This window comes from Sphingobacterium pedocola (assembly GCF_015209965.1).
Taxonomy (GTDB): Bacteria; Bacteroidota; Bacteroidia; order Sphingobacteriales; family Sphingobacteriaceae; genus Sphingobacterium; species Sphingobacterium pedocola.
Map to the genome: position 1 here is coordinate 1,228,678 of NZ_MU158689.1, position 57,671 is coordinate 1,286,348.

At 40.4% G+C, this 57,671-nt stretch carries 50 protein-coding genes and 1 other RNA gene (1 of these 51 running past the window's edge); 9 read left to right on the plus strand and 42 right to left on the minus strand.

Annotated elements, in window-relative coordinates:
* The coding region (locus C4F40_RS05190) for a hypothetical protein (protein WP_196938293.1) at positions 1–1,440 on the minus strand (1,440 nt) is incomplete at its 3' end.
* A gap of 12 nt (positions 1,441–1,452) precedes the next feature.
* Positions 1,453–1,869 carry a hypothetical protein gene (locus tag C4F40_RS05195; protein ID WP_196938294.1) on the minus strand — a complete coding sequence of 139 codons (417 nt, stop codon included), beginning with the start codon at positions 1,867–1,869 and terminating at the stop codon, positions 1,453–1,455.
* Between the two features lie 586 nt (positions 1,870–2,455).
* On the opposite strand from C4F40_RS05195, the gene C4F40_RS05200 reads away from it, so the two are divergent.
* Complete coding sequence (locus tag C4F40_RS05200; protein ID WP_196938295.1) at positions 2,456–3,226, plus strand: helix-turn-helix transcriptional regulator; 771 nt, start codon at positions 2,456–2,458, stop codon at positions 3,224–3,226.
* On the opposite strand, the gene C4F40_RS05205 is transcribed toward C4F40_RS05200, so the two are convergent.
* Positions 3,195–4,004 (minus strand): S1/P1 nuclease, encoded by an 810-nt coding sequence (locus C4F40_RS05205; RefSeq protein ID WP_196938296.1) that lies wholly within the window; start codon positions 4,002–4,004, stop codon positions 3,195–3,197. The two genes, C4F40_RS05200 and C4F40_RS05205, sit on opposite strands and share 32 nt — an antisense overlap.
* A gap of 7 nt (positions 4,005–4,011) precedes the next feature.
* Entirely contained in the window at positions 4,012–4,473 is a 462-nt protein-coding gene (locus tag C4F40_RS05210; protein ID WP_196938297.1) for a DUF4268 domain-containing protein, read from the minus strand.
* 118 nt (positions 4,474–4,591) lie between these two features.
* Here C4F40_RS05210 and C4F40_RS05215 point away from each other — a divergent pair, with 118 nt between their 5' ends.
* A complete protein-coding gene (locus tag C4F40_RS05215; protein ID WP_196938298.1) occupies positions 4,592–5,125 on the plus strand; it encodes a lipocalin family protein in 534 nt (177 codons plus the stop codon).
* 178 nt (positions 5,126–5,303) lie between these two features.
* Here the strand turns inward: C4F40_RS05215 and C4F40_RS05220 are convergent, their stop codons facing one another.
* Positions 5,304–6,176, minus strand: coding sequence for a DUF937 domain-containing protein (locus C4F40_RS05220; RefSeq protein ID WP_196938299.1), 873 nt, complete (start codon positions 6,174–6,176; stop codon positions 5,304–5,306).
* A gap of 252 nt (positions 6,177–6,428) precedes the next feature.
* Here C4F40_RS05220 and C4F40_RS05225 point away from each other — a divergent pair, with 252 nt between their 5' ends.
* Complete coding sequence (locus tag C4F40_RS05225) at positions 6,429–7,841, plus strand: alkaline phosphatase (protein WP_196938300.1); 1,413 nt, start codon at positions 6,429–6,431, stop codon at positions 7,839–7,841.
* Between the two features lie 58 nt (positions 7,842–7,899).
* Here C4F40_RS05225 and C4F40_RS05230 read toward each other — a convergent pair whose 3' ends face one another.
* The gene (locus tag C4F40_RS05230; RefSeq protein WP_196938301.1) at positions 7,900–8,289 is read right to left on the minus strand and encodes a single-stranded DNA-binding protein; all 390 of its coding nucleotides are present in this window, start codon (positions 8,287–8,289) and stop codon (positions 7,900–7,902) included.
* Positions 8,290–8,466: 177 nt separating this feature from the next.
* Here C4F40_RS05230 and C4F40_RS05235 point away from each other — a divergent pair, with 177 nt between their 5' ends.
* Complete coding sequence (locus C4F40_RS05235) at positions 8,467–8,820, plus strand: hypothetical protein (protein ID WP_196938302.1); 354 nt, start codon at positions 8,467–8,469, stop codon at positions 8,818–8,820.
* Positions 8,821–8,853: 33 nt separating this feature from the next.
* Here C4F40_RS05235 and C4F40_RS05240 read toward each other — a convergent pair whose 3' ends face one another.
* Together C4F40_RS05240 and C4F40_RS05245 are read right to left on the minus strand one after the other, a co-directional pair.
* Positions 8,854–9,708: an aminotransferase class IV gene (locus tag C4F40_RS05240; RefSeq protein ID WP_196938303.1), complete on the minus strand. Its 855-nt coding sequence runs from the start codon at positions 9,706–9,708 to the stop codon at positions 8,854–8,856.
* Between the two features lie 11 nt (positions 9,709–9,719).
* A complete protein-coding gene (locus C4F40_RS05245) occupies positions 9,720–10,757 on the minus strand; it encodes an RluA family pseudouridine synthase (RefSeq protein ID WP_196938304.1) in 1,038 nt (345 codons plus the stop codon).
* Positions 10,758–10,833: 76 nt separating this feature from the next.
* Here C4F40_RS05245 and C4F40_RS05250 point away from each other — a divergent pair, with 76 nt between their 5' ends.
* Positions 10,834–11,721: a 1-aminocyclopropane-1-carboxylate deaminase/D-cysteine desulfhydrase gene (locus C4F40_RS05250; RefSeq protein ID WP_196938305.1), complete on the plus strand. Its 888-nt coding sequence runs from the start codon at positions 10,834–10,836 to the stop codon at positions 11,719–11,721.
* 7 nt (positions 11,722–11,728) lie between these two features.
* Here the strand turns inward: C4F40_RS05250 and C4F40_RS05255 are convergent, their stop codons facing one another.
* On the minus strand, positions 11,729–12,067 hold the full coding sequence (locus C4F40_RS05255; RefSeq protein ID WP_196938306.1) for a cupin domain-containing protein: 339 nt from the start codon (positions 12,065–12,067) through the stop codon (positions 11,729–11,731).
* Positions 12,068–12,425: 358 nt separating this feature from the next.
* On the opposite strand from C4F40_RS05255, the gene C4F40_RS05260 reads away from it, so the two are divergent.
* Positions 12,426–14,978 (plus strand): DUF5686 and carboxypeptidase-like regulatory domain-containing protein, encoded by a 2,553-nt coding sequence (locus C4F40_RS05260; RefSeq protein WP_313785040.1) that lies wholly within the window; start codon positions 12,426–12,428, stop codon positions 14,976–14,978.
* An 89-nt stretch (positions 14,979–15,067) separates the two neighbouring features.
* Here the strand turns inward: C4F40_RS05260 and C4F40_RS05265 are convergent, their stop codons facing one another.
* Together C4F40_RS05265 and C4F40_RS05270 are read right to left on the minus strand one after the other, a co-directional pair.
* Positions 15,068–16,669, minus strand: coding sequence for a M60 family metallopeptidase (locus tag C4F40_RS05265; RefSeq protein ID WP_196938307.1), 1,602 nt, complete (start codon positions 16,667–16,669; stop codon positions 15,068–15,070).
* Positions 16,670–16,872: 203 nt separating this feature from the next.
* The gene (locus C4F40_RS05270) at positions 16,873–17,727 is read right to left on the minus strand and encodes a collagen-like domain-containing protein (RefSeq protein WP_196938308.1); all 855 of its coding nucleotides are present in this window, start codon (positions 17,725–17,727) and stop codon (positions 16,873–16,875) included.
* A 317-nt stretch (positions 17,728–18,044) separates the two neighbouring features.
* Here C4F40_RS05270 and C4F40_RS05275 point away from each other — a divergent pair, with 317 nt between their 5' ends.
* Positions 18,045–18,725 carry a hypothetical protein gene (locus C4F40_RS05275; protein ID WP_196938309.1) on the plus strand — a complete coding sequence of 227 codons (681 nt, stop codon included), beginning with the start codon at positions 18,045–18,047 and terminating at the stop codon, positions 18,723–18,725.
* Between the two features lie 417 nt (positions 18,726–19,142).
* A complete protein-coding gene (locus C4F40_RS05280) occupies positions 19,143–19,778 on the plus strand; it encodes a metallophosphatase domain-containing protein (RefSeq protein ID WP_196938310.1) in 636 nt (211 codons plus the stop codon).
* 213 nt (positions 19,779–19,991) lie between these two features.
* Here the strand turns inward: C4F40_RS05280 and ssrA are convergent.
* Both ssrA and C4F40_RS05290 read right to left on the minus strand, forming a co-directional pair.
* Positions 19,992–20,359: a transfer-messenger RNA gene (ssrA, locus tag C4F40_RS05285) on the minus strand.
* A gap of 131 nt (positions 20,360–20,490) precedes the next feature.
* Positions 20,491–21,345, minus strand: coding sequence for a hypothetical protein (locus C4F40_RS05290; protein WP_196938311.1), 855 nt, complete (start codon positions 21,343–21,345; stop codon positions 20,491–20,493).
* Between the two features lie 184 nt (positions 21,346–21,529).
* Here C4F40_RS05290 and C4F40_RS05295 point away from each other — a divergent pair, with 184 nt between their 5' ends.
* Entirely contained in the window at positions 21,530–21,679 is a 150-nt protein-coding gene (locus C4F40_RS05295) for a hypothetical protein (protein ID WP_196938312.1), read from the plus strand.
* A gap of 77 nt (positions 21,680–21,756) precedes the next feature.
* Here the strand turns inward: C4F40_RS05295 and C4F40_RS05300 are convergent, their stop codons facing one another.
* The 29 genes from C4F40_RS05300 to C4F40_RS05440 form a co-directional block, all read right to left on the minus strand.
* Positions 21,757–23,028, minus strand: a complete 1,272-nt coding sequence (locus C4F40_RS05300; RefSeq protein ID WP_196938313.1) for an NAD(P)/FAD-dependent oxidoreductase — start codon at positions 23,026–23,028, stop codon at positions 21,757–21,759.
* 144 nt (positions 23,029–23,172) lie between these two features.
* Entirely contained in the window at positions 23,173–24,459 is a 1,287-nt protein-coding gene (gene hisD / locus C4F40_RS05305; RefSeq protein WP_196938314.1) for a histidinol dehydrogenase, read from the minus strand.
* The gene (gene hisG, locus C4F40_RS05310) at positions 24,459–25,310 is read right to left on the minus strand and encodes an ATP phosphoribosyltransferase (RefSeq protein ID WP_196938315.1); all 852 of its coding nucleotides are present in this window, start codon (positions 25,308–25,310) and stop codon (positions 24,459–24,461) included. Before hisG ends, hisD begins: the two co-directional genes overlap by 1 nt.
* Before the next feature lie 237 nt (positions 25,311–25,547).
* A complete protein-coding gene (locus C4F40_RS05315) occupies positions 25,548–26,663 on the minus strand; it encodes a lipase family protein (protein WP_196938316.1) in 1,116 nt (371 codons plus the stop codon).
* 402 nt (positions 26,664–27,065) lie between these two features.
* Positions 27,066–27,830 (minus strand): YoaK family protein, encoded by a 765-nt coding sequence (locus C4F40_RS05320; RefSeq protein WP_196938317.1) that lies wholly within the window; start codon positions 27,828–27,830, stop codon positions 27,066–27,068.
* Positions 27,814–28,314: a hypothetical protein gene (locus C4F40_RS05325; RefSeq protein ID WP_196938318.1), complete on the minus strand. Its 501-nt coding sequence runs from the start codon at positions 28,312–28,314 to the stop codon at positions 27,814–27,816. The genes C4F40_RS05320 and C4F40_RS05325 overlap by 17 nt, the downstream gene beginning before the upstream one ends.
* Positions 28,301–28,816 (minus strand): hypothetical protein, encoded by a 516-nt coding sequence (locus C4F40_RS05330; protein WP_196938319.1) that lies wholly within the window; start codon positions 28,814–28,816, stop codon positions 28,301–28,303. Before C4F40_RS05330 ends, C4F40_RS05325 begins: the two co-directional genes overlap by 14 nt.
* A gap of 128 nt (positions 28,817–28,944) precedes the next feature.
* On the minus strand, positions 28,945–30,237 hold the full coding sequence (locus tag C4F40_RS05335; protein WP_231389925.1) for a sensor histidine kinase: 1,293 nt from the start codon (positions 30,235–30,237) through the stop codon (positions 28,945–28,947).
* A 68-nt stretch (positions 30,238–30,305) separates the two neighbouring features.
* Complete coding sequence (locus C4F40_RS05340) at positions 30,306–31,016, minus strand: response regulator transcription factor (RefSeq protein WP_196938321.1); 711 nt, start codon at positions 31,014–31,016, stop codon at positions 30,306–30,308.
* A gap of 148 nt (positions 31,017–31,164) precedes the next feature.
* Positions 31,165–31,605 carry a carboxymuconolactone decarboxylase family protein gene (locus C4F40_RS05345; RefSeq protein ID WP_196938322.1) on the minus strand — a complete coding sequence of 147 codons (441 nt, stop codon included), beginning with the start codon at positions 31,603–31,605 and terminating at the stop codon, positions 31,165–31,167.
* A gap of 106 nt (positions 31,606–31,711) precedes the next feature.
* Positions 31,712–32,278 carry a Crp/Fnr family transcriptional regulator gene (locus C4F40_RS05350; RefSeq protein WP_196938323.1) on the minus strand — a complete coding sequence of 189 codons (567 nt, stop codon included), beginning with the start codon at positions 32,276–32,278 and terminating at the stop codon, positions 31,712–31,714.
* An 81-nt stretch (positions 32,279–32,359) separates the two neighbouring features.
* Positions 32,360–33,217, minus strand: coding sequence for a hypothetical protein (locus tag C4F40_RS05355; RefSeq protein ID WP_196938324.1), 858 nt, complete (start codon positions 33,215–33,217; stop codon positions 32,360–32,362).
* A gap of 76 nt (positions 33,218–33,293) precedes the next feature.
* Positions 33,294–33,671: a GntR family transcriptional regulator gene (locus tag C4F40_RS05360; protein WP_196938325.1), complete on the minus strand. Its 378-nt coding sequence runs from the start codon at positions 33,669–33,671 to the stop codon at positions 33,294–33,296.
* A 1-nt stretch (position 33,672) separates the two neighbouring features.
* Positions 33,673–34,476 carry a hypothetical protein gene (locus C4F40_RS05365; protein ID WP_196938326.1) on the minus strand — a complete coding sequence of 268 codons (804 nt, stop codon included), beginning with the start codon at positions 34,474–34,476 and terminating at the stop codon, positions 33,673–33,675.
* Positions 34,469–35,311 carry an ABC transporter ATP-binding protein gene (locus tag C4F40_RS05370; protein ID WP_196938327.1) on the minus strand — a complete coding sequence of 281 codons (843 nt, stop codon included), beginning with the start codon at positions 35,309–35,311 and terminating at the stop codon, positions 34,469–34,471. The genes C4F40_RS05365 and C4F40_RS05370 overlap by 8 nt, the downstream gene beginning before the upstream one ends.
* A 497-nt stretch (positions 35,312–35,808) precedes the next feature.
* Positions 35,809–37,215 (minus strand): sialate O-acetylesterase, encoded by a 1,407-nt coding sequence (locus C4F40_RS05375; RefSeq protein WP_231389926.1) that lies wholly within the window; start codon positions 37,213–37,215, stop codon positions 35,809–35,811.
* Positions 37,216–37,227: 12 nt separating this feature from the next.
* Complete coding sequence (locus C4F40_RS05380) at positions 37,228–38,466, minus strand: MFS transporter (RefSeq protein ID WP_196938328.1); 1,239 nt, start codon at positions 38,464–38,466, stop codon at positions 37,228–37,230.
* Between the two features lie 5 nt (positions 38,467–38,471).
* Positions 38,472–39,554, minus strand: coding sequence for a galactose oxidase (locus C4F40_RS05385; RefSeq protein ID WP_196938329.1), 1,083 nt, complete (start codon positions 39,552–39,554; stop codon positions 38,472–38,474).
* 10 nt (positions 39,555–39,564) lie between these two features.
* Positions 39,565–40,476, minus strand: a complete 912-nt coding sequence (locus C4F40_RS05390; RefSeq protein ID WP_196938330.1) for a dihydrodipicolinate synthase family protein — start codon at positions 40,474–40,476, stop codon at positions 39,565–39,567.
* 18 nt (positions 40,477–40,494) lie between these two features.
* The gene (locus C4F40_RS05395) at positions 40,495–42,132 is read right to left on the minus strand and encodes a sialidase family protein (protein ID WP_196938331.1); all 1,638 of its coding nucleotides are present in this window, start codon (positions 42,130–42,132) and stop codon (positions 40,495–40,497) included.
* Between the two features lie 140 nt (positions 42,133–42,272).
* Positions 42,273–42,971, minus strand: a complete 699-nt coding sequence (locus tag C4F40_RS05400; RefSeq protein ID WP_196938332.1) for a FadR/GntR family transcriptional regulator — start codon at positions 42,969–42,971, stop codon at positions 42,273–42,275.
* Between the two features lie 84 nt (positions 42,972–43,055).
* Positions 43,056–43,943 (minus strand): ROK family protein, encoded by an 888-nt coding sequence (locus tag C4F40_RS05405; protein WP_196938333.1) that lies wholly within the window; start codon positions 43,941–43,943, stop codon positions 43,056–43,058.
* A complete protein-coding gene (locus C4F40_RS05410; protein WP_196938334.1) occupies positions 43,940–45,211 on the minus strand; it encodes a sialidase family protein in 1,272 nt (423 codons plus the stop codon). Before C4F40_RS05410 ends, C4F40_RS05405 begins: the two co-directional genes overlap by 4 nt.
* An 11-nt stretch (positions 45,212–45,222) precedes the next feature.
* Positions 45,223–47,124: a sialidase family protein gene (locus C4F40_RS05415; RefSeq protein ID WP_196938335.1), complete on the minus strand. Its 1,902-nt coding sequence runs from the start codon at positions 47,122–47,124 to the stop codon at positions 45,223–45,225.
* Between the two features lie 38 nt (positions 47,125–47,162).
* Positions 47,163–48,680, minus strand: a complete 1,518-nt coding sequence (locus C4F40_RS05420; RefSeq protein WP_196938336.1) for a RagB/SusD family nutrient uptake outer membrane protein — start codon at positions 48,678–48,680, stop codon at positions 47,163–47,165.
* 25 nt (positions 48,681–48,705) lie between these two features.
* On the minus strand, positions 48,706–51,468 hold the full coding sequence (locus tag C4F40_RS05425; RefSeq protein WP_196938337.1) for a SusC/RagA family TonB-linked outer membrane protein: 2,763 nt from the start codon (positions 51,466–51,468) through the stop codon (positions 48,706–48,708).
* Between the two features lie 18 nt (positions 51,469–51,486).
* Entirely contained in the window at positions 51,487–52,899 is a 1,413-nt protein-coding gene (locus C4F40_RS05430) for a fasciclin domain-containing protein (protein WP_231389927.1), read from the minus strand.
* Between the two features lie 65 nt (positions 52,900–52,964).
* On the minus strand, positions 52,965–54,491 hold the full coding sequence (locus tag C4F40_RS05435; protein WP_196938339.1) for a RagB/SusD family nutrient uptake outer membrane protein: 1,527 nt from the start codon (positions 54,489–54,491) through the stop codon (positions 52,965–52,967).
* Positions 54,492–54,510: 19 nt separating this feature from the next.
* A protein-coding gene (locus C4F40_RS05440; protein ID WP_231389928.1) for a SusC/RagA family TonB-linked outer membrane protein crosses the window boundary here: on the minus strand, positions 54,511–57,671 show its 3' portion. The gene runs 43 nt beyond the window's last position; only the last 3,161 of its 3,204 coding nucleotides appear in the window; its start codon lies off the right edge, out of view; the stop codon is at positions 54,511–54,513.

Below are 57,671 nucleotides of genomic sequence, written 5' to 3' on the forward strand. Positions count from 1 at the left end.
CAATGGAGAAGGGATAACGATCAAGCATATGGTTGTTTCGTAAGAGGAGTGAGATTGTTTAAAGTGACAGTCTTTTACCAGAGTGGTAACGGTCTCGTTGTCTTTTACGATAGACTCGATGGTCGCCCATTCCAACTGTCCGGCCGCATTGGTGACCAGCATGGAGTTGGCAGCGCCTTCCTTGATGCTGACCTTGTACGGATCTGCCGCGGTACCCGTACCCGTAACGGTGATGAAATCACTGCCCGAGATATTGGATACATTGTTCGCAAGATGCGTGATATAATCCTCGATGGTATTGAACGTATCGCCGTTGATGGTAACCGGACCCTCGTTCACGATGGTCTCGAAGTTCTCCACGACTGAGGCAGGGATATCGATCAACGTCTTGGTGCCATTCTCGGAAGTATACTCGTATTTACCTCCGCCAAGGGCTACCAATGTGGTAACGGTCTCGTTGGCCTGAACGATTTCCTTGATCGTAATCTCTTTCGTCTCACCAGTCTCGGTTACATAGGTAAATTTATCACCGTCGTAATATACGTTACCACCCGCATTCTTGATCAGGTTGATGATTTCGTTCTTAACGTTCTCTTCCTTGACAATGGTCTCGAAGTTTTGGATAACATCAGCGGGCACATTGATGACCGTCTTTGTTCCATTTTCAGAAGTATATTCATATTTACCTTCTCCAAGAGAAACCAGAGTAGTAATTGTCTCATTCGCCTGAACGATTTCTTTGATCGTGATTTCTTTGGTTTCGCCAGTCTCGGTTACATAGGTGAATTTATCACCGTCATAGTATACGTTACCCCCCACTTTGGTGTTGATTAAGTTCTTAATCAGCTGGTTTAATACTTCGGTATTGGTAACGATTTCCTCGAAGTTATTGACAACATCGGCCGGAACATCGATCGTGACACCTCGGTTTACAATCGGATTACCTTCGGCGTCAATTGCTTCTTCGTTATAATACGAATATTTTCCTCCTCCATTATTGATTAGTAAAGTTTTAGTTTCATTGTCCTTAATCGCCTGCACAAGATTGATCGTTTGCGAATCACCTTGGGCATCAATATAACTGATCAGGTAAGTTGTCGGATCATAAGATATATTTGAAGCTGCCCCAGAGGATACCAAGACCCATTTTGTGCCATCGTTATAATAAATACCTGGAACGACGTCATTAGTTGCGCTCGTGTTATAAACCATCATACCGGCGACATGCGCACCCAATGGACTGGAATTTGTAATTCGATCGAGTTCAACACGTACGTGCAGTAGTCCTTTATTTGTACTACTCAATTCCAGAATTGCATTTTTACTAGGAACAACAGCCCCCCCATTTGCAGTGCCATCCGAAATCTTCGACTGTGCATTGACCACTCCTATACAACTCAAAAATAGAGCATATAGTAATAATTTTTTACGTAAATTCATTAGATTAATTCCTTATATTGATTTATACTTTAAATTGACATTCAAAAGCTTGCATATAGAAGCTTCTGAATTTTCTTTTAGTTGACTGCGTTCTACAAAGTCATGAATGCCGATCGCGTTATAAAATGGCATGAAAGACAATTCCCATTCATCGATGATTAAAACCATTTTTGCCTTAAAGCCCATTTTTAATATGCTCTCAACGTGCTCTATATTCTCCTTAATTCGCATATTAACTGATAACATAACCATGCAATGATGTAATGCATCTCCCGCATCCGCATATGTTTCCAGTTCAATGATCTTCCCTAGACTTTTTGTCGGAAATTCGGGCGAAAACACGGTGTTTAACGAGTATCTTATACGTGCAGATACTCGCTGAGATACCCCCACTAGTACGATCCGATTAATTTTATTAGCAGATTCCATATTCAGATTATTTGCGTTCTAGGCACAAAGAAAATCAGAAGAGATGGGAGTTTGGAATTATTGAACACGCACTTCTACGCACATTTTACGTTAAAAGATACTTGTTTAAAAACCAGCACGTTAGGTTAAATAATTGTAAACGTAAAACTACAAGTTCTTGATATTTGGTTTTTTACTAAAAGTAGACAGAGAGCTTATAAAAGCCACTACTCACTTCCACGCATACTCAGCAAATGAGCTCCTCTCCACCATTTATTAGGTACAAATACCTCGAAAATGAAGCACAAACACAAAAAATTCCAGAAAAGTCACTATAAAACATCAAGTATTTGATAATCAATATCTTAATATCATAAAATGTAGTGGTTCTACTACAGAACTAGTATAATCTATTTGTTCTATAAAAGCGACATAACAAAAAAGCCGCTTAATGACATCATTAAGCGGCTTTTTTAAAATAACACTATTATCAAAATAGTTGTCGAAAACTTGAATTATCTATTTTTTTGATAATTTTGAATGGTATCAAAAGGCATTTTAGTCAAACTAGAAAAATTAAGAAATCGTAAATCAAAAGATATAATACATGATAACCCGTTATTTGATATTCATTATATTCTTTGTTGCATATTCCATCGCAGAAAGCGCGAATGCACAGCCGATATTCGATGTATCGAAAAGCCAGTCGTTGTATGCTGTCAATTTACAAACAGAGAATGCTGGGGTTAATGGTAATATTATTATCGAAACTCGAGATAAGGACGTGCTTGAAGATATTCCTATATCGAGCGAGATAACAACGCGCCTCAAATACCGAAGCCACATACTTATATTGGGTAGTTTTATCCTTCTTATTTCAATACTATTATTTGTTGCATTCAGATACTACCAAAATACGCAGTCGGAACAACGACAGGCGGTCAACCAGCTTATGCATAAGCTTCAAGAGCTCAGTCAACAGCAATCTTCCCAGAAGGAAGAGCACAAAGACAAAAATATTCAGGAATTAATGGAATTTGCCAGGAACGGAAATTCTATCTTTTTTACTAAATTTAATCAATATTTTCCTGAATTTTCAACCCAACTGATGACGGTCAGCTCGCCCAAACTCGTTGCTAAAGAAATCGAAATCTGTGCGATGCTGGTGCTTAATTTCGAAACAAAAGAAATTGCACGCTTCACTAACAGCACCACCCGTTCTGTAGAAAGCCGGAAATATCGAATCCGCAAGAAACTTCAGTTGTCTTCTTCAGAAGACTTGACATTGTGGATGCAATTGAATTTACCTGAACAATTTGACAAATTAAGAAGCCAATCTGTTTCTTTTATCTACCGTAAATCTCATTCAACTGCGTAGCTAGGCGGATACCCGCTTTAAGTAAACATTCCTCCATGATGTACTTATAATCGTAGACATAGTTGTAATTCAAATTAGCGTTGTTTTCTGCATCTTTATAGACCTTATTCGCTAATTCGTGGGATTGGAATAGCATTTCTTCAAATGTACAGTCCCGGTATTTTTTATAAAAATTTATATCATGAATATCCAGTACTTGTGCATACTCCGTAAAACTGTATTTCTCATTATCGACTAGATCTGAATCCCACACCCGGTGAATATTGGTCTTCCGTCCAAAGAACATCACCTCCACTTTATTCCCTCCTAGATCTGCTTCCCGACTCACGTGCATGGGCTGGTGGGCATCTGCAAAAAGATGAATAATAAAGTACAAATCATATTGATTTTCTAGCAGACTGCGATCGGCACCATTTTTTGCTTGATCCTTAATCCGTAAATAGGCTTTGTATAAATTATTTTCAGAAGACTGTAGCAGTTCATACGAAAATTGCTGAAATGTTAGATTGGCATTCGTATTTACAAAATGCCAAGATCCGGTTTGATTCAGTTTAGCATCTGGATCTGATTTAATAAAATCTGCCCAATTTGACCAATAAGCTAGTTTTTGATTGCCAATTATATGTTGAATGTTCTTCTTTGCTCTCTTCGTTAGATGTCGTTCGGCAATTTCCGCAATCACGCGGTGTCCTGTGATCCCCCATGCTTGTGCCGCCCGAATGGAGAATATAGAAATAAAAACGACAAGCGCTAATAACATTGAAAATTTATGCTTCATGTAAAGATTATCTAAAGATGTCAAATGAATACTTTGCGGTAGACCAAAAATCGTCCAAAGCGATGATACGCGGTTTGAAAAATGAGATCAAAACAGGCCAGTCTTCCCTTTTTAAGATGCTGACGTTTTCCAAAGAAGTGGAAACACGACTTACTTCTTTCCCATATTCATCAAAACACACATTACTCCAATCCCATTCTTCTTGCAACGCGGCCCGAAAAACAGGTTTAAGTTCCAACAACTGTTCGAACACCAGATGTCTTATCCCTTCATCAGGTTGTGACATTTCGATCATTAAAGTCGCATTTTTATTAGTAACGTTCATACGAAAGAAAATGTTTTTAATACCGGTTTTATAATTCACCCAGTTAATTTTTTCCATGTCTGAAGAAGGAACAGCAGCCATATATTGGCCAAATGTTGTCCAAAAATGCTCTTTCAGTTTTTTTGTTTCTTCCCTTGAGTACAATCTGTTTTTTTACAAAACTAACGATTTACCTAAACATTTATGTGTTCTAAATGTTTTAACTGAATAACCCAGCTTGCCTACCTCACGGAGGAAAGGCAAACTCACGAAGGAATTAAATATGAATAAGAAGAAATCACTATTAGTCTTGACGGCCGTAGCAGCCGGCTCAGTCATCTACAATATCTGGAAACCGATAAAATCAGACCTTCCTGTTATGCAAAATCTAGATATTAATAAGTATCTCGGGAAGTGGTATGAAATCGCACGATTGGATTTCTATTGGGAAAAGAATCTCAAAAACGTGACAGCAGAGTATAACCTCAACGAGGATGGTTCTATCCGCGTAAACAACCAAGGGCATGACTTCACTAAAAATAAACACAAACAAAGTATTGGTAAGGCAAAATTTATAAGGACAGCCAGTGAAGGTGCACTTAAAGTTTCTTTTTTTGGTCCATTTTATTCGGGGTATAACATTATGCATGTAGATGAAGACTATCGGTATGCATTGGTTTTTGGAGAAAATTTAGATTATATCTGGATATTATCAAGGGAAAAAACCATACCAGATGAAATACGTGACATGTATTTAGCATACGCGGAGCAGGCTGGATATGACGTAAAAAAATTGGTCTGGACATTTCATGATTAATCTGTGAACTTGATGATATGATTTGCGTTGTTTCTTAATACCATATATAAAGAAACCGTTCTTAATGTAGAGCGGTTTCTTTTATAATGACAATAGACGGATTCAGTTTATTATCTAGTTTCATTCGTACTCCTCAATATTTTCTTCATGTTGAAGATACTGTATATAATGACCTGGATTAGTTGGGACTGTTCAAAACCGTATCGGTTAAATTTATTGATGTATCGGTAACCGAATCTGCGGCAGTCGTATTATTGGTACCGCTTCCTCCTCTGCCAAAAAGAAACCAAAGCAAAATCAGAATGACGGGAATCAATATCCACCATAGGCCTGCGCCTCTAGTGCGTTTAGCCACAGCCTCAGGAGTATGAGTATGCACAACCGGTTCAGCCAAAGGAGTTACTGGAGGAATCTCCTCTTCGATAATAGGGGCTACATACGTATCCGACGGATTCTGCTCCTCTAAGGTAGCTTCGTCATTAGTCGGAATACTCGGTGTGGTATTAGCTTCCGCAAATGCAGATCCAAAAGTACTTAATCCTAATCCAGCAGGAAGAACCGAAGCAAATGATGATTTGCCTGTTTCCAATATTTCGGTAATCGAACCGATGTTCCAATTACTGCCATTCTTGGTTAAACTAGCGAATACCGCCGGAAGAACAGCTTCTAACACGTGTCTGATCGTACCAGAAGTAGTACCCGAAAACGTACTTAGTGAAGTGAGGATAGTATCAAGTTTATTGCCAAAGATAGCATGTAGGAGATTACTGTTGGAAACCTGAGGTGCCGCATGCGCATCATCGGGCTCTTGAGCAGATAAACTTCCTGTTACATTCCCAAGATCAGCATCTGAAAAATGTTGTTTTGCCTGTTCCAATATACCAGCCAAACCTTCCGACGACTGACTTTGAAGGCCTAAAAATACGGAAGGAATTGAAATATCTAAGCCCTTTTCGATCGTCTCATTATCTTCTCCAGTGATTGCTCTCAATGTAGAGCTAATCTCATCATTGAAGTACGATTTTGCTAAATTTAATAAATTATTTTCCATAGCATTAAAATGATTAATTACAGTACTACAACACCGTTGTGTAAATTTTGTTTCATTTACTTAGTCTGTTCTTATCTTGTATATCTAGTTGTTAAGCAATTATAACCGCTATTGAAAGTAAATATAGACTTGAGATTTATTTAATTTGCCGTGCAGTTCATAGCCGTTCAAGTGTTGTTCATATGGTATTTTTGAATTAACATTAATTTAATCTGAATAGCTTATATTTGATTTTTCAATGTAAAAATAGTTATGAACAAAAAAATTACAACGTTACTTTTTCTTTCTTTTCTTTTCGTTCTTCCCTTATTTGGTCAAAAAGCCAAATATATATTTTTTATGATCGGTGATGGTATGGGGCTCAATCAGGTTAACCTCGCTGAAATATATTCAGCAGAGTTAGCCGGGAGAAACGGTGTCTTCCCATTGGTATTTACGCAATTTCCATACGCGACATTCGGCACCTCATATTCCCTTTCCCATGGAGTTACCGATTCAGCGGCCGGAGGCACCGCACTCGCTGTAGGAAAAAAAACAAAGAATGGTGTGATAGGAATGGATAGTGCGGCTACTGTACCCTATAAGAGTATTGCATATGCTGCTAAAGCTAAAGGTATGAAAGTGGGTATTGCGACCAGTGTGAGTATAGATCATGCTACTCCTGCATCATTTTATGCCAACCGCCCTGATCGCAACATGTACTACGAAATTGGCCTTGATCTGATTAAATCCAATTTTGACTTCTTCGCGGGTGCCGGTTTTTTAAAACCGAATAAGACTTTTGATAATAAAGAAGCACCTTCCTTATTCCCTCAATTTGAAAAGGCAGGCTACCGTATTGTGAAAGGCTATAACGCATTTCAACAGGTAAAGCAGAGCCAAGATAAAATTATCCTTACCAACGTAGATGGCGCAGACCCATCGGCGTTGAAATATGCAATTGACCAAAAAACAGAAGACCTTAAGTTAGCTGACATAACAGCTGCTGCAATTGAAGCGTTGAGCACAACCAATAAAGGAGAAGGTTTTTTCTTGATGGTGGAAGGCGGAAAAATAGATTGGGCTTGCCACGCAAATGATGGTAGCACCACAATTCACGAAGTACTTGATTTTAATGAATCTGTTCAATTAGCTTTTGAATTTTATAAAAAACATCCAGAAGAAACGCTGATTATAGTCACGGCGGATCACGAAACCGGAGGACTGGGAATCGGTAGCGGTAGTAGTCGATTAAACACGAAAGCATTAGAGGGACAGAAAATTTCTCAAGGAGAACTTTCTACACGTATCCGAGAGCTACGTAAAAATAATCCCGATGCCAGTTGGGAAGAGGTGAAAAACGTATTGCAACAGAATTTAGGACTTTGGGCTACAGCGAAAGTAACTGAAAGAGATGAAAAAGAACTATTTGCGGCATACGAACGGAGTTTCGTTAAACATGAAAATGAGACTGAAAAAAGCCTTTATGCCAATGATGACAAATTAGCATCGCTAAGTATATCTGTATTGAATAACATTTCCTCTCTTAAATGGGCATCCGGAGGGCATTCCGCTGCATATATTCCCATTTATGCTATTGGCGCAGGTGCTGATTTGTTTGGTCATAAAATGGACAATGTTGACATCCCTAAAAAAGTAGCTGAGGCAGCTGGATTGGAACTGTAGAAATCCAAATCGATCAAAAAAGTGGGATGCTCAATGAGCATCCCACTTTTTTGATCTTCTAAAATGGTAAATCCGTGTCACTCCCCTCTTCTGTTCGGCTATCGACCTCTCTGGATGAATAATCCAGTGCCATGAAATGATTCACCTTGATCTCCGCTATCGAGCGTTTTATACCTTGACTATCTATATATTCACGGTACTGTAATGGTCCTGACACTAGAATTTGTGCACCTTTTCTACCGTACTTCTCTACAGCCTTATTCAACTCACCCCATACCACACAGGTATGCCATTGCGTAGTCTCTTTCCATTCTCCACTCCGTAATTTTATACGTTCATTAGTTGCCAAGCGCAAGGTGCATACTTTCGTGTCTTGACTTGTTGTTTTGATTTCCGCATCGGCACCTAAGCGTCCAATTAACTGAACTTGATTCATTAAAGCATTCATGATCTTAAAATTTAAATTGTAAAAAATATTAATTAATTTAACCTAAACAACGAATAGCCTAAAAGCTACTTGCTGACACAAAGATCGGCGAGCTAAAAAAAATTATTCGTATATTAAACGTTTATTACCGACTATAACCGTTTGTAAACGTTTACAATTAGATACTAAAGATTGAATATGAGTGAAAAATTATGCTTAGAGTGTCTCAAACCCGTAAAAGGGCGTGCGGATAAGCGTTTTTGTGATGACGCTTGCAGAAATGTATATAACAACCGACTAAATAGCGATCAAAATAATACCGTTCGTAATATCAATTACATACTTCGCAAAAACAGAAGGATACTACAGGCTTTCTTAGGAAATGAGAAATTAATTAAAACGCCATTAGAGAAACTTCAAAAAGAAGGTTTCCAATTTGATTATCATACACATCTACTCCGCACCAGTAAAGGACAGTCCTATGTTTTTGTTTATGAATATGGATACCTACCCCTTGAAAACGACCTTTATTTAATCGTGAAACAGAAATAATCAGAAAGCTAAGAATTGATGAGATGCTTATTATCACGCTTCTTCGTAATTCCAGCTTATCAATTTCTCTTCCAGAATGCGCGCCATCTTATTGAAATAACGCTTTTGTTTATAACCCATTACCCATTGGATGCCTTGAACAGCATTGGTACAGAAAATCTCATCAGCCCGTCTCATTATTTCAGGACTTATTTGCGCCTCAACGACAGGAATCCCTTCGTGTTCGGCCATGTCCATTACGACTCGCCGCATAACACCGTCAATACATCCCTCAGATAAAGCCGGCGTATATAATGTCTTTTCGTAATACACAAATATGTTCGAGGTTAAAGCCTCACACAGGTAGCCATCCTGATTTAATAGCAGTACGTCGTCAAAAGAGAACTTCTTCTTGTGCAATCCCGCCAAAACATATATCAACGAATTATTGGATTTTATACCGGATAGATCGCTGTAAGATTTTTTATATTCAGTGTAAAGGTCTATAATCAACCCCACTTTCTTGTCCCGTAAGGTTTCCTCCAGTTTATGCACCTGAAGCACATAAACAGGTCTATTCGTTTGGGGACTATACAGACCTCCCCCATCTCTAAACACAATTAGGCGGATGCGTAACTGTTTGCCAACCAAATTATTTTTCCGGATCAGCTCTTCTGCTCTGTTTCGTATAAAAAACTCGTCAAATTTAGTGTACTCATCAAAGTGCAGCATTTTCATGCTCTTCTGTAGTCTTTCCACATGAAATTTCAGAAAACGGATACCCCCGTCTTTCCAAAGCATCGTTTCAAAAAGACCATCTCCATAGCGAAAAGCACGGTTATCGACTGTCAAGACAGACGTATCATCCGGTACTAATGCACCATTGTAATTAATATAATGTATCGGCATAAATGAATAAGCTATTTAACTTCGTGACCGTTGGCGTAATTACGCCATTTCTCTAACACTAAACGAAAATCTTCTGGTATTGGTACCTCAAAATTTATCATTTTTTTTGATTTAGGATGTTCAAACCCCAATTCACGTGCATGTAATGCCTGCCGGGGCATTATTGTAAAGCAATTATCGACGAATTGTTTGTATTTGTTAAAGACCGTTCCCTTCATGATTCGGTCACCACCGTAGGCGCCATCACTAAATAAGGGATGACCTATTGATTTCATATGCATACGGATCTGGTGTGTACGCCCCGTTTCCAATTGACACTCGATTAACGTCACGTATCCCAATCGTTCCAGCACTTTATAATGCGTCACCGACCACTTACCCTGCTCCGGCTCTTTGTACATATCCATGACCCTGCGATCTTTCAAATTACGTCCTATGTATCCTGAAACGGTGCCATCTTCTGCGATGTCTCCCCATACTAACGCGACATAACGACGGGCTATCGAATGATCGTAAAATTGCTTAGCCAAATAGGTCATGGCCCATTCATTTTTGGCAATAACCAAAAGTCCCGAGGTATCTTTATCGATTCGATGTACTAGTCCAGGTCTCCCTGTATTGCCAACCATATTGGGTAACTGACTTAAATAGAAAGTCAATGCATTCACCAAGGTTCCTTTATAGTTATTAAACCCTGGATGAACAACCATTCCAGCTTCCTTATTGACAATCAATACATCGTCGTCCTCGTATATAATATCTAGCGGAATATCTTCCGGATAGACCTCCGTGTCGCGCGGTGGATCGGGCAATACCATAGTCACCACATCTAAAGGCTTCACCTTGTATGAAGCTTTCACAATTTTATCGTTCACGCGGACGGTATCGGCATCAATAGCATTTTGAATACGATTCCGAGATGTATTCTCCACCCTGTTCATCAAGAATTTATCTAAACGTAAAAGAGCTTGTCCCTTATCTGCAACGATACGGATATGTTCAAATAATTCTTGTTCTTCTTGTTCTAGTAATTCTAAATCCTCAGCCATTGCACAAAAGTAAGGCAAATAGGTCAAAAAAACGCTTAACTTTGGACAAAGAACAAGAATTAAATATAATAATCCATTGACACTTGATTTTTATAGTCCCGAACAGGAGTTATTTCTCCCGCTATTTAAAGAAAAGCAAATTCGCGTTTTCGTAAAACGAGATGATTTAATACATCCATTTATTTCAGGCAATAAATGGCGTAAACTTAAATACGCGTTAATTGATGCGAAAAGAAATGGGCAAGATACGATTGTTACTTTTGGAGGAGCCTGGTCCAATCACCTGCTGGCCACGGCTTGTGCAGGAGCGACTTTTGGTTTTGAAACTTTTGGATTCGTACGGGGCGACCGTGTATCTAATCCAGTACTGGCCATGTGTAAGCTCTATGGAATGGAACTGGAATTTGTATCCCGAACGGAATATAAACATAAAGAAAACCTATTTCTTCAACGATTTGAACATTCAAATAAGACCCTTTTTATTGATGAAGGGGGATATGGACCTCAAGGTATGAAAGGTTGTTCCGAAATAATTGCAGAATTAAAACAAAATTACGACCATATCTTCTGTGCAGCAGGTACAGGTACAACTTTAGCCGGATTAGCAAAAGGAATCGCGGATCATCAGTTGGACGGCACACTGCTTCATGGCATTCCGGTATTAAAAGGGGGAGAATTTATCGAAGAGGAAATGAAAAATCTTAATGCCCCCATCAGCCAACTGATATTGCACACAGCTTATCATTTTGGGGGATACGCCAAAACCAGTCCTGAATTATTCCATTTTATCCAGGAATTTGTATCCAAAACGGGTATTATGATAGAACCGGTTTATACCGGAAAGCTATTCTACGCCCTCCAAGATCTCGTACAAAAAGACACCTTCTTAGCCGATGAAAAAATACTGATATTGCATACCGGCGGATTAACGGGTTTTTTGGGTATGTATGAGCAATTCGTATAGCCCTATATTACAAAAAGTCAGCTCTGAACGGAGTAAATGAATCTATTAACTCACCCGCTTCGAGGCATATGCACCCGTGAACTAAATTAGAAGGAACTACGCAGGCATCACCTTCAGAAAGAATCTGATCCTTTCCATCAATACTATACTTAAACTTACCTGAAGACACATATGAAGATTGCACATGGGGATGATGATGCAACTCACCAACCGCACCCGTTTCAAAACGTACCTTCACCAGCATCATTTCCGACGTATAGCCTAATACCTTTCGCTGCACACCATTTCCCAGATCCTGCCATTCCTTTAAATCGTCCTTCAAAAATACCTCTCTTTGATTATTCATATCTTAAATCTCCTCATTAAAATGATTGTCATTCGCTGTGAACAAAGATACACGGATTATTCTATTCAGAAACTACTATACGCTTTTAAAATTATCTTGCACTATTCTAGTTTAGGTAGTCATTGTGTCATATTCAAGAAAGCCCATCATCTAATTATCATCTATTCGTCAAACTCGCTTTTATGATTTTATAATAAAGAAAATATCCATTTAATTTGCATCAGAATTTTTGAACATTTACTTCAGAAAGTCAAAATGAATTAATTGATATTTTATGAATTGTTCATTACAGATAAAGCAAATAAATATTCCCTGCCTGCGGTAGGCAGGCATATGACCACTAAGATACAATATACATATGAATACCATGATAAAGAAAGGCATTTTGCTATTTCTGTTTATTCTATCCTTTATTAACATATATGCCCAAGAATTACAAATACGGGGTCGTGTATTAGATGCTCAAGGTAAAGAAGCTTTATCTTTTGTAACGGTTGCAGTGATTGGTTCGACACAAAGTACCTATACGGATGACGATGGAAACTTCAATCTTAAGGTTCCCTCGGCGCAATCCAAGATACGATTCTCCTATGTCGGATATGAAAATCAGGACCTGCTATTTAGTACCTTTAAATCCCCTGCTGAGATATTACTAGTCTCGGAGAATTTAATCGAGGAAGTTGTGGTCAAAAGACCAAAACTAAAATACTCCAATAAAAATAATCCTGCGGTGGAATTAATCAGACAGGTAATCGCACATCGGGATGAAAACAGATTAACGGGTCAACAATATGTGGAATACGAGCAGTATGAAAAAATTTCCTTGGGCCTGAGTAATTTATCCGAAAAATTCATAAACCGGAAAGCGTTTAAAAACTATCAGTTCCTATTTCAGAAAGATGATTCGGTACAGATCGGTGATAAATATATCCTACCTGCCTTTATCGAAGAAAAAGTATCCAAGATATATTACCGGAATGATCCAAAGAAAAATAAGCAATATATTCTCGCAGAGCGAAAGGCGGAATTTGATCCTAAATTTGTCGACAACGAAGGTTTAGGCAATTATTTCAATAACCTGTATCAGCACATAGACATATACGACAATAATATCGCCCTCTTAACCAATCAATTTTTGAGTCCTATTGCGAATAGCGCCCCCACATTTTATCGCTATTATATTACTGATACCATCAAGACATCGGATCCGTGGTTGGTTGAGTTAAGCTTCTTTCCCCGTAGTAAGACGGATTTTTTATTTCAGGGTAAGCTGTATGTCACACTAGATGGTCAATATGCGGTACAGTCTACACAGATGAAAGTCAATGAAGACATTAACTTGAATTTTGTGAGAGATCTCAATATCGAATTGGCCTTCGAGAAGGATAATAAAAGTAAATATTTTTTAAATAAAAGTAGTTTGGGAATTGACTTTTCGTTGACGGAAAGAGGAAGTGGAATACGAGGTAACCGTATCGTCTATTATTCCGATTATATTAATGGGAAAGTACAGCCCGACAGTATCTATGCCGGTGAATCCGTCGTAAAAGCTCCTACACAACCGGCAGTTGCGAATAAAGAAGGATTTTGGGCGTCATTACGTCATGAACCTTTAAGTAAAGCCGAAGAAATAATATATTACAATATTGATACCCTACAAACGATTCCTTCGTTTCGAAGATTCATGGATATCAGCACCTTAGTGCTTTCTGGATACAAACAGGCTGGCCCTGTAGAAATCGGCCCGGTAAATACCTTCTACAGTTACAATCCTGTAGAAGGTCTACGCCTTCGCGTAGGAGGTCGCACAACAGAATCTTTTAGCACCAAATTCTACTCAGAAGCCTATATGGCCTATGGTTTCACTGACCAGAAATGGAAGTATTTTTTAAGCGGCACCTATTCACTAAACAACAAATCGGTTTATAAATTTCCCCAACATTATATTCGGGCTTCTATACAGCGTGATACGAAGATTCCTGGGCAAAACCTAGATTTCGTTCAGGAAGACAACGTATTGTTATCTTTCAAAAGAGGAGAAAATGAAAGCTATCTTTACAACGATATCTATCGATTGGAATACAAAGCGGAATTCGAAAATCGCGTCACGATTTCCGCCGGCCTAAGTAAGTGGAGGCAGCAGCCAGCCGGAGTGCTTAATTATCAAGTAACACAGGAGGACGGAACACCTCTGTTTTTAAATGAGTTGAACACGTCGGAAGTATCCGTAGGTTTACGTTACGCACCTCATGAGGAATTTTATCAAGGAAAATTGTATCGTACTCCAATTTTTAATAAATATCCTATTTTCACACTTAATTACACAGCAGGAATTAAAGGCTTTATGGAAGGTGAATATAGTTACCACAATTTTAGGGCTGGGGCTTTCAAAAGATTTTACTTATCTCAATTCGGCTTTGCCGATGTAGATGTAGAGGGATCTTATATTTTAGGAAAAAATATCCCTTTTCCACTATTAACGGTACATCGTGCGAATCAGACTTATGCCTATCAATTGAATTCTTACAACCTGATGAATTTCCTGGAGTTTGTATCTGATCATCACGTCGCATTCAATATGCAATATTACATGAACGGATTTTTGCTTAACAAAATTCCACTGCTAAAACGTCTACAATGGCGTGAAGTCTTTAGCTTCAAAGCCATATATGGAGGACTTCGTGATGAAAACAACCCAAGCTTCAATAATAATGTATTTGCTTGGCAAAAAAATTCAGACGGAGAAGTATCTTCCTTCACCTTTGGACGGGAGCCTTATATGGAAGCAAGTGTAGGTTTGTCTAATATTTTCAAGATCCTTCGTGTGGACCTTGTGAAACGTCTCAACTACTTGGATCAGCCGAATGTATCGGAATGGGGCGTACGGGCACGATTTAGATTTGATTTTTAGAATTTAATATTTACACAATTGGAGTGCCCCCAAAAAGCCTTCTGTCTAACTTTTTGGGGGGCGTTTTACCAATGGCACCGTTATTATTGTTAATCAGTCAAAGTCGTGATATCCACTTGTGGCTTTGATAGATTCATAGCTTGGATGGCTTTTTTACATTCTTCTACCATCTCCTTGGTCATGTCGTATGTATAATTTCCATAATCATCATACGTGATTTCACCCACATAGAAAAACCCATATTTATCAAAGAAGTCCGTCAAATCCACTTTGCTGATTTCACAAGCAGTTTTTACAAAATTTAATTGATGTACTGCAGGATTACTATTTCCCATCATTCTATCTGAAGCCCAATTACCTCCGCGCCCTCTTCCTTGTGGACGTTGCGTTGTAGCCTGCTTGCGAAAGGCCTCAAACAAATCTGGATAAAAATCTGGATTGGCTCCAATCCCCTCAAAATACAATTGCAATTGCCAAAACGGAATCAAACGATTAAACACATCTGGATCCTGCAAGTAGCTGATGCCCCTATTAATAATACTATCTGTAGCCGATTTATAGTTGTTCTGTTCTGAAACCCGTGTGCGATTTCCAAATGAACGTGTCACATATAAAGAAAAAAGATTATTGCTGACTTCTCCTAGTCCGCCCCAGTTAAAGGTAGGGCGTGTCTGGTGTACGTGACCCACCTCATGACTAAACCCCCAACACGGATCGCCTTTTATCACACGATCGGGGTCTACCACCAAGGGCATTGCGTTACCAGGAGTCGTCCCCATATAAGCAACCCCATCCCCATCTCGGAACATATAGTAGTTATAGTTTACCCGCGATAATATTCTATTTTCAGGTACTTTATTATATTTTACAAGTCCCATAATGCGATGTTGCCTGTATATCAGCGAATCATAATTGTTCATGAGTTCCACGCCCCTACCGTACGCATATTGTTTACAGGCTTCCACCGGATAAGCGATTTGAATGTGCTTGCCTATTGCATCAATGACTGGATAGACAGCATTATCGAGCAGCTTATTCCAATCTACATCTCCATGTTTCGTCCCATCAAAATAACCATTCACTTTTGCATTTAAAAAATGTACTTGAATGGGTTGCTCTTCTTTTGGTGTAGCGGAGAAATAATCTATATAAGCCAAGCTTCCGAAATCTTTTAATTCAATAATATTGACTCCATTTCGAAGTTGGAATTCTTGTTTCTCTATCCCCCATCCCTTTGGATCTTTCGTTGGATCAATATTCTCAGGAGCTCTGCGATCCCAATTGGGAACAACAAGGTTAACTTCTTTATCCCCTGTTATTCCATCAACAAGGATGGTATGTTTTCCCTTGGGAAGATACACACCGGTGATATTTTCGTATTTACTGTAACCGTCTCCAACACTCAACTCTCTTCCTAGTATAGAAGGCGCCAGTAGCGCCTGGTAATTCGCATAACGATATGCAGTTTCATACTCACCCAACAATAACTGGAGCGCGACGTCTTTTATCTGTGTATCTGCAATCTTATTGATATCGGCTTTCTTTATTCCCTTTTTTAAGGTTAAAGCTAGCGGGTCTTCAAATACGGTCAAAGAAGCGTACGCATCTTTCATTTCTTTCGCCGTCTGGGCAATCAGGGGAGCTGCAAGGATAACATTTACAGCGATAAAAAGGAAGGATTTTTTTATCATTTTATACTTTTCTTAAGGGTTTTACAAACGTCGATGCAACTAAATTTATATCGACGTTTGTAACTAAATTAGGATTATTTGTGCCCTAAGATAATTTCATTTCCTAAAGAAAAAGCAGGTGTCATTGTACCAAAATTATTACACGTACCGAATTCTATGTTGTTGGTATTAGTCAACCGTTTGACTAATTTTCGACCCACGCTCTAGTCTTTTATTTCGCTAAGCGCTTTTTCAACCGAAAAATAGTCGTTAAAATCAACTGTACGATTTCTAAGACCTGCAACTATGCTCCCAGGTATTATCACATAACGATAAGATAAAGCAGTACTTAACGAAATGCTGTTCGTTCCATCATGCGTAAATCTTTGAACTACGATTTCATTCGCTTTAAGATGAGAACTAATGGTGCTCGCTTTTCCTGCAGCGAAAGAAGTGTATGGCAACTGAAATGTTCCGCCGCCAAAGTTCATATAAACGAGTACTACCGCCCTATTAATTACATCAGGTGTAATTCTAGGCGCGTAGACATGTCCGATCCTTGTTAAGGAACCATCTATCGTACTGTCCCTAAAATTCCTAGCTAGCAACCAACCACTATATATTACATTTGCAGAACCGGTAGCTCCTCGCAGGTTTACTGCTGTTCCCCATCCTGCTGCTGTTTTAGGCCCGTAAAATAGATAATTGTTTGTTTGAAAATAAAAATCACCAACAGCTCCAACCGTTGTGGCGGGGATTGCCGTACCGCTTAGTATCTTAGACCCAGCGGTGCCGTTACCACCTTTCAGATTAGTACCAGTTCCCCATCCCGCAGCAGCCTTAGGTCCATAGAGTACGCCAGTATTTGTTCTAAAATAGTAGTCACCGTTCTTACCGATAGATGTTGCCGGAACATCTATACCACTGAAGACGACAGAACCATCCGCACCCTTTGCTCCAACAATCCCCTGCTCCCCCTGCACACCAGCAGGTCCTTGAGGTCCAATATCCCCTTCTTTACAAGCGAATATACTCATGATGATCGCTGCTATTAACCACAGCATTTTGTTTGCTTTCATAACTCAAAAATTAAGTTTCAGAATTTCTATTTCTATAGCCTAAAACTAAAAGAAAATAGATTTATAAAACCTTCAAATGAGTGAAGAGCGGGTTTGGATTCGTCAATCTCTGTTATGAATGAGTGGAAGTATGACGAAAAAGCTGCCTTTGAATATATAGTCGTTCGATGCTCCAGACCTAGCGACAGTATTATTATTTTTTTAATAGTGAAATTGCAGTAGATCTAACATGAGTTTGATGCGACGTAGAAGGGCATACTGTCGCAATCAGGACAGTAGCTTCGTTTGATTTACGTAACTAATCAAAATTTATGTATATGAAGTATCTATTATTAAATGTATTCTTTGTAGGGTTGATCGTGTCTTCCTGCTCCAAATCTCCTGTTGATCCCATGGTAATTGTAGAACCGCCCGAGCCCGTAGAGATCATATTAGATAGTATAATGGAGGGCACGTTACACGGTATGACCGTAGGTGACGGTGCAGAGCAAGTTTATACTGACCTGCAATTGTTTACAAAAACTAAGGAGACCACAACTTATTTATCGATTACCGGACAGTTTAATCATGCGATAACAGATTTGAATGAGCGGGTTCCGCTTTATGCTTCACTGATTTTCGATCGTAAACCGAGTTCCCCAGCTGGCGGTCAGATTTATTTTGAAGGTAATGTAATCAAGACTATATACAATAGAGAAGGTAAGAAGCTTACAAGTTGGCCTAACCCTTCATCCAATGCCTTACGTGTAGGTGATTCTGTCGAAGATATCTATGGTAAGTTGGTTAAAATTCATGCTGATTCCCGCTTTTCAAACCTATTTGATTACATCGGTATGTTTCATAAAGATACAGATAAGGCCTTCGATCCTGTTCAACATCTATCAAATCTATGGCAGTTTAACTTTTCTATTGATGAAAAAAATGTAATTCGCTTAGATTTGATATTCGCAAATGGAGCATTAACAAAAATCAAATCCAGACATGAGCGGTATTTTTAAAAGTTAATTTTTAAAAAAACGAACCCCCTAAAACCGGGCGGTGATAGGGGGTTACCAAACCAATTATTAACCTACTAAATGATTATCAAATTATGTGCCAATAATTAATCATCGCTACATGTTTTTAGTTAACCTTCAAACCTTTTCACGTTAAACACCATCCAGTCTAGGAATAATGGCTCAAAAGGCAAGGAAATTGATGGACGTGATAAGTCCGCCGGTTATCTAATACGGATCGTCAGAAGCAAGAGTGATTACCAAGAAATCCACACATTATTGGATTGTTTCCACGCTAAGAAATTTACCTGTTGATCCGCTTTTGTCTCTTAAAGCATATTTGACAATTCTGTGTGTAGCAACACGTCATTCTCATTTTTATTTAGTTAATTTTGCCGTATTAAACCAAGATGTATTTTTTTGAAAGATCAACCTTTAAAAATTGTAGCTATCTCCGATACACACGGGCAGCATAGATCATTAAACCTGACCAAGGGTGATATAATCATTCATGCCGGAGATGTAAGTAAATCTGGCCGTCCGGAAGAAGTTCAGGATTTTTTGGATTGGTTTTCTAAATTAAAATTTTTGCACAAAATATTCATTGCAGGCAATCATGATTTTTTATTCGAAAATGTACGTCCTGACCTGATTAGTAAAATGATCCCCGAAGGAGTAACTTATCTCAATGATTCAGGTGTAGAAATAGCTGGGATGAAGATATGGGGATCGCCAGTTACACCTTGGTTCAATAATTGGGCATTTAATCGAGATCGAGGTAGTGAAATAAAGAACCATTGGGATTTGATACCAAACGACACGGATATTCTTATTACACATGGCCCACCGTTTGGGATTTTAGACGAAACGGTCTACGGAAAGCGAACGGGATGTGAAGAGTTACTGACACGAGTTTACCAGGTAAAACCTACATATCATGTTTTCGGGCATATTCACGAAGACTATGGTCAACTCGTCAAAGGAGAAACCACCTTTGTAAATGCTAGTGTTTTAGATGACTGGTATGATATGAAGAATAAACCGATTAACCTGTAAGCTTAGTTGTTTGCAGCTCACAATCCGGATTCTCATCCCTAGATACTAAAAAAGACATCCTATTCAGATGTCTTTTTTTAGTGGAGCCGGAGGGATTGTTTGCGCCCCGCGATCCCGCACTCAACCCGCAAAGAAAAAAATAGTTCGAACCCTCCCAGCGGGTTCTCATCCCTCCACAACAATAAAAGCTCAACTTTCGTTGAGCTTTTATTGTTGTGGAGCCGGAGGGATTCGAACCCTCGTCCAAACATAGTATAATTTACGCTTTCTACATGCTTAGCTACTCTTTGATTGTCGGGAGAGAGAAGGTGAGGCGCGTACCTATACTGTTCTCCGTATTTGCTGTATCTTACCAATGATTAGCAAAATCACATTGGCCAGTTCTATTGTTCGATGCCCCTGATGTTAAACCAAAGAACAGGATCTAACGGGACAAATAGCTATGTTAAGTCTAACTTAAGCAGCTAAGGCGTAGTTTTCTTCGCCAGTTGTAAAGTTGAAAGTTCAGATTAAAGTGCTCTACTAACAACGCACTGCATGCTTACATAATCATCGCTATCCTGTCAATTCCGGTCGACCCCGATTATGTATAAGATACAAATCTAAACATATTATTTGAATAGTAGATCATCAAAAAGTTTAATAAAAATTTCGAAATGCAAACAATTTTCTTTAACTTGTTGTTGTCCAATAAAAAAGTAGACAAAATTAATTAATACAATATGTCAGAAGATACCAATAAATCTGCGACGGGTTCAAAATCTGCTGCGGAATCTACAGATTCGAAGAATACACCGGCTAAACCTGCTACTTCTTCCAGCTCTGCAACAGCAAAGTCTGTAGCTAAGGCTACGACTACACCGGTGGCTAAACCAGCAGCTAAAAAACCAGCACCGGCAAAACCCGCTACTGCATCCAGCTCTGCTACAACAGCAAAGCCTGTAGCTAAGGCTACGGCTACACCAGCAGTTAAAAAACCAGCAGCAGCACCGGCTAAATCGGCTACTGCATCTAGTTCTGCTACAACAGCAAAGCCTGCGGCTAAGGCTACAACTACACCAGCGGCTAAAGCTGCAGCAGCTCCTGCAAAACCGGCTACTTCGTCCAGCTCCGCAACAACAGCAGTTAAAAAACCAGCAGCAGCACCGGCTAAATCGGCTACTGCATCTAGTTCTGCTACAACAGCAAAGCCTGCGGCTAAGGCTGCAGCAGCTCCTGCAAAACCGACTACTTCGTCCAGCTCCGCAACAACAGCAGTTAAAAAACCAGCAGCAGCACCGGCTAAATCGGCTACTGCATCTAGTTCTGCTACAACAGCAAAGCCTGCGGCTAAACCTGCAGCAGCACCTGCAAAACCGGCTACTTCTTCCAGCTCCGCAACAACAGCAAAGCCTGCTGCCAAAGCCACGACTGTACCAGCGGCTAAACCTGCAACAGCTCCTGCAAAACCGGCTAGCTCGTCTAGTTCGACAACTGTAAAGCCTGTTGCTAAACCAGCTACTTCGTCCAGCTCCGCAACAACAGCTAAGCCCGCAGCAGCGCCTGCAACACCAGCGGTTAAAGTCACTAAAAAAGAAGCGAAAAAAATCGAGAAAGAAGCGGGCTATAAAGAAGACGCGCCTAGCAAAGTAAAAGATGCAAAAGCAAAAAATGCGATAGCGAAAAAGACAAAGGAAGACGAAAAAACAAAGAAAAAGACTGACGAAAAAAAATCTAGCAAAAAAGTTAGTAAACCAAAAAAAGATAAAAAATTGGTCGCTAAAAAAGCTAAAAAGTCTAAAAACGAAGAAGGTACGTTGGATAAAATCAAAGACGTGATTAAGGGATTTTATAAAGATGTGCAGAAAGAAAAGAAGAGAATCACGAAAGACATCAGGAAGAAAGTCAAGAAGAAAAAATAATATTTCCCAAAATAAACAAGGTCCACTCTCAAAAGTGGACCTTGTTTATTTTGGGAAAACCGTCACGCTACCAGAACCTAAACTTTTTTCGTAACACCCTTTATAATCAATCGCAAAGTTGAATTTGTCGAGAAAAATGCCGACATCCAATTTCCTAAAAGCTTCCATTTGTTTCTAAATCCCGCAATCGGGAATAAGTGAATAATAAGCCACGTTAGCCATGCAAAGAAACCTTTGAATGAAAAAGAGGGCAAATCTGCCACAGCATGATAGCGGGAGATTACAGCCATACTTCCTTTATCTACATAGGAAAAGGGCTTCAGTAAGCTGTTAGTATCTCTTGCTTTTATATTTTTAGCTAATAATATACCTTGTTGAATAGCTACCTGCGCGAGCTGTGGATGCCCATTCGGATAATTGATATCGGCGGTTTGATAACATATATCGCCCAATGCAAAGATATCTTCCAATCCCTGTACCTGATTGTACTCATTGACCAAAACACGGCGTCCGCGGGTAATAACCTCGGCCGGCAAGCCCGGTAGTTCGCGTCCCGTTACACCGGAAGTCCAAATTAAGGTCTTGGTTTTTATTCTGATATCATTACTCAAGATAACATGTTCGTCGACATAGTCTTTAACAGCAATGTCGAGCATCACCTTTACACCCAATTTTTCTAATACACGCTTCGCTTCCTCTTGCGCTAAGATACTCATCGGGCCTAGCAGAGTTTTCGCTGCATCCACCAAATAGATGTGCGCATTAAAATCTTTGATTTCAGGATATTCCTTTTTAATGATGCGCTGGCCCAATTCGGCTACCATTCCTGCTATTTCAACACCGGAAGGCCCGCCCCCGGCAATTACAATATTCAGATAGCCCTCTCCCTCTGGAGTGCCCTGATAGCGAATATATTCCTCCATATTCAAAAGGAGTTTATTTCGGATACCCAGTGCTTCAGAAACAGTCTTCATTGGATAAGCGTTCTTCTTTACATTTTCAAGTCCAAAATAGTTACTTTCTGTCCCAACGGCCAACACGAGGTAGTCGTAAGATAAGGTACCATTGCTTGTTATCACCGCTCTATTATCGGAATCAATCTGTTTCAGTAGTCCTAAATGAAAGTATACGTTTTTGTTTTTATAGAACATCCTTCGAAACGGCATACTGATATTTGAGGGTTCAATGAAGGCAGTGGCTACTTGATAGATAAGTGGTGGAAAAAAATTGTAATTATTAATATCCACCAAGGTAATATGGTACCGTTTATCATCACAGATGGATTTGATGAAATTTATGCCGGCAAATCCACCACCTACTACTACAATATGCTTTACGTTCTTTTCCATTTTATTTATTCTACCAATTAACCTTCTGAAAGGTAATGGATTACACAAGGTATAACATTCATACGAAATGAATGTTTTCGTTAAATTTTCTTTGATTAAATATACTTCAATTCAAATATCTATTGATCTAGATGGCTATTTGAATTAAGATTTACGAATGGATACGGCATTTTTGTGCGCCTGTAACCCTTCGAGTTCAGCCAATATTTCTACGGTAGAACCGATCTGTTCAAGGCCTTCCTTCGAGATATGTTGAAAAGTAATTTTCTTGATAAAAGAATCGACAGACACACCCGAGTACGAACGCGCGTATCCGGACGTAGGTAAGGTATGATTTGTACCAGAAGCGTAGTCTCCCGCGCTCTCTGGAGTAAGATGTCCAAGAAATACCGATCCTGCATTTAGTATTAAAGAAGTGATCGTTTGCCAATTATCTGTTTCTAGTATCAGATGCTCGGGGGCATATTTATTGGAAAATTGTATGGCCTCCCTCAGATCCTGTACGAGGATAGCATATGAATTTTGGAGTGCTTTTTGCGCTAATTCCATTCGGGGCAATACAGCCAATTGTTTTACCAATTCGTCATTCACAGCATGGATAAGATCGATATCTGTTGCTACCAGTACCGCTTGGCTATCAATACCATGTTCCGCCTGAGCCAAAAGGTCAGCGGCTACAAAAGCCGGATTAGCCGACTTATCTGCGATAACCAATACTTCTGACGGACCCGCAGGCATATCAATGCTCACATTTGTCGTTCCTTGAATGATGCTTTTGGCTTTGGTTACGAATTGATTTCCTGGGCCAAAGATCTTATCAACCTTGGGAATAGATTCCGTACCATAAGCCATAGCGGCCACGGCCTGCGCACCGCCAACGAGAAAGATCTTTTTTATTTGAAGTAACTTCAAACAATACGCAACAAAACCGTTGATTTTACCCGATTTTTGAGGAGGCGAACAGACGACGATCTCGCGACATCCGGCAATGCGTGCCGGAACACCTAGCATCAGCAGTGTAGAAGGCAAAACCGCTGATCCTCCGGGTATATATAATCCAACTTTTTCTATAGGCCTCACCTCTCGCCAACATTTTACGCCAGGCATTGTTTCTACAACGCGCTCTTTACGAAGCTGGGTACTGTGAAATTTATGGATGTTCTGAAAGGCAATTTCCAAAGCACGTTGCTGGTCTCTCGAAATAGTAGCTGCCAATATATCAATGTCAGATTCATCCAGAAACAACTGATCAATTTGCACTTGGTCAAATTTAGCAGCGAAATCTCTTAGCGACTGGTCGCCCTTGGCTTTCACTTCTTCAACAATAGACACTACCGTATCTTGGATAGCATTATTGGGATCTGTGTTACGTGTTACGAGTCCTTCGATCTCTTTACTTGATAATTCGGTATAGTGATACGTTTTTAGCATTACAAAATTATTTTTTCGATAGGCATTACGACTATTCCCTGCGCTCCAGCCGATTTTAATCTGTTAATTTTACCCCAGAAATCATCTTCCGAAATCACGGTATGAACAGCTACCCAACCTTCCTCAGCTAACGGAACTACCGTTGGGCTTTTGACACCGTGCAGGAGTTCTGTAATCAATGGGAGATTAGATTTCTCGACATTCAATACAACATATTTAGTTTCTTTAGCGCGCAATACAGATTTTATGCGCTGTAGTAATTCACACAGGATCTCATTTTCTTCCAAACCGTCACGTCCAATTAAGATTGCTTCCGACGTCCTTACGTCAGCAAAAGGTTTCAACCCATTACTTTTTAAGGTACCTCCGGTAGAAACGATGTCACATATCGCGTCAGATAATCCCAAACCAGGTGCAATCTCCACAGATCCTGATATTTCTTGGACGTCGGCTTTGATATTATATTCTGTTAAAAAGTTTTTAAGAATCACCGGATAAGAAGTAGCAATGGATTTTCCATTTAAATCTTTCAGATCTTGAATGCTCGAGTCCTTTGGAATAGCTAATTTCAATGTGCATTTTCCAAAACCTAATCGTTGTAGGTAGGCGACTTTTGCTTCCGTCTCGTCTATCACATTCTCGCCTACGATACCGAGGTCTGCTATTCCTTCCTCAACATATCCCGGAATATCATCATCGCGTAAGAAAAGGATTTCAAGGTTAAAGTTAGAAACAGTTGTAATTAACGAACTTTTATAATTTTCAAAATCAAGGCCACAGTTTTTTAAAAGTTGTACTGATTTCTCATTTAATCTACCCGATTTTTGGATAGCTATTTTTAGATTTTTCAAAATGCTTTTTGGTATTAGTTGAATAAAATTATCAATATTTAATATAGACACAGAGGAAAAATTGCTTCACGTAGAAACACATAACATTACATATCGCCATGGTGGCGATGATGGAAGTGTACGTGATGTGTAAACAAATATGTCATTAATTACTAATAATATACAAAAATAGCGTTTTAATTAATTTATACAAAAAATAGTTGTCCTATTTTTGAATATATTTAAAACCTCAGTCCATTACTTTAATGTCGTTAGCCCTTCATAGTACTGACGCAATAAAAAACGATAAGGTGTAATACCATGATGGTAGTAGGCGCCATCATTAACCTTAAAATAATCGAAATATCGATTATTCACCAATAATGTAATAGGTATTCCCGGACGAACAAAATAGGTTGTATTCACTGCTTCCGGTAGTTGAAGCTCGGGCAGCATGGAATTCATGACCCCACCGGCATAACCTCCAAGATACTTTTGATAGGATTTGGACGATTTAGTAGAATATTTAATCATTTTCCGAAAGGCTCGCTTGAGCATAATTCTTTTAAAAAAAGGCAAATTATCAAATCTTTTTATCATGTCCAAAATGGGATTAGGTTCGTTCATGTCTATATCTACCTGTTGTGTGGTAAAAGGCATTTCTGGAACTGGGTCTCCAGAATTCACGATACTAAACGCCCAACCATCTCGGGTAAGGTTGTCATAATCATAGGCAAAATACATATTACCCACCTTAGGTGGAGCACTGGCATAAGTCTTAATCTGCAAAAGAGGATATCTTTCGCTTTTTTTTAAATGCAACATCCAAGAGCTAATGAGATAACACAACGATCCGCCCTGACTGTGTCCGGCAATAAGGTAATTATAATACCCATTTTTATACAACGAATCAAGCTTTGGGGCGATATCATCGGATAAATAACTGAATCCAATGAGAAAACCGGCATGCACAGCGGCCCGCTCATCATCTGCTAGATGATACGTGATATTTTTGTTGTTTGCAAGCTTAACCTGGCCTTTTGCTGGCATCATCGCACAGTAAAAGTCGGCCAATATTGATTTGGGATCTGCTGTGGTACCGCGTAGTAAAATGACGATGGTTGAATCCTCCCTGACCCATAAGTCCCATGCATTATCCAAACCAATATTTTGAGATCGGTAAAGAAATTTATAACCAGATTGAAAGCCATTGAAATTATCGCCTTTTGTGGTATCCGAAAATGCGACATTTAACGCAAGCAACTCATCGCATTCTTTAGCATCAAATCCCACAGAAAATTTTCTGGCTGGAAACTGCGAGTAGGCTGTCAAAAAACTGTAAAAACATAGAATCGTTAATAGTGATATTTTCATCTATATATAATTTGTCTTTTAAAGGCGATGAAGCTATCAGATTTATTCATTCCCCTGTGTGGTTTGAATAAATCATGATGGTTTCATATATAGTTATTTCGCGGACTTTCCCCTCTGTAGTCCAAAAGAACATTTCGTAACGTGAATTTAGCTGTTTTAATTTATACCCGTGTTATTAATACATTACTTTTTTCAAAACACATATACCCAGGCGATTCTATCACACGATGCTCAATTTTTAAGTACTACATCCGTATCAAGCCATTGTATTCGAACACACTACTATTTCCTTCTCTACTGAAGCAAAATTAGCACCTAGCTATTACTTCGTTGTCAACAATAGCCCGGTGCTAGGTATATAGAAGCGTTTAGGCGAGTGGTGTATGCACCAGCAGGACGTAGCTATACGAACTCCCTTTCAGGCAACTTTTTAATACGCAGCCGTCTTTCATAAAGATATTTTACCCGTTTCAATTTATAGAAATCAAAAAAAGAAATAATTACTAGAACTAGACATACGAGATAAAATGTTTGATTACCGAAATAAACATAGTACACCCCACTGACCAATCCGCCAAGAAAATAGGCAAACAAAATGATCAATAACAAATGAAATTTATCGACCAACTGTTTGTTCTGCCTATTCTTTGCCTTTGTGAACATAGAAACCAAAATTGCTAAATCGGTTGTTAAACCGGTTAAATGTGTGGTCTTTACGACAGAATTTGAAATACTCGCTGTTAATCCATTTTGCAGCCCCATAGCGAACAGCAGGGCACCCACTAGAAGTTCAGTTTCTTGCAAAGAGTCATTATAAAAAAAATCGAGGTACACGCCCACAAATAGAATACTTAGCAGTTCGAGCACCACGGGGACCGCGTGTGACACATATTGCCCCCATAATCCCTTTCCGTGTATGATGACTGCATTTGAAATTACACCTCCAAAGAAAAATAGAAGAATCCAAAAAAGTACCACTGCTCCCTGGTACCAATTTCCCTTCGATAACTCTTGCGCAAAAACCGCGTAATAACCGGTAATGTTTGACGTAAATGCAAAAAAGACAATAACGGATATGACATTCACCATACCAGCGGAAAATGCAGTCAAGCCGCCCAACTTAATATTATCGTTAATCGTTCTATGATTACTATATTTTCTTAGCATATTTTTCTTCGTACCCCTTTCTTTCTAATTTAATTTTAAGTACGCCTCTCACCTGAAGGTCAAGATTGAGATGCAGTTCTAACGTATTTCGATCTATGTTCGCGATTTGAAAACTTTCAAGTTGTTTGCCTTCCCTAACCAATTGCAGGATATGTCCCCGACCTCTGATGTACCACTCTATACGTTCGTTCAACGAATTGTTAGCCGCTTTTATCGTCCCATCTTTATCAAATTTCCAAACTTCAACATTAAAAAATTCAAGATCTTTCATAATTTCAGCTCTTAAACTATTTTGCAGTTTCCATTCAGAATGTTGCACTGCTCCATCAGTTTTTTCCAAATACCATCCCGTTTCGACCCATTCCCCTTGTATAAGCCGTTCTGGATTCTCAAAATGCATCACTATATATGCTGCTGTTATCAACAACGAAACCAATAATATATAAGTGATAGCAAGTAGCCTTTTTCGCTTAAAATGTAACATTCCAATTCCTCCTAAAAAACAAACTATCTAACTTATCTATTACAGGGATACTTTCTGACTGTGTGTCCAGATAAATTACCGAAAGGCCAATCCTAGAATTCCTATTGAATGTCGCTAATAAGTCGAAACTTTTCGGCGTAACTTTCTCAAACCGAAAATCTTTTGCAACCACGAGATGATCTATCCGATTGCCCCTAAAGTAGTTTTTAAAATAGTTATCCGTTTGTGATGTGATGATGTCTGCATACATTTCATTTATCCGCTCGCCATATTTCGAACGCATGAGTTGACAGGCTTTAATGAACTCTTCGGTTTGCAGGTCTTCTAAATGATCCTCAGGGTGAAAGCCAAGTAACTCGGTAATGGAGTTATCAGATTGTAGGCCATGTATGAGGATGATTTCGAAATGTTGATCCGCATACCTGTCTAACAAATCTACAACGATATTTAATGAATTGACAGTGAAGTCTGTTTGAATGATAACACGCTTTGCCTTAACCATATTTGATTTTTTTTCAAAGTTAGGATAGCGGAATTGCAACCAGATTAGTCCCACATTAGTTTTATATGAGACTTTTTAGACTGATATTAGAATGTGATTAAAAGAGATGCTTACAGATTAAAATAGAATTAGAACGAGCTAATAGTTGGAAATTCTATACGTACAGTAGTGCCTTCGGCTAGTACAGAAGATACATTTAACTTTCCATTGTGCATCCGTATAATATTACGTGCCAACGGTAGTCCTATCCCATATCCCGAAAAATTACCGGTATTAGAAGCTCTAAAGTAAGGGTCAAAAATGTAGGGGATATCCTGTTCAGGAATACCAATACCTTCATCTTTAATTAACACTATTACGCTGTCTTCAAGTGCGCCAAGTGCTACGTAAGCTGTATGGTTAGCGGAGTATTTACATGCATTCGATATGATATTCGAAAAAGCCAGTTGTAGTAAGGCGGATGACCCAATGACCTTTAGCTTCATACTATCTTCAGGAAGCATTGTAAAATCAGTTTTTATATGGAACCGTTCGTTGATCGCTTTAACGGTAAGATCGGCATCCATAATAATCTGATCAATGCGTACGGGCTTAAAATTACTCCCGTTGTTTTCATATCCTGTGCGTGCCAATAGCAGTAAGGCATTTGTTTTTTTCTCTAGATTGTCTGCCGAAGTAATTATTTTCGTTAGTGATTGTTGATATTCTTCGATGCTTCTTTCCTTCGACAATGCTAGATCAGCCGTTCCAATAATAGAAGTCAATGGGGTATTTAATTCATGGGATGCATTACTGATAAAGTTCTTCTGTGTTTCAAAAGAAGTCTCTATTCGTGCCAACATTCTATTAAATGTCATCGCCAATTTATTCAATACGCTCTTGTCTTCCGTTTCTCTAAGCCGAAGAAATAGATTCTCTGAACCTATTTTTTCCACCTCATTAATAATACCATTAATCGGCCTTAGAAATGATCGCTTTACGAGTAACGAGACCACGGTTACAAAAAGAACCCCTAAAACTAAACTGATAAATAACAAGTTTCTAAGATATGCAATGTGATGGGTGTAGAAATAATTCTCGGCCGAGACACCTATAATATACATTCTACCGTCTTTCTTGTAGACATCTGTTGAATAAAATTTGCTTGCTATTTTAAAATTAGCATTGCTTTTTTTATTAAGATTGTCCCAAAGTTTCAGATCCAATCCGTTGTTGTATAAAATATTATTTTCTTGATCAAATTCAACAATGAAATTATGTTGGTTGTCGAGGTTTTCGACGTGCTCATAAGTCCATTTGAAATTTCCGTCTCTAGGATCTTCATTGAGCATTTGTTCGGCTGCCAGTTTTCTTCTTAGATCCAGTCGTTTATAAAAATCTGTAAAGGCGAAGTTAGAAATAGAATAAAAAATAAAAATCACAAAAGACACTGTGTAAACAATCAGTATAGCAATGAGCGAATATAGCGTTCTATTATATTTGTGCATTTCTAAATATCGTCTATCTTTAGGACATATCCCATACCTATCACCGTATGTATAGCCTTCTTATTTGTTATCTTTTCAATTTTTTTTCTCAAATAATTAACATAAACATCCACCACATTAGATCCGATATCGAAATTGATTCCCCATACCTTATCCAAAAGTTCATTTCGATGAAACACCTTTTTAGGAGTCTGAATAAATAGCATTAAGAGTCGATATTCTGTTGATGTAAGATTTAGTTCTTGACCTTCACAATATGCTATTTTTTTAAAATCATTTAGTTCCAAGAAACCATAGCTATATCTCTTTTCTTCCTGATTGATCAAATGGTTCGCAATTTCACTTTTCCTTCGGATTAAAGACCGAACCCGAGCTTTTAACTCAATAAGCTTAAATGGTTTAGATAAGTAATCGTCAGCGCCGCTGTCGAGACCTAACACGACATTTTCCGGACTTCCCAAAGCGGTTACCATCAATACAGGTAAATCCTTAAAGCCTAAATTTCGCAAATTTTTACATATTTCAAGCCCGTTCACCTCTGGTAACAATACATCCAAAACAACGAGGTCAATACGACCATTATTTAATATTTGAAGCGCATCTTCATAATTACTTACGTGCGAAACGATGTAACCATCTTCGATCAATCCCTGTACAATGAAATCTGCTACGTTTCGCTCATCCTCCACTAACAAAATTTTTTTCGCCACCATATTGATCAGAATTACTTTTAATTAAGGTTTGCGAAAATATACAAATATTTCCATAAATTAAGAAATAGGCTACATTTCGTATGGGACGTATAACCTCCAAACTAGGCAAAAAGCCTCCAATATCGGGGAGATGTGGAGGCTTAAACCATCAATCTGTTACTGGAAGTCGGGTACTGATTGCAATACGATTCCACGCGTTGATCGTAACGACTGCTATAATAATCTGTGCAATTACCTCTTCCGAAAAGAACTCCTTGGCCGACTCGTAAGTCTCCTCTGTAAGTCCATGTTGATGAATAAGCGTAATTTCTTCGGTGATGGCAAGAAGCACTTTTTCCTCAGCTGAAAATTTGTCTGTTTCCTGCCAGGCATTTAACAAAAAAATACGCTGTGTAGTTTCCCCGTTTTTTAGGGCATCCTTTGTATGCATATCGATGCAAAACGCACAGCCATTGATCTGCGAAGCTCTGATTTTAATTAATTCCTTCTGTGATTTTGTTAGTTGTGAAGCCGCTAGATAAGCCTCTAAACCATACATGGCTTTGTAAGCCTCTGGCTGAACATTCTGGATGTTAAAGCGATTTTCCATATCTAAATCCTAGTTTAAAATTATTAATGATACCCAAAAGTCGACATTATTATCACAAAAAAACTTAAACTGGTTTAAGAACCGCTTAGTGTGTTGTTCTTATTGCTCATTTTTTCTTTCTAAGCTCGCTTAGATATTCTGGCGTAAAACCAAGAAAAGAAGCCAAAAGTTTCTGCGGAATACGTTGTACAAACTCCGGATATTTGGAAATAAACGTCTTATAAATTTCATCTTTTGGCAATCTCAAATATTTCATTCGAAAAATTGCCGCCGCATAAGCACGTTCATAAATCTGACGGAAATATTTCTCCATTTCTGGAAACCCTTCGAGTAATGTATCCCAATCCGATTTCTTAATTCCCAAAAGCAAACTATCCTCCACAGCCTGAATACAAAACGACGATTTTGCGCTTCGATGAAATGCATCGATATCCGTCATCCACCAAGTCTCCAACGCAAATTGAATAGTTTGATCAGTACCCTTTTCATCTGTATAAAATAAACGAAGGCAGCCTTCCGACACAAAATATATATAGGTACAAAGTTGCTCCTCATTTAATATGATTTCCTTTTTTTGTACCTCGAATAACACAAAGGACCGTGCTATTATTTCTAAAGCACCGTCGTGTATTGGTATAAATTTTTTAACATGCTGGAATAGCGTGTCGTACATTTTCATCGGCTATTTACAGTTGCTTAACGATATGCTAAGATACGATTCTTGCACGAAATCCAACCACTTCTACTGCCTAGCCTATTTGTTATTTAACAATTTGCGTAAATAGTGCACCGGGATATCCGTGACGGTTTCATCCGATAAATTCCCAGAAAGAGTAGTTATCGTGGTGTTTCCAATGTTAATTTCACATTTTCTTTTTGTAGACAACGCTAATGCAGAGATGTGTCCTACATTGCCCTGTTTTACGTCAAACAAAATTTTAGAGTCATTAGCATCCAACGAAACGTGCTGTAGGTTCGCTTCTTTTATCGTGACGACGCTACTATCTGAATGCAGGGTAAGTTTGCCGATTTCAGCAAGAGATAGCTCATTCCTATCTTTGCCGCTAATGTCAAAACTGGAATTTTTCACGTCTAAAATTAAATGACTGATGTTAGTTTCATCTGCAAAAGAAAGATTCGACAACTTTTCTGCCTTGATGTGTACCTGATTTGCTTTTGCCATAAAGCCGTAAATACGTACATCTGAGATAGAAATTTCATCGGGTTCCGGCGAAAAAAGCGATAAAGTTACCGGTACATAATCTTTCATATTTTTAAAATCGAGGATTAGATTACCGGTAGCATCGATTTTATGAACGAAAGTAGCTTCTTTGCCCCTATCCACTTTAATGGCAAATTCATCACTTTTCACCAATTGTATATTTAATGGCGTGCCATCAACACCTAAGATGGTTATCCGTTTAAAAGGCTGTGAGCTGATGGTAGTCATGTATTGGTCGGCTACCTGTAGGCTTTTTGCCTCTTGCTGTATCATAGCAGTATACTGTTCTGCATCTACCCGACTGGAACTCGCCACGATATAAACTACGCTTAGCGGCAACACAAGGGTTATAGTTGCCACAGCGATTAATAGTTTGTTACTTAATTTCATCTATTTGTTTTTTATTGCTATAACTGTTTTGCTTCAATGGGATCTATACGATCGAAAGCGTATCCTATTTTTAACATTAATCTTTTTTGAAGTTTCGTTCAATAAAAGTCTGATACCGATCCACTATTTCGTTGATGCCGATATCTAATAAATATATATTCTTAAATACCTGTGGTAATTCCTCCTCGACGAAGATCGTTTTTCGGTACGCTAATACCTGTCTTACCGCATCTGTATCCAGAAAAAAGCCGACCCCTCTCTTGTTGTTGATAATGCCTTTCTGTTGTAATAGTTCATACGTACGTGCTACCGTATTTGGGTTTACCTCTACACTGACTGCCAAGTCCCTAACGGAGGGGATTTTTTCATCCGGTTTCCAGCTACCGAGTAATATATGCTCACAAACGTGTTCTGCAATTTGTAAATAGATCGCCTTGTTATTGTTAAAATCCATATTAAACCTCCTTTTCTTTCAGGCGTAGGTAGCTTAAAAACCAAAAAGCTATGCTCAATAATACTCCCGCCGCACAAAAAAACTTTAACACATTTATTTCATCTCGCCAAAATCCCCCTCCTATCCAAATTGTCTCTCTGCTCGTTTGATGCATCGCTAAGCTCATTATCCCAATCCAGCATCCAACATAGACTAATAAGCTGATCGCTGTTTTGATATAATGCGCGTTCAGAAAATAAATCGAGCCCAATAGAAAAGCGCTGTTTAGAAGGAAGGGTACGAATAACATATAATACGCCTGTCTGGGCCAATGGCCACTAAAAAAATATCCCAGATGATCGATCATAACGGGTGTGCCTTCCGGGTTTACGTATGAGGTAGTGGCCGTTGCAAAGCTGCGGATATAGGCTAAGAAAGCCATATCGATCAGACTAAAAACCAACATGTAGGAACCGATAGTCAGCACAACAGTATAAACGATGCTGGAGAGGTATTTTTCCATTCGAGACGCGGGAATCAACAGTTCAATAATAGCCTTAGATTTTTGTCCTAAATCCGAAAAATAACTGCTTGACATCATCGTTAAAAACAACAAGCCTACACAGACGAAAAGCACGGGTCTAAAAGTAAGTGTATCTCGCCAGTTCTGGCCTCCTTCTTTTATTTCCTCACTTATGTAAAAGCCGTAAAAAGAGATGACAACACCCACTACAACGGCTAGCGAGATAAGATAAATTTTCCCGAAACTAATCCATTGCCGTCGTAACAACAGAGAAAACCGCTTGAAATCAAAGATATTATTCATGATGAGCTGTATTTAAAATTGAAGTTATGTTGCTTTTCTGTGTTAAAACGGCATTAAATAATAGTTCCATATCCAGTTTGGAGTCCTCTAATTTGTTATTAGCGGCAATGACCTGATAACCACCTAAAGATTCTTCAGCATATAACACCGTATTATCAAGTTCCTTCACCTTCTTAAATGTAAATGCAGCTGTAATCTCATCAATAGCAGCACTCAATGCTACTTTCTGTTCGTCTAAAAGAATAACCGCATCGATTAGATTATCCAGATCACGTACCTGATGGGTAGAAATAATAATGCAACGATCGTCCGTCATTGCTGAGGCCATAATTTTGCGAAACTGTGCTTTAGACGGAATATCTAATCCGTTTGTTGGCTCATCCATGATGATTAATTTCGCGTTAGTTGCTAACCCAAAGGCGATAATGTACTTCTTCTTTTGCCCATAGCTCATCTCCGAGAGCTTCTGCTGAACAGGAATATCAAACTCCGAAAGCAACCGATTTAGGTAAGCATGATCAAAACTAGGATAGAACGGTGCATTGACTTTCACGTAGGTCGATGATTTAACAGACGGCAAGTGAAATTCTTCAGGAATAAAACTAATCTGTTGTAAAAGCGAGGGTTCGCGCTTCGTGGGATTATGTCCGAGTACTTGCAATGAACCGGCGGACGGATAAACCAAACCCGCAATGTTTTTCAACAAGGTGGATTTACCTGCGCCGTTTTTCCCAAGTAAACCATAAATATGCCCCGCAGTGAGCTGCATATGCATGTTTGCAAATAAAGGCCTCGCTTTATTATAATTGAAATGTAGGTTTTGAATAGTTATCATATCAGTGTACTACTTAAATAATACACTAAACTACAGCTATTCTTTTAATTTCCAAATTTTTTATAAAAAACATTTATGCGAACCTAAAAGGCATGAGTGTCATTCAAATGTCTATTTTGGAAAAACATTTCTCTTAGTGTATAAAAAACACTATATTTGTGTCATCATAATTTAGGTTTATAATTGGTTAGTAAAGGTTTTCATTCTCCCCGTTTGAAAACCTTTCTTTTTATCCTTATTATCTAATTGGCACATCGTTTCTTTTACTTCTATAACGTACTTTTTCTGCGAGCTTTTTAATTTTCTTTTTTAGCGCAGCTTAGTAAATCTTACCGTTTCTAGCATATGGTTTTCTCTACCACCTGCTGTTTGAAAATCTCCAACTTTCATCGTTAATAGCGTCCCCCTTTCAGTATGAATCAGGATGTAGTGGTCGTTGATTTCCTATTCTATATCCCAATGCATTATACTCACTACACATGTTTTATCGTGCAGTTCTAGAATACGTGCCAATTATCTGTCCGAAATGGCGCAACCGGCAAGCCAGTGTCTGTAAATAAATTTGGCGTGGATGTATTAGTAAATCCAAAACGCACCGCTACAGGTTTCTTTACCTCTTTTGAATAGACCAACAGTTCGTTACCCTTCAGCTTAAAACTTGCCGGGTGAAAAATTTGGTCTTCGCCTGCAATAAACAGGTCAATAATTTCCTTTCCTTTCACGACCAAATCACCTTGCAAATGATGGAAGGATATTCTTATTTTATCGCTTTCGGTTTGATAGCCTTTAAAAATAGGAGACTGGAAATCGACTGCTCCTTTTCCATAAGGATATACCAAAGCGAGATCTGCCAAGCGATCTGCAACAGCTTTTTTCTTTTGCGGATGTATATCCTTGATATTGTCGACAAGATCAGTTGTAACGACCATTCCTGTATGAGACAATGTCAAAGCAGTTCTAGCTTGTTGCTCTCTTAGAAGAGCTGCATTAGGAACGTCATATTTATACGTATAAGGTGCTATCTGTACAAAATAAAAAGGGAATTCGCTATTCCACGCCTTGCGCCAGGAAGAAACCATTGTCTGCATTAGCTTATCGTATCCGCTGTAAGATATGGTATTATCTTCTCCCTGGTACCATAATACCCCTGCGATCCCGTAATTTACCAAAGGATACACCATACTGTTCCAAAGTACGCCGGGTTGATGAGGTTTCCTAGGAGCCTTTTTTTGCAGTAATGCATTTTTTATAAGTTCAGGATCTTCGTCTATCATTTCTTTAGGTGTCCAAAACTCTGCAGAAGTCCCGCCCCAACTTGAGTTTATAATACCGATAGGTACGCCAAGTTCGGTCTGTAACCGTTCCGCGAAGAAATACCCTATGGCTGAAAAACTTTCCGCTGTCGTCGGGTTGCATTCCGTCCATTGATCAAAAATATTATCCTGCGGGGCCTGTGCAGCTAGGTTACTCACCTGCAAAAATCTTATGTTTTTATTATTGATTGTCGGCAATATCTGCTTGATTTCCTTAAGGTTATTGCGTGCGGACCACTGCATATTAGATTGTCCCGCGCACAGCCAGACCTCGCCGACCAGTACATTATTCAATACAAGATATTGATCGTGAGACTGTAATTTGATGGTGTGTGGTCCGCCTCCATCGGGTGTACTAACTTTGGCTTTCCATCTTGCGTCGCCAGACACTGTACAGGAAACGGTATCGGTCGTCCAAGAGGGTAAAATATGCACCTGCTGCCCTGCTCTTCCCCACCCCCAGATATACACATCGGTATTTCGTTGCAAAACCATATTATCCGAAAAAAAAGACGGCAAACGCAACTGTTGGGCCTTAGAGATTCCCGACAATAGGATAGCAAATAGGATGAAAAGCGAGAATTTTTTCATAATTTTTAGTTTTTAGCTCCTTTGTTTAATTTTCACAAGAGACAAGGTTAAAGATACTAGCAATAATACGACAGCTATAATCTGATAGGTAATGGAAAGATTTACGTTCGCATCTTTCAACGCCCCTCCCATATAGACCATCAAGCCCCCAACAATGGTACTCAAGAAGTTCAAGAAACCATAGGCGGTAGCAATGTACTTCTGATCAACCACCTGCCTAAGCATCGGCATCAGATTAGCATCATTGAAACCTCTAGCCAATCCAAATACGACCATAGCTATGATCGCCATTAAAAAAACGTTTGTAGAAGCCATGATGAACAAAAACGGTGCTCCGATACAGAAGCCGATAATCATTACATTCAATCTGCCTTTCGGATTCTTTTGTACCCAGCGATCAGCAATAATACCCCCTACTATCACACCCACAAAAGAGCCTATCTGTATATAACCCGTAGCAGAAATACCAGCAGTCCCCAAATCCAAGTTAAATTGATCTTTCAAAAAAGTTGGCAACCATCCATTAACCAACCAATTGGCCATACCCAAAATCGAAAAGTAAAACAATATAATGTAGAAAGAAGTTAATCTAAACAAAGAAGAGAGCACTTCCTTAATCGAATAGGTAGAAGGCACTTGCGCTATAGGCAACGAATCTGCTGTTTCTGGCTCCAACCCTTCTTTCTTTACATCTTTTAAAAAATAGATCAGTACAAAAGAATAAGCTATCCCAAATAAGCCAAAAACATGGAATCCAGATCGCCATCCCCAATACTCCGCAATAAATCCCCCTAGACCACCAAGTGCTAATCCCGTATACAGGCCACACATATGCAAGCCCGTTGCCAACGACCGCGTTTTACCGGTGTGGTAATCGGTGATCAAGGCGAGCGCGGCGGGTATATAGCAGGCTTCACTTATCCCCATCAACAGCCGGGTGGCTAGCATTTCTGGAAATGACGACGCGTAACCAGTCCACAAGGTAACCAGAGACCAAATGGCTACAGATAAAACAATTACTTTTTTTCGTGAATATTTATCCGCCAAAAAGCCTCCAAAAGGACTTACAAAACCATAAGACCATAAAAAGACCGACGTCAATAGACCAAATTGCGCATCTGTGAGATCAAAATCTGCTACAATGGGATCGCGCATCGACGTAATTAGTATTCTGTCGAAATAATTTAAGAAAGCGACTACCCACAATAATGCGACGAGTAACCATGCATAACCTTTAGTTTTCGTGTTCATAAGATTTAGTCTTGCTTTATAACGCCCCATATCACCTGAGGAGTACGGATTCCGGGTCTTATCTCTCCAGACGGTAAAACAATTCCACCCGCCCAGTATGTTGCACCCGTTGTAACTGGAACCCAGGTTTTTCCGGTCTGTGGCTTTCCTGAGGTATCGATTTTATCGGGTTTATAATTCCACAGTCCAGTAGCAAAATTATAAGCCACTATACGATTAGAAAATCCAGGATGATCATGCTTTAAGTCTTGGTTGGCCAAAGATCCATTATCACCTCCGAAAACAAAAAGACTGCTGGATTGATGATCAAACCACGCTGGACTTGGAGCGGCAGCTACCGATTCGGGTAGGTCCGCAATTCTCGACCATCGTGTGTTATCTTCGAGCACATAGGCATCCTGCAGATAGCTTCTTTTACCATCTGTCAGGCTTACACCAGATAGGACTACTAAGCTTCCGCCTTTATTAGCAACTACGGATAGCATACGGCCTTCACCTGGAATAGGTGGGCAAACCTCCCATCCCTTAGCTAGTTCCGTTAGATCCATACGCCAACATAAGGATTCAGCTGTCGATGAATCTGGCGACTTAATTCCGCCGACTACGTACCAGAAGTTATCAATCCTTACGCTCGAACAATTTGCTAATTGAAAAGGCAAGCTCGCCAAATTTTCGACGCACCACTCGCTATTTTTCCAGGTCAATTTATACACGGCAGAAAGGTGGCCTTTCTGATTACTGCCACCAGCAATATAGACACTGTTTTCAAAGGAGGTTACTGCCCCATACCCCATTGGAATAGGTAGGTGTCCAAGAGACGCCCAGTGTCCTTGTTTATCCTTGAGTGCAAATATCTTGTTTGTCCAAACTTTTTTACCGCCGTCCCAGGGTGCTATGCCGTCCGGGAAATTAGCGCCACCCATGACCAGTAAAAAATCATCGGTTGTCGCAACATATGCTCCTGCAAACCCCATGTTATCTGGAATTGAAGGTAGCGTTTTCCATTTAAAGTTTACATCTGTTGTCTGAGCAGGTAAAAGAGTTGTACTTAGCATAAATAGTATAAAGGTAAATTGGTGAATGTTCATTATCCGTTTATTAACAAGATGCTACGAGGGAAAGAAAGTCAGAATCAGATAGATCTAGGTACAGATTCTGTTCCTGTTCCCCATTGAGTGCTACCAACGGGAGTCTTGAGATACCTAAGTTCAATCCCACCTTTTTCATAATTGCACGCTGTGTAGGGATCGGACCATACTTTACCAGTAACTGGATCATTTTTACGGCTTGAAAATGCAGTTTTTCTGCCTCCTCCAATTTGCCTTCACTAAAATAATCCATCACTTTAGCATATAACTTAGCCCCGTAATTATATGTACTGCCAATAGCACCCTTCGCTCCGACCGCTAAAGCTGGCAGGAGAAGCTCGTCATACCCAAATAAAATATCAAATTTACCTCCTTTATAATGTAGACAAGCTTGGTATTCGTGAATCGTTGCTGCTGTATACTTGATACCTGCCAAATTTGGTATTTTCTGTTCTGCCAATTGCAAAAACTGAATCATATCAATCTGTATACCCGTCAAAGCAGGAATGTGGTAATAGAAAAAAGGCAGTTTGGGTGCTGCGGCTGCAATTTGTGCCATACAATCAACCAGATTATTTACCGAAGTAGGTTTGAAATAAAAAGCCGAAACAGATGATATGTAATCTGCCCCCTGCTCCTGTGCGTGTGCAGCCAAACGTTGCGCTTCTATGATAGAACTATGTCCTACATGCACAAAAACCAGCAGTCTACCTGCCACGCTGGCAATATATTTCTCAGTAATTGCCATGCGTTCTTCTACAGTTAAGTTTGGCCCTTCACCGTTCGTCCCACAGACAAACACACCACTAACATTCTGTTCAATCAGGTATTCCACGTACGAAGGAATAGCATCCAGATCAATGCTTCCATCCTTTTTATAAGCGGCAAAAGTCGCTGCAATTAAACCCTTAACTTTATTCATTTTTATGTTTTAATAATTTTATAACAAATCTTTTAATGCGATACGTTGAAATACCAAGTCGGCTTGACTGCTTTCATATAGAACACCAATCGTGTGTTCATCCACGGAGGTAATACAAGAATATCCTCTGCCTTTTCCTTCGTCGAGCAGTACTTTTCTTTCCCATGTTTCGGCGTTGTCCGCGCTTACTTTTAGCGTAATATTAACCCGATTGTATTTAGAATCAGGGTTGCAAAATATAATTATCGATCTAGGCGTCCCATTCTCGGTATAATTATGTTTGTAAATACTTGCCATGCATGTGGGCTCGATTAGGGCGTTATGCGAGGTGGGGTGCTCAACCCATGTTTGGCCCATGTCCACTGTCGTCGCAATGGCACGCCCATTATCCGGTCCTTTGTTGCTCGCATTGAGATTTGAGCGCATATTTAGCATAATGCGTCCGTCTTCTAATTCAACCGCCATACATTCGGTTGTGGAGCGAGGCAGTGCCGGATTAGACGTTGTCCAGGTCTTACCGTGATCTTTGCTATAGGTAATATTAGAAAAAGCCCTTCCAGTCTTATCCCTTCCTTGCGTAGGCATTATTAAGGTACTATCCTTCATCGTAAAACCACTACCTGGAGCAGGCGCCCATAACCACCATTCCTCCTTTTTACACATCGTTGTCAGATTAACAGGTTTCGACCAGCTCTTGCCGTTATCTTGACTTTTTACCATTAGGAATTGTGAAGTTTGTTGTATATCAAAGCCTGGCTGTGATCCCCGGGTCTTCCATTGGTGATTCCAGATTTCCTTTCCATCCTTAGTACCAGGGTACCACGTTCCCGTTTCATCAATCACGCCGTGCATCCACAGCCCTGCCACATAAATATCGCCATTCTTTTCATCCAACAGAATATTGGGGTCAGAGACGCCGTTGAACTTCTGTGCCAATCCACCATACTCTCCCATATCAATCGCGACTTCTATAGGTAACCAGGTGTTCCCCCGGTCTACACTTCTCGAAACACCGATATCCATGTGACCTTGTAAATCCCTACCTGATTCGTAACGTGCATCATAGACAGAAATCAAGGAGCCATCCTTCGCGGTAATAATTCCAGGGATGCGGCTTGTATGTACATCTTCCTGCTTGTGTCTTCTTACCGCTATCCCCAAGCGGTGCAGTGACTCCCCCTTGCTGTTATTCTTAATCTTTTGCTTCGCTATTTCAAACTTATCATACCCGATAGCAAACGGAATTTCGATATCTTTAATAGGTCTTACCTTGATACTCAGCCACAAAAAATTTGAACCCTTTTCCAGTTTAGTTTGAAAGGAAATCTTATTCTTACCTAACTGAGCCTTTATTTTTTTTACAGCTGTATATTTCGATATATTATTCTGTTTCATTAATGCGGAATCGCCCGATATATACCACAGGTTTATCTCCTCGATAACTTCGTGTGCCCGCTTATCCAATTCCAGAACAAGTTCACCTTTTGATAATGCTGAAGATGTCTTACTTTCGATTTGGAATCTTTTAACCGCATTGATTTCCTGATCGGCGAGTACCGGTAGATGATATTCTTTTGTCGTTACATCAATTTGTGCTTCAGCAGTTGATCCCCCCAAGCAGCAGATAAAAATAAATAGTATTCTTAGCTCTCTCATAATCCTTTTATTTGACGCACTTGGCGCCTCTTGTAGTTATAAAAAATATAATTAAGGTTTCTCATTTAAAATCTATTAGTACTTATGTACTACATATAAAAATAGTAAAAAAATATAATATTCCTAAGAATATTATATTTTTATCTTAAATTTTTAAGTAATTCAAAGTGAGGTCTGAGGTGCTCCCTCATTCCCACCACGAATTCCTCTTTTGTACCTTCTTTTAAAATACGTACCAAGTCTGTATGCGTTATATTAGATTTCACACTCCTATTCTCATTCTTTACTACATAATCAAATACAGGTAGAAGCATAATTTGAAATCTTTTCAAGGTATCATTTCCAGTGATTTCATACAGCTTTCCGTGAAACGCGATTTCACGGCTCACCCGAAAGATATCGTCGTCCTCAGGCTTGTTATTCTTCACAATTGCTTCCAGATCCTTAATGTCCTTTGCAGTCTTTCTAACAAAAAGTAAGTCTGCTAGTCCCAGCTCCAATACCAACCGAAGTTCAAAAAGATTTTTCAAGGTATCGTTATCCATTCGTTGTGGAATCAACACCCGTTCAAAACTACCCAGTATATCCGGATTCGTCAACACCATGCCTCTTTTCTTTTTGGATTCCACCAAACCTAGCATACGAAGTCTACTCAATGCTTCACGCAATACATTTCTACTTACGCCAAGCGCTTCGGAGAGTTCCATTTCGGTAGGTAACACATCACCTGTTTTCAGTTCCTTTTTATTAAGATATTCTCGAAGCCTTATCTCTACCATATCTGCTCTGGTATTGACGGAAATAGGCGCTAGGTCTTTATTCAATTTAGTTGTCGACATATACAAACAAATTCAAGTTATGTTCTACAAATTAACATAAAATTTTTAGTTAAACTATGGATGTTAATAAATTATTAAGCCTAACTATTTAGCAAACTCCTGTTCTTTCATCGCAATCATTACACCAAGCAAGGTAGCTTCATCGCCTTCGGCCGCCAAAAAAATAGGTATATCGATGTTGTTTTTTTGCAATTGCCGTTTGGTTACATCCAAAAATGCTGCCGATCCATTCGCTATTCCTCCTCCTATTATCAAGCCTCTCATCTGATAAAGTGGATAGTAATGACTTATAAAATCACCTAGGTATTTTCCAAACTTCGCTACGACCTCGCGAGCGTATCGACAATGCTGTTGGTCTTCCATCACTTCCTTCACTGTACTTACCCTCTCTCCGCCTAATAATTTATACAACCGCATAAAGCCACGTGTAGAGAGGTAATCCTCTGTTATCCCATCCATAAACGGTTCTTTGCCCAGATCTAAATCGGTGCATTTTCCATCTTCATAAAGACAAGAGCCTAGGCCTGTACCCAATGTCAGACCCACAACCTTGTTTTGTTTTAAACCGTCGATAAGTTCGATCTGTCCAATCAGAAAACAAGTAGCATCATTTTCAAAAAGAATAACTTCCTGAGGCAGCAGGTATCGTGTTGCGATCAATTCTTTAATATTTACGCCATATAAATCATCATATTTGCCCAGATTCTTTATATAGGACACCCCATTTTCGTAATCAAATGGCCCCGGCATTCCAATATGTACGCCTGTAGGTATTACATTTACGTTCCGTAAAGTGTCGTCGATGCATGAAAACCATGCATCCAATATTTCGTCTTTCTTTCCCAAACTTTTTACCGGGCGTCGACATAACCCGACAAATGAGTTGTTCTCAGAAGGATCATATATACCGGAAAGAATGTGGCTACCTCCTATTTCTACACATAGGATACATTCATTTTTGTTCGTAATCATTTTTTAATCCAATTTAAATTTATGTGATGGAAATCGATAGAATGTTTTCGATTTATTGCCGCTCCTGCTGTGGGATCAATCACTTGCTCTACAAGCAATCCTATTTCTTCTTCATTAATTTTGGCCATACTCGTATATCCTCCATATCCGAGTGAACACAGTTCATCCTGCGGAATTCCTGTATAATCTAACTGTTTCGACGCGAACCACGTCTTACCATCATCCGCACTTAGGCGAAGGGTCATATTGCAACGGTAAGGCATGGTATCTCCCGCATTGTTCGCCGCGTTTATAAAAGCAACAAGATTAGGTTGAAAAGATACCCGGAGAATAGAAGCCTGCGATCGTGGATCAATAAGGTTTACATCCGCGCTAAAAGCTGAAAATCCTCCTTCGATGGATCCTTTAGAGGTATACCTGTATTTACCTCTGTTCCAGGAGCCTGCTACCGCACGATCGTTTCGCAGTAGCAGACCGCTGCTAAGCTCCACGATAGATCCCTCAAATGTATTTTTAGGGATACGCTGAAATTTCCATGTCTGTCCGTTGTCATCGCTATAGATATTCCGTTCCCCGGCTGGTACGATCAATCGGCCTTCATTTGGTCCCCGTTCAATCTGAATACCACTACCCGGCCCCACGGCGTCCCATATAAAATCCAACGGAACTAATTGTGCTGTCCGGTCGACTGGTGATGACCAACTTAGCCCATTGTCGTCACTGTAGATCGTATATACTTTGCGGTCTCCCCACTGCGAGACAGCAGGATAAGCTTTACCATCGAAGTTGCCGCCATGCTGACTGTGCGAATCCGAATTCCAGGACATGAATAGCCATACTCTGTTGGTTTTAACGTCTGTCACAACGGTAGGATTACCCCATGTACCTTCCCCTTCGCCTACGACGGTTTTCAATGCGCTCCAGGTCCTTCCTCTGTCGGAAGATATTTTTGCCACAATATCAATATCACCATAATCCAGACTGGTCAGTTTCCGCGCTTCGGCAAATGCGATCAGATCGCCATTCGGAGCCGTGGCAAGGCTAGGAATACGATATGAATGGTATCCCTCTGTTGCTTGTTCAAACACGCGCACCGTTTCCTTGATTATACTGTTGTTCCCATCCTCATCCGGATCATAAATAGGCTTATTAAAATCAGCTGAACCTGCCATGCCGGTATCTTTGTCCGCACAGGAAAGCATCGCTACAGCGATTAAACTTATTATCAAAGGTACTCTTATCTTTAAATGATGTTGTTTGTTTCCCATAATTTCTTATCTTACTTTCTATAGATTACAATACCCTCAAATGGTGTACTTACACCTCCTTCTGTGGCAATCAGTGTCTGTCCTGATGGCAGTACTACGGCATCCATATGGCCGACCGGTACCACATAGGTATTATATGTTTGCTTATTATACAGCGGGCCCAAGCTCGAAAAGTTCTGTCCTGCGTTGCTGCTCGAAAAAAGTGTCGGAGAATTCGCGTAAACCGGACTCATATTATACGATCTCGGATCTGTGCCCCTATTTAATGCAGAAACATAGAACAATTCGTTCGTTTGCGCGTTATTTACCACCACGCTCGGATAAATATGACCGAAGTCACCCGTAGTTATTCCATTCGCAAACGATGCAGTTCCACTCCATGTTGCACCACCATCATTACTGTAACTCACCATTTTATTTCTCGGTGTCACATTGTTATGTGACAATAACATCATCAGTCTTCCATCGTTCAACTCGACAATAGAACCATTTCGCAGGTTATTTGTACCCGTTAACACCGCAGATATGGCCCATGTGTGTCCCATATCGTCCGAATACGCCACCTGTACTTGGTTGGTACCAATATTCAGCGGCATTACCAGTCTATTTAGATACGTGCTGTGCCGCAATGCAATACCATGCCCAGAAGAATGCTGCACATCGACGACAGTACTCCGCAATTGATCGGTGATATCCGTCTCACCGGACCAGCTGCGTCCGCCGTCTGTAGATATACGCTGGTAAATCTGCTGCAGCCCCGGTGCAATGCCAAAGGAATTTCCTGTTCTCGTATAACCTATTTTACTGTAATGCAATACCAGATTACCGTTATTTGCACAGATTACCTGTGGGTTTGCGTAAGTATCAGCAGAACCCTCTCCTGCTACTACAAGGATATTTTCCTCCCAGGAACCACCTCCATCAGTGGATCTACGCAGGATAATATCGGTATTACCGATTGCCTTGGTATGCTGGCCTACACGTTCATATCCATCCGCATAAGCGCCCCTTCCTTCCGCAAAGAGTAGCACATCTCCATTTTCCGTCGTTGTCAATGCAGGTCTCTGAATAAAATTATAACCAAACTCTTTATGATAATATGCATAGTCAACCGTATGTGAATCAGGCGCTTCGATATAGAAATCATGAACCGTCATAAAATTCCGCCACGGTCTTATGCTTGGTGTATAATAGAATAGTTCTTGCTCGGGAAGTTGCATTTTAAAGCATAGCACACCGTTCACCTTTATATAAAACAAATTATCTACGATCACCGTTTCAAACTCAGCCGGAACACCAGGTGTGATCACCTCATTTACAGTAGGCCAACCCGCAGCAGGGTTTACACTAAAAGTTCTTTCGTAAAGATCTAAGAAAAATTGCGGAGCTATGGCGTTAAAGCCGTCGAATCCAAAAATAAATTCCCGGCCATTTTCCCAGCTGGTTCCCAGTACAATACCCGCAGCTGTACCGTTGAAGGTACCAATAGTCGCTTTGAAATACATGTAAAAGCTCTTGCCTTTACCTACTGGCACGAAGTATTTAGAAACCACCCAATTGTTTCTATAGCTATTTTCTCTTCCTCCCACATGGTCAGAAGTTGTTATAGGGTACGGGTTCCGATGTTGGATCAGGCGCATTCCGGTGCTTTCTTTAATCCATGAAATGGTATCCCCACCTACATAATAATCGGTGAATCCTTTAAACAGGATACGATCGTGAAAAGGTTCGCCCGCTTTCATCAACCACATTCCGGCTTCCTTATTTTCATCAAATGGAAAAGGAAGCGTATCCGGTATGGCGATATCTTCTTCAAATGGTCCAGGAAACTCCCAATGCTGTTCTTTATAACAGGAACTTGCCAATAAGAGGCAAAAGGACCACAACCATAAACTACGTGAAATACGTTTCATATTTTATACACTTACGTTAGCTTTCTATTTATTTAACCCTATTGAACCGGCAAATACCAGCTTTGCTCCTCCAATAATTTTTGATATACTTCATTTTTTACCTGTCCGCTATATTTGGAAGAAACCTTTTCTGCCAGGATATTGCGCCCTGTCAACTTAGACCAAAGCATCAAATCATACCATCTCTTACCTTCAAACGCAAACTCCCGTGCCCGTTCGGTGAAGATAACATCAAGCATCACCTCTCTGTCCGTGTAGTTAATCTCTTCGGGCAGGTATTTAATCAGCCCTCTTGCCTCCCTTACCATGTTAATAAAATTAAAGGCCGAAGCATAGTCATTGAGATGTAAGTCGGCTAAGGCTTTCAGGAGCCAGGCATCCGCCGACCTATAGATTTGCCAGCTTGCGGTACTTTTGTGTGCCGGTCTCATAGACCACACGTTGTCAAGTCCAATATATTTCCATATGACGGTATCCTGTCCAAAAACTTTAAAACTGAAGGTTGTCCGGATATCTGTATTTTCATAGGAAAATAGCGTATTGATCACATGGGAAGCCGGCTTTAGATAATACTTTCCACCGTCTGTTGCAACGTTTGAAGTGAATTCCTGTAGCCTATTTGTTTCGAAGCTATTGTCGAACCGGTATCCAAGCAGGAACATACTGTGTTGGGCCGCATAGCTACCGGTAAACTGGTTAGGCCATGCACCAGCTGTTCCAAGAGAATGCTGGTTGTTAATAATTGGCGAATTGCAAAAGGCAGATGCTGTTTGAAACTCACCCAGCCAGATTGCCACTTCAGCAGCAAAGGTCGCCGCAGTTGGTTGCGACAGACGACCATAACGTTCCTCTGCAGGTAAGCTGAAATTATTCCATTGAAAATTTAACGGCAACATACCCAATACAGAAAGCACGTCGTTGTAAACCATCTGCCATACCTCCTGTTTATCCTCCGGAAACTGCAGTAAGCCCTTTAGCTCATTGACCGTAAGTTCTGACGTTTTACGATTTACGGTATTTCCCTGTTCGTCGACATAAGAGATGTCTTCGGCATAATCGGATCGGATGATGGGAAAAGTATCAAACGTCCGCAGCAACGTGTAATAACAAATCGCGCGAAGTAACAACGCCTCTGCATAATACGCATTAACACTTTTAGGGAGCAGTTTGTCATCCTGCTTTGTAACGTCAAAAACGCGCTCCATCTGCCTGTTACACCGCGCGATCGTCGCATAAATATTGGCATAATCGGCATACGGATTTTGCGCACTTACGTTATTGATCACGAATTCATTGATATAAGGCGTAGGCTCAGCCTGCCCCGTGGTCACCATATCGGCCCGAGCGTCGCCCCATAATAAAAATTTGTGTACATCCTTGCTCAGGGGCTCATACATCCCCAATGCAGCGGCGTTGAGATCTTGTTGCGTTTTATAAAAATCGTCCTCGACTACAGCGTTGTACGGTTCCACTTCAAAAAAACCAGAACAGGAACTTAAGACACTCGATCCTAAAAGACAAACCAGAATATGTGATGATAAAAGTTTCTTTTTCATGTTATAATTATATTTAGATCAACGGCTAGAAAGATGCTCTGAAACCCAATTTATATGTCTTTCCTAAAGGAGGCGCTCCAAAATCAATATTCCTTAACATCGGACTGTTCAGACTATTCACTTCAGGATCAAAGCCGGTATAATTCGTCCATGTAAATAAATTATCGGCACTGAAGTATATCCGTATCCGCTTGAAAAAATGCTGTGATTTTCCCGACGTAATTTCGTAATGCAAGGTCAGGTTTTTCAACTTCACATAGCTTCCATCTTCGACCCAAAGAGATGATGCTACCCCATTTCCCGAAGGATCATTAGTAGCTGCGCGGCTCAGCCCAGATCCAGGCTCACTTTCAGATGCCCAACGCGTTAATACAGCCGGATCTTGATTCGCGTAATCTCTCATCAGGTGCATTTGCTGTTTAAAACTATTGTAAATATCTGCACCTTGCGAAAAGTTTATCAACGCTATCAATCCCCATTTTTTATACGAAAAATTAGTAGACACATGGCCAAAGAACTCCGGTAATGGAGCGCCCAGCACCTGTCTATCCAAAGTACTGATCCGACCATCCCCATTCAGGTCCTCGATTTGATAGTCACCAGCGCGATAAGGAGTACCATCCGACTTATTGAGATTTACATCCGCCTCACTTTGGAATACACCCAGTACTTTATAGCCGTAAAAGGAACCCAGTGCATATCCCTCCTTGGCAATACCCGTTTGCATCCCTATGGATTGCTCGACATCGCCGTTCGGTAGGGAAAGTACTTTATTCTTCAACGTAGAGACCGAGGCCGACATATTCCAGTTAAAATCTTTCGAGGATATCAATTGCGCAGATAGCCCCAGTTCCAATCCTTTATTCTCCACCGTACCGGCATTTTCGAATAAACCATCGATCCCCAGTTCCTTGACCACCGCTTTATGGGTAATCAAATCATGTGTACGTTTATAATAATAACCAAGATTGAACTGCAGACGGTTACCAAATGGGCGGGCAGTAGCTTTTATCTCATAGGTATCTGTAATCTCGGGCCGCAAATCTGGGTTGGCGACATTACCAAGATATACTGCTCCAAATCCAAAATAATTGACCGGGTAGTATTGGTTATAATGGTAGAATCCCCGCACTTCATGATTACCGGTGCGGTCATAGCCCAGTAGCAGGTTCAGTATATTTTGTGGCTTCTCTCCCCATACATATACAGTAGCCCTTGCACCTGGATAAAGATTCCAGCGCGCATTGGAGCCGAAGTTAGAAGACCCCTGTACATTTATAAAGCCGTCTATATCTACCCTATCATTCCAGGTGATAGCTCCCTGCGCCATCAGCGTCATTAAATTTGACCTAAACTCCGTATTCGATGCGCTGTCTACAATCCCTTGTTCCAGTGTCTCAAAATCATCCGTACCGGCATTGATCTTACGACCGTAAATAGCCTTCTCTTCATATGTTTCGACCGAGGCCTGCAGCGCTCCTTCATAGTTTGTCGACTCACTTATTTTTCCACTTTTAGCAAGCCTTCCGTTCCAATTCAGGTAAAACTCGCTAGAGCTCCGTTGCGAATTTTGCCGGATACGGTATAGATCGTTAACAATACCCAACGCGGGTCTGTATTGCTTCTCAGATAAGTTGAAATACGATACCGACAAATCGGAAGACAAGCTCCAACTTTCTGCCAAAGCCCAGTTTACTCCCATCACGCCATCTATTCTATTGAACTGGTTTTTATTTTCCAAATTATTGACAAGCGCAAGTGGATTACTGAAACCCAAGGTATCCACACCGGCCATTATCCGGCTTTGTTCCCCGTTCGGATTGATGAAATGCGTCGCCATAAACGGTGATTTAGCACTCGCCACATATAGCGGATGAACTGCGTAATCACTACCAAAATCTTTATAGTGACCGCTCGTATTGGTATAAGAAAGGTTATTAAATATCTTGATCGAGGGGGACAGGTTATAGTCCAGATTAAAGCGGATTCCGATCCGTTCAAAGTCCGTATTTTTAACGGTACCATCCTTGTTGGTATATCCCACAGCAAACATATAGTTGGCATCTCCATCACCCCCCTTCAGCTTGAGGTGATAATCCTGAAAAACACCTCGTTGCCGGATCAGATCCAACCAATCGGTGTTGTTGTTATAAACCGGGTCTGTAGCCGAAAAGATAGGATGTTGATCAAGCTGTTGCGCAGGCATACCCTCTTCAGAAAAACGCGCCCAAAGATAGGATTTCATACTTTGTGCATCAAAACGAGGTACATTATAATCAACGTTGTTCAACCCATAATTTGCACTAAAATCAACCTTGGTACCACCGAATTCACCTCTTTCGGTCTTGATGTCCAATACGCCGTTTGCACCGCGTCCGCCTACTTTTGGGATCAACAGTCCCGAAGCATTAACGCTGATATCCGTCACATCGTAAGGGTTTAGGAAACCGAGTCTATCTGGTTCATATGTCGATAGGAAGGTTGGTCTTGAAGCCGTGTAGCGCAATGGAATACCATCCACATACACGAGCGGACTCGTTGACAGGTTAATACTGTTTACACCTCTAAGCATCAAGACGGAACTTGCTCCCACATTTCCGCTTTCCATTACGGATACCTTAGGCAAAGCATACAATTTTCCCGTAACAGAAATTGAAGAAGGATTGAGATCTACTAGATTTATGCTGTCCTGGAGCGACGATGGCGCATCACTTTGTTGCGCAAACAACGGGTCAGTAATCAACAATCCTGCGAAAAATGATGATAATATATATATAGTCTTATTCATGGATAAGCAGTCAAACTTTTAATTAATAGGTACTAGTTCAAGGATATCTAATAGCAGATCACAACAGTAGCTAGGCGATCTATTGGATCCGAAATCCAAGAATACAAAGTTAATTTTGACATCCGATCGCTCCGCTACTTCTATATCGCCACAATTATTGTAAGCGAAGTAATTGTACTCTTCAAAATCACCATCTTTTTTGGAAAAATCAATAAAGTCGTCAACAATCTGATCGTTATAAATCGTCATAAACTTACCGCGGTTGGCATTTAATCGCTGGGTCAGTCGTATTCTATATTTCCCCGCCGGCACATCTGGTACTGTCATCCAAAAGTAGTCACCGGCCTGTTTGGCATCAAACTGTACAATCATTAGCTTCTTGTCCTGATGGTAACTTTGGGTACCATTATTCAATCTTATCGCTGCCGGAGCATTTGTAAATACGTTTTGAGCGCCGTAACTGCTTCCCGGAGGGTACAGGTTGAGCCGTATACGTGAAGGCACCGCAGCGGTAATTTCCAGCAGGGTATCCAAGGTATGAAAAACACCATTACTGGCCACTTTATCTATACCATAATCTGGCGATTGGTTGAAGTTAAATTTTGAGTTAACACGATATTGTCCATAGTTATCTACCGCAAACGAGAGGGCTTCTTTCTCATAGAGCGGATAGAAACGTTGCGCGGTCAAGAGGTTGAGATAGTATCCCGAATCAGGAATAATATGGTACGACGCCCAGTCTTTTAAGTCATCTATATTCTCTTTATCGAAATCGCTCTTGAGCAAGGCTTCATCACTTTCGATCAGTACCGTCACGATACTATCCTTAAGGTAATCGATCAGTTCCGTTTCCTCAAAAATCGACAACATGGTATTATACTTGCCTGTTTCTACCAACATGTCATATACAGAAGTCGTGGGCGGTAGCAACACGGCATTGATTACATTTACGTATCCATTATTGAAGTTAATATTACTTTCCACAATAGTCGCCGCATTATTCAGCCGGATGGCCTCATAAGAAGCACTGATATCGGCCACCAGATACTTTCCATTAAATGCGGTGGGCGACGGCAATGGACCATGAATGAAAACATTCGTATTAATCTTCTTATCCAGCAGATGGTATCTGAAAAACCGCAGCCAATATTCCACTGGTGCATCACTTATTTTTTTAACGGGCTTTCCATCTACAGCTAATGTTTCGAACAGCCTATCGAAAGCCCCGTTGTTTGGCGCGAACACCGTATAGGTTCCAGCCGTCTTTAGCAGGTTGTACTGTCCTACATACTTGGTCAGCTCTTTAAAAGTGCTTAGATCTTCCCTACTCTCCAGATAATCCATAACCTGAATCTCATCGGTAGAATCGTATCGCGCATCCGAAAATTGCTCTTTGCATGCAAATACGAAGAAAAGTATGCATGTTGACATAAAGACCAAAAAACAAAGTTTGTTATACTTAATCATATCGTTAACTATTAATGTATCGTACTTGTCTATTTGTTTTTATAAAAATCCTTTTGCACTAAGGATCTGTTGTTTTCCAGTTCCGTTTCATGATACGGGAGAAACCAGCCATCCTGATTCAGCAACCTGGCTTTTACTACCTGATATTGAATGCCAAGCGCATTATTTTCAGCAGATTTCTCGATAAGTACCTCCTGATAGCCCGGACGCCGAGCCACACGTGCTGCCGCAAACCACTCTTTCCCTTCAAATCCCAGTTCAAACTCGCGTTCCATCAATAGATACCGCATAAATTCCACCTCTGTTCCCATCGCACCGGGCATCATTTCCGGGATATCACAGTGGAACCGTACCAGGTTGATACGCTCTTCAGCCTCCTCATATCTTCCAAGCATCGCCAACGCCTCCGCTTCCATAAACAAGATCTCCCGATACCGGTAAAAAATATAGTTCATATTCCGGCTACCCGACGGCCGATAGTTCCCTATATAGGGTGTCTGGCCGACCATTTTATACACTTCAAAGCCACTGCCGCCCGAGTAGGGTACCGATGCCATACGATAAGAAGAAAAGTCTTTCAAACGAATCGTATCCGCACTCCAATTGATCAGATCAGTAGGCGGATAGATTTCGGAACCGTTCACCCCAATATTGGTCGAATTTGCCATATATTTCGCACCGCTACTGGTGGGCTGAAAATGTCCAAACCAACCGTATACCGGAGAAGAAAAGCCCGTTTGTAGGTACTGGTACTCAAAAATACTTTCACTGGAGTTCCCCGGACTAAAGATCGAAAACCAATCAAGTGGCTCAAGCAACCGACTCCTGTACGCGCTTAGTTGACTGGTTAAGTCCAGGCAGGCCTGATACTCGTTTCTCCACAGTTTTACGTCAGCCCATATGGCAAGCACTGTATTCTTGGTGATACGTCCGTAGCGGTCATTCACATTCTCAAAGTCAGCATTTACAGTTGCCAAAGCTTTTTCCAGATCGCTTTCTATAAAATCCAGCACCTCTACCTCTGTATGAGCGGCCGTATTAAACTTTTGCGTATCCGATTCATAAGGGTCTTCTATGATGGGTACCTCTTTAAAGGCGCGTACGAGATAAAAGTAGTTCAGCGCGCGTAAGGCGTGAGCTTCTCCCATCATGGTGCTCAGCTCACTTTCTTTAAATGTCTGGTCCTTTTCTAATGCCGAGGGTGCGTTCTTAATAAAAGAGTTGATCCACGTAATTCCGGTGTATACAGATGCCCATCTCACTAATCCATTTGTAGGGTAGATATCGTGCACCATAAACTGTCTATAATCTCCCGAAAATGAAGTACCCGGCCCCGGTGTATATAGGCTTGAGCGAATGTCTCCCCATACGTGAAACAGGTTAAGGTTATTGTGCAACGCCGAATACATACCATTTCTTGATGCTAGTACCTGTTCACGGTTTTGCCAATATTCGTCGTGAACAAGGTTATCGGGTACATCCACCTCTAAAAACTTATCACAGCTCATATATGTGAACGACGATAATAGTAGTAAATATTTTAAAATTCGATTCATATCCTATATTTCTAAAAAACTATAAATTAAATCTTATTCCAGCTGTGTACTGCCTTGATGGTGCGGTATAGCTGTTATCTATCCCAAATAAGTACACACTGCCGGTGATAGGCACTTCTGGATCCACTCCCAAATAGTTAGTCCATGTCAGCAAGTTGTACCCCGTGATGAAGAAGCTCAACTGCTTTAGTCCCCATCTTTTTAACAGATCGTTTGCATCATAGGTAAAGGATACAGATTTCAAACGGACATATGAACCATCTTCTACCCATCTGGTCGATGCTGCACGGTTCCATTCACCATTGGGAAGAGCCTTTGGCATATCCGTTACATCACCCTGCCGTCTCCATCTCGACAGAATCGATTGCGCCTGATTCTTAGAATCCGACATTTCTTCCATAATGATACGGGTTCCGTTTATTACGTCATTTCCGAATTGATACTGCAGATTAACGGCTAGTGTATACCTTTTGTAGCTTAACGTATTATTCCATCCTCCGAAAAAGGAAGGATTGGCATTTCCGATCTGTACCCGGTCGAGCTGGTTAATTACACCGTCCCCGTTCACGTCGGCATAGATCATATCTCCGCCTTTAAACTGTTGGCCTGTCACCGAACCGTAACGCATGATCTTTGGCGTAAGGCCATCCGCTTCCATAATTAACTGACCATTGGCATCCTTTAAAAAAGCATCTTCATCCCTTGCGTAAACGCCGAGTGCGCTATAACCGTAGAAAGCCCCGATTACGTCTCCCTCCTGCAATTTCGAAACAAACCCGTTTTTAGTCGCCGAAAAAGATCCCTCGTCAAAATTTTCAGGCAATTTTAACAGCTTATTCCTATTAAAAGCAATATTAAAAAAGGATTTAAGTCTAGGTTTATCTTTACCGCCTTTCAATATATCGGCAGTAATACCCAGTTCAATACCCGCGTTCTCAACCGTGCCAAAATTCACAAACTGGTTGGCATAACCTAAGGTGCTGGACAATGTTTCGCGTAGCAACAGATCGTTTGTTGTTCTTTTGTACACGTCGAACTGTCCTGTTATTCTATCGTTAAACAGTCCCCAATCCAACCCAAGATTGTATTCTGTTGTTCTTTCTTCCTTAATGTTCTCGTATGCGAATTTATTCGGATATATGTAGGTTTCGCCCATGTAGCCGATAGAGGTGCCGTAGGCAATATCGTAAACATTGTTAATTTTCGGCAGGTTTCCCGTAATACCGAATGCAAAGCGCGGCTTCAGTGCTGAGATCCATTTCACATTTCGTATTCCCGATTCCCTCGTCATATCCCATGCTGCCCCGATGGCCGGAAATATCGTGTATGCATTATCGTTACCGTAGCGCGAGTCGCCTTCCGTCTTTCCAGTTACAGTCAAGAAGTACCTATCCAATAAAGCATAATGCCCTTGTACAAACATACCCAGATACCGTTGATCGGAAAATGATCCGTTAATATCCGTTGTACGCGCAGAAGCATCTGCCGAGCGTAACTGCGGAGAGGCTCCATTGAAATACCTGATTTCCATATTATTGCTCTTGTCCATGCTCAGATTGGCCACACCGGTAATCGTTAACCGGTGATTTTCCTTTTGGAGCGCAGACCATATCAGCCTATTGGTATTATTCACCAAAAGCTGGTAACCATCCGACTGCATGCCTGCGTTATAGAAGCTTTCGCCTGGAATAGCATCTGTAGCATAGGCCGGAAGAAAATAATCGTCAGCAGCCTGCCTAAAGTCGGTCGAAACCTGCGTCATGAATTCCAGGTTATCCAGTATTTTGTATTTCACACTTGTTGAAGCCATCAGGCGATTCGCTTTAGACAAGAAGTGAGAGTGATCGATCAATGCAAGTGGATTGAACCGCGAATAATAAGACACTCCTGCATTGCGGTCTACAAAATAATTCAGACCATTTTTTGAATACAGCGGATAAAACGATGGGATCTGTCTAGCTACCCGCAACGGATTCATTTCGTTATTCGAGTCGATATCATACGGATGTTTAGTTCCTCTTTTATCGGTCAGCGAGTTGGTATAGGTCAGATCAGCGGATACCGATAGCTTATCTGATACGCGGTAGTTCAAGTTGAATCTGGTGTTGAACCGATCGTACCCTGTTCCCTTGGTGGTACCATATTGGTTTGTATATCCTAGCCCCCAGTAATAATTGATCCGGTCACCACCACCGCTGAGGGAGGTATTATACTGCTGATAAATTCCCGTACGGCTGATGGCATCTATCCAATCGGTATTATTATTGAATTTCCAAGCATCCTCACGGCTCATGTCGCCGCGCAGTTGGGGCAAAGCCGAACCATCGTCGTCACCACCCGTCCAACGCTCAATAGAATATATGCGGTGTTCGTCACCATTTAACATCGGTATACTCCGCGGCACTTCGGATAAGGTAAACCTGCTGTTAAAATTAAATACCGGCTTACCCCGTTTACCCCTCTTGGTACGGATCACGATTACGCCGTTTGCGCCCTTAGAGCCGTAGAGCGCCGTAGCAGAAGCATCCTTAAGGATATCAATGGAAGCAATATCAGCGGGATCTAAATCTCCAATAGGACTAAACCCGAAGTCCGAAATACTCTGTACGGAATAATTATTACCAATTACTTCAGCGCCGTCAATTATCCAGAGCGGGTCGTTAATACCTGATATACTCGATATCCCGCGAATGCGTATCGATGCCGCCGCTCCGGGGTCGCCGCTATTAGACACGACCTGCAAGCCTGGCGCCATGCCTTGCAAGAATTGGTCGACCGATACGACAGGTAAATTTTCAATCCCTTTCATATCGATAGAGGCTATTGAACTCGATAGTTCCCTTTTATTGATGTTCACAAATCCCAGATCTGCATCAGGTTTTACCTGTGCAGTTATTTCGACTTCCTCGATCTGGTTGTCATCGACTTTCATCACGACATCTAATTTTTCAGAAAGGGTAGCCAATATAAATTCTTGTTTAGAATAACCTACCGTCGAAAAAATGATTTTCACTGCGTTGCTAGGCACCTGGGCTTTAAAACTGCCATCGCTTTCACTCTTGTAGGCCGTGAGGATGAGGTCACTGCCGCTGACCAAAAGGATCGACACTTGTCCAAACGGGTTAGCCAGGGATTGATCGTACACCTTTCCTACTATCTGCTTTTGCTGTGCAAACAGGG

Coding starts and splice junctions, on each gene's coding strand:
- C4F40_RS05195 (WP_196938294.1), bottom strand. CDS start 1,869: ATGGAATCTGCTAATAAAATTAATCGGATCGTACTAGTGGGGGTATCT.
- C4F40_RS05200 (WP_196938295.1), top strand. CDS start 2,456: ATGATAACCCGTTATTTGATATTCATTATATTCTTTGTTGCATATTCC.
- C4F40_RS05205 (WP_196938296.1), bottom strand. CDS start 4,004: ATGAAGCATAAATTTTCAATGTTATTAGCGCTTGTCGTTTTTATTTCT.
- C4F40_RS05215 (WP_196938298.1), top strand. CDS start 4,592: ATGAATAAGAAGAAATCACTATTAGTCTTGACGGCCGTAGCAGCCGGC.
- C4F40_RS05220 (WP_196938299.1), bottom strand. CDS start 6,176: ATGGAAAATAATTTATTAAATTTAGCAAAATCGTACTTCAATGATGAG.
- C4F40_RS05225 (WP_196938300.1), top strand. CDS start 6,429: ATGAACAAAAAAATTACAACGTTACTTTTTCTTTCTTTTCTTTTCGTT.
- C4F40_RS05230 (WP_196938301.1), bottom strand. CDS start 8,289: ATGAATGCTTTAATGAATCAAGTTCAGTTAATTGGACGCTTAGGTGCC.
- C4F40_RS05235 (WP_196938302.1), top strand. CDS start 8,467: ATGAGTGAAAAATTATGCTTAGAGTGTCTCAAACCCGTAAAAGGGCGT.
- C4F40_RS05240 (WP_196938303.1), bottom strand. CDS start 9,708: ATGCCGATACATTATATTAATTACAATGGTGCATTAGTACCGGATGAT.
- C4F40_RS05245 (WP_196938304.1), bottom strand. CDS start 10,757: ATGGCTGAGGATTTAGAATTACTAGAACAAGAAGAACAAGAATTATTT.
- C4F40_RS05255 (WP_196938306.1), bottom strand. CDS start 12,067: ATGAATAATCAAAGAGAGGTATTTTTGAAGGACGATTTAAAGGAATGG.
- C4F40_RS05260 (WP_313785040.1), top strand. CDS start 12,426: ATGAATACCATGATAAAGAAAGGCATTTTGCTATTTCTGTTTATTCTA.
- C4F40_RS05265 (WP_196938307.1), bottom strand. CDS start 16,669: ATGATAAAAAAATCCTTCCTTTTTATCGCTGTAAATGTTATCCTTGCA.
- C4F40_RS05270 (WP_196938308.1), bottom strand. CDS start 17,727: ATGAAAGCAAACAAAATGCTGTGGTTAATAGCAGCGATCATCATGAGT.
- C4F40_RS05275 (WP_196938309.1), top strand. CDS start 18,045: ATGAAGTATCTATTATTAAATGTATTCTTTGTAGGGTTGATCGTGTCT.
- C4F40_RS05300 (WP_196938313.1), bottom strand. CDS start 23,028: ATGGAAAAGAACGTAAAGCATATTGTAGTAGTAGGTGGTGGATTTGCC.
- hisD (WP_196938314.1), bottom strand. CDS start 24,459: ATGCTAAAAACGTATCACTATACCGAATTATCAAGTAAAGAGATCGAA.
- C4F40_RS05315 (WP_196938316.1), bottom strand. CDS start 26,663: ATGAAAATATCACTATTAACGATTCTATGTTTTTACAGTTTTTTGACA.
- C4F40_RS05320 (WP_196938317.1), bottom strand. CDS start 27,830: ATGCTAAGAAAATATAGTAATCATAGAACGATTAACGATAATATTAAG.
- C4F40_RS05325 (WP_196938318.1), bottom strand. CDS start 28,314: ATGTTACATTTTAAGCGAAAAAGGCTACTTGCTATCACTTATATATTA.
- C4F40_RS05330 (WP_196938319.1), bottom strand. CDS start 28,816: ATGGTTAAGGCAAAGCGTGTTATCATTCAAACAGACTTCACTGTCAAT.
- C4F40_RS05340 (WP_196938321.1), bottom strand. CDS start 31,016: ATGGTGGCGAAAAAAATTTTGTTAGTGGAGGATGAGCGAAACGTAGCA.
- C4F40_RS05345 (WP_196938322.1), bottom strand. CDS start 31,605: ATGGAAAATCGCTTTAACATCCAGAATGTTCAGCCAGAGGCTTACAAA.
- C4F40_RS05350 (WP_196938323.1), bottom strand. CDS start 32,278: ATGTACGACACGCTATTCCAGCATGTTAAAAAATTTATACCAATACAC.
- C4F40_RS05355 (WP_196938324.1), bottom strand. CDS start 33,217: ATGAAATTAAGTAACAAACTATTAATCGCTGTGGCAACTATAACCCTT.
- C4F40_RS05360 (WP_196938325.1), bottom strand. CDS start 33,671: ATGGATTTTAACAATAACAAGGCGATCTATTTACAAATTGCAGAACAC.
- C4F40_RS05365 (WP_196938326.1), bottom strand. CDS start 34,476: ATGAATAATATCTTTGATTTCAAGCGGTTTTCTCTGTTGTTACGACGG.
- C4F40_RS05370 (WP_196938327.1), bottom strand. CDS start 35,311: ATGATAACTATTCAAAACCTACATTTCAATTATAATAAAGCGAGGCCT.
- C4F40_RS05375 (WP_231389926.1), bottom strand. CDS start 37,215: ATGAAAAAATTCTCGCTTTTCATCCTATTTGCTATCCTATTGTCGGGA.
- C4F40_RS05380 (WP_196938328.1), bottom strand. CDS start 38,466: ATGAACACGAAAACTAAAGGTTATGCATGGTTACTCGTCGCATTATTG.
- C4F40_RS05385 (WP_196938329.1), bottom strand. CDS start 39,554: ATGAACATTCACCAATTTACCTTTATACTATTTATGCTAAGTACAACT.
- C4F40_RS05390 (WP_196938330.1), bottom strand. CDS start 40,476: ATGAATAAAGTTAAGGGTTTAATTGCAGCGACTTTTGCCGCTTATAAA.
- C4F40_RS05395 (WP_196938331.1), bottom strand. CDS start 42,132: ATGAGAGAGCTAAGAATACTATTTATTTTTATCTGCTGCTTGGGGGGA.
- C4F40_RS05400 (WP_196938332.1), bottom strand. CDS start 42,971: ATGTCGACAACTAAATTGAATAAAGACCTAGCGCCTATTTCCGTCAAT.
- C4F40_RS05405 (WP_196938333.1), bottom strand. CDS start 43,943: ATGATTACGAACAAAAATGAATGTATCCTATGTGTAGAAATAGGAGGT.
- C4F40_RS05410 (WP_196938334.1), bottom strand. CDS start 45,211: ATGGGAAACAAACAACATCATTTAAAGATAAGAGTACCTTTGATAATA.
- C4F40_RS05415 (WP_196938335.1), bottom strand. CDS start 47,124: ATGAAACGTATTTCACGTAGTTTATGGTTGTGGTCCTTTTGCCTCTTA.
- C4F40_RS05420 (WP_196938336.1), bottom strand. CDS start 48,680: ATGAAAAAGAAACTTTTATCATCACATATTCTGGTTTGTCTTTTAGGA.
- C4F40_RS05425 (WP_196938337.1), bottom strand. CDS start 51,468: ATGAATAAGACTATATATATATTATCATCATTTTTCGCAGGATTGTTG.
- C4F40_RS05430 (WP_231389927.1), bottom strand. CDS start 52,899: ATGTCAACATGCATACTTTTCTTCGTATTTGCATGCAAAGAGCAATTT.
- C4F40_RS05435 (WP_196938339.1), bottom strand. CDS start 54,491: ATGAATCGAATTTTAAAATATTTACTACTATTATCGTCGTTCACATAT.